The 56,695-nt window shown below is 69.6% G+C and carries 50 protein-coding genes and 3 pseudogenes (1 of these 53 cut by a window edge); 33 read left to right on the forward strand and 20 right to left on the reverse strand.

The window, feature by feature from the left end; genetic code table 11:
• Positions 1 to 173: 173 nt before the first annotated feature.
• On the reverse strand, positions 174 to 641 hold the full coding sequence (locus tag ACFVX6_RS13760; RefSeq protein WP_389691005.1) for a GNAT family N-acetyltransferase: 468 nt from the start codon (positions 639 to 641) through the stop codon (positions 174 to 176).
• 101 nt (positions 642 to 742) lie between these two features.
• Between ACFVX6_RS13760 and ACFVX6_RS13765 the strand changes: the two are divergent.
• The 6 genes and pseudogenes from ACFVX6_RS13765 to ACFVX6_RS13790 all read left to right on the forward strand — a co-directional run.
• Positions 743 to 1,212, forward strand: a pseudogene (locus ACFVX6_RS13765) (transposase); the annotation flags it as partial.
• A gap of 388 nt (positions 1,213 to 1,600) precedes the next feature.
• The gene (locus ACFVX6_RS13770) at positions 1,601 to 2,230 is read left to right on the forward strand and encodes a class I SAM-dependent methyltransferase (protein ID WP_389691007.1); all 630 of its coding nucleotides are present in this window, start codon (positions 1,601 to 1,603) and stop codon (positions 2,228 to 2,230) included.
• 765 nt (positions 2,231 to 2,995) lie between these two features.
• A complete protein-coding gene (locus tag ACFVX6_RS13775) occupies positions 2,996 to 4,369 on the forward strand; it encodes a hypothetical protein (protein WP_389691009.1) in 1,374 nt (457 codons plus the stop codon).
• Between the two features lie 549 nt (positions 4,370 to 4,918).
• The gene (locus ACFVX6_RS13780) at positions 4,919 to 6,445 is read left to right on the forward strand and encodes an FAD-dependent oxidoreductase (protein ID WP_389691011.1); all 1,527 of its coding nucleotides are present in this window, start codon (positions 4,919 to 4,921) and stop codon (positions 6,443 to 6,445) included.
• Positions 6,442 to 7,569: a hypothetical protein gene (locus tag ACFVX6_RS13785; RefSeq protein WP_389691013.1), complete on the forward strand. Its 1,128-nt coding sequence runs from the start codon at positions 6,442 to 6,444 to the stop codon at positions 7,567 to 7,569. The genes ACFVX6_RS13780 and ACFVX6_RS13785 overlap by 4 nt, the downstream gene beginning before the upstream one ends.
• Before the next feature lie 4 nt (positions 7,570 to 7,573).
• Positions 7,574 to 8,197, forward strand: coding sequence for a TetR/AcrR family transcriptional regulator (locus ACFVX6_RS13790; protein ID WP_389691015.1), 624 nt, complete (start codon positions 7,574 to 7,576; stop codon positions 8,195 to 8,197).
• A gap of 164 nt (positions 8,198 to 8,361) precedes the next feature.
• Here the strand turns inward: ACFVX6_RS13790 and ACFVX6_RS13795 are convergent, their stop codons facing one another.
• On the reverse strand, positions 8,362 to 8,775 hold the full coding sequence (locus ACFVX6_RS13795; RefSeq protein WP_389691017.1) for a hypothetical protein: 414 nt from the start codon (positions 8,773 to 8,775) through the stop codon (positions 8,362 to 8,364).
• A 108-nt stretch (positions 8,776 to 8,883) separates the two neighbouring features.
• Here ACFVX6_RS13795 and ACFVX6_RS13800 point away from each other — a divergent pair, with 108 nt between their 5' ends.
• Entirely contained in the window at positions 8,884 to 9,873 is a 990-nt protein-coding gene (locus ACFVX6_RS13800; protein ID WP_389691019.1) for a DUF5937 family protein, read from the forward strand.
• Between the two features lie 87 nt (positions 9,874 to 9,960).
• Here the strand turns inward: ACFVX6_RS13800 and ACFVX6_RS13805 are convergent, their stop codons facing one another.
• Both ACFVX6_RS13805 and ACFVX6_RS13810 read right to left on the reverse strand, forming a co-directional pair.
• Positions 9,961 to 10,293 (reverse strand): DUF6422 family protein, encoded by a 333-nt coding sequence (locus tag ACFVX6_RS13805; RefSeq protein WP_389691021.1) that lies wholly within the window; start codon positions 10,291 to 10,293, stop codon positions 9,961 to 9,963.
• Positions 10,294 to 10,383: 90 nt separating this feature from the next.
• On the reverse strand, positions 10,384 to 10,626 hold the full coding sequence (locus ACFVX6_RS13810) for a hypothetical protein (protein WP_389691023.1): 243 nt from the start codon (positions 10,624 to 10,626) through the stop codon (positions 10,384 to 10,386).
• Between the two features lie 348 nt (positions 10,627 to 10,974).
• Between ACFVX6_RS13810 and ACFVX6_RS13815 the strand changes: the two genes are divergently transcribed.
• Entirely contained in the window at positions 10,975 to 11,352 is a 378-nt protein-coding gene (locus ACFVX6_RS13815; RefSeq protein WP_389691025.1) for a VOC family protein, read from the forward strand.
• 223 nt (positions 11,353 to 11,575) lie between these two features.
• Positions 11,576 to 12,178 carry a hypothetical protein gene (locus ACFVX6_RS13820; protein WP_389691027.1) on the forward strand — a complete coding sequence of 201 codons (603 nt, stop codon included), beginning with the start codon at positions 11,576 to 11,578 and terminating at the stop codon, positions 12,176 to 12,178.
• A gap of 56 nt (positions 12,179 to 12,234) precedes the next feature.
• On the opposite strand, the gene ACFVX6_RS13825 is transcribed toward ACFVX6_RS13820, so the two are convergent.
• The 6 genes and pseudogenes from ACFVX6_RS13825 to ACFVX6_RS13850 all read right to left on the reverse strand — a co-directional run bounded on the left by ACFVX6_RS13825 (position 12,235) and on the right by ACFVX6_RS13850 (position 20,202).
• On the reverse strand, positions 12,235 to 12,897 hold the full coding sequence (locus ACFVX6_RS13825) for a response regulator (RefSeq protein WP_389691029.1): 663 nt from the start codon (positions 12,895 to 12,897) through the stop codon (positions 12,235 to 12,237).
• Positions 12,894 to 14,067 (reverse strand): annotated as a pseudogene (locus ACFVX6_RS13830) (sensor histidine kinase). Before ACFVX6_RS13830 ends, ACFVX6_RS13825 begins: the two are co-directional and overlap by 4 nt.
• Before the next feature lie 120 nt (positions 14,068 to 14,187).
• Entirely contained in the window at positions 14,188 to 16,257 is a 2,070-nt protein-coding gene (locus ACFVX6_RS13835) for an MMPL family transporter (RefSeq protein ID WP_389691031.1), read from the reverse strand.
• 318 nt (positions 16,258 to 16,575) lie between these two features.
• Entirely contained in the window at positions 16,576 to 17,157 is a 582-nt protein-coding gene (locus ACFVX6_RS13840; RefSeq protein WP_389691033.1) for a snapalysin family zinc-dependent metalloprotease, read from the reverse strand.
• 294 nt (positions 17,158 to 17,451) lie between these two features.
• A complete protein-coding gene (locus ACFVX6_RS13845; RefSeq protein ID WP_389691035.1) occupies positions 17,452 to 19,248 on the reverse strand; it encodes an FG-GAP repeat domain-containing protein in 1,797 nt (598 codons plus the stop codon).
• A gap of 495 nt (positions 19,249 to 19,743) precedes the next feature.
• A complete protein-coding gene (locus ACFVX6_RS13850; RefSeq protein WP_389691037.1) occupies positions 19,744 to 20,202 on the reverse strand; it encodes a hypothetical protein in 459 nt (152 codons plus the stop codon).
• 193 nt (positions 20,203 to 20,395) lie between these two features.
• On the opposite strand from ACFVX6_RS13850, the gene ACFVX6_RS13855 reads away from it, so the two are divergent.
• Positions 20,396 to 21,571 (forward strand): hypothetical protein, encoded by a 1,176-nt coding sequence (locus ACFVX6_RS13855; protein ID WP_389691039.1) that lies wholly within the window; start codon positions 20,396 to 20,398, stop codon positions 21,569 to 21,571.
• Positions 21,572 to 22,524: 953 nt separating this feature from the next.
• A complete protein-coding gene (locus ACFVX6_RS13860) occupies positions 22,525 to 23,646 on the forward strand; it encodes a terpene synthase family protein (RefSeq protein WP_389691041.1) in 1,122 nt (373 codons plus the stop codon).
• A 231-nt stretch (positions 23,647 to 23,877) separates the two neighbouring features.
• On the opposite strand, the gene ACFVX6_RS13865 is transcribed toward ACFVX6_RS13860, so the two are convergent.
• Positions 23,878 to 24,069 (reverse strand): DUF4236 domain-containing protein, encoded by a 192-nt coding sequence (locus ACFVX6_RS13865; RefSeq protein WP_052876879.1) that lies wholly within the window; start codon positions 24,067 to 24,069, stop codon positions 23,878 to 23,880.
• Positions 24,070 to 24,428: 359 nt separating this feature from the next.
• Here ACFVX6_RS13865 and ACFVX6_RS13870 point away from each other — a divergent pair, with 359 nt between their 5' ends.
• Positions 24,429 to 24,860 (forward strand): VOC family protein, encoded by a 432-nt coding sequence (locus ACFVX6_RS13870; RefSeq protein ID WP_389691043.1) that lies wholly within the window; start codon positions 24,429 to 24,431, stop codon positions 24,858 to 24,860.
• A gap of 67 nt (positions 24,861 to 24,927) precedes the next feature.
• Here the strand turns inward: ACFVX6_RS13870 and ACFVX6_RS13875 are convergent.
• Positions 24,928 to 25,418 (reverse strand): annotated as a pseudogene (locus ACFVX6_RS13875) (transposase); the annotation flags it as partial.
• Between the two features lie 844 nt (positions 25,419 to 26,262).
• Positions 26,263 to 26,664: a DUF6000 family protein gene (locus tag ACFVX6_RS13880; protein WP_389691168.1), complete on the reverse strand. Its 402-nt coding sequence runs from the start codon at positions 26,662 to 26,664 to the stop codon at positions 26,263 to 26,265.
• A gap of 709 nt (positions 26,665 to 27,373) precedes the next feature.
• Between ACFVX6_RS13880 and ACFVX6_RS13885 the strand changes: the two genes are divergently transcribed.
• Entirely contained in the window at positions 27,374 to 28,711 is a 1,338-nt protein-coding gene (locus tag ACFVX6_RS13885) for a hypothetical protein (protein WP_389691045.1), read from the forward strand.
• Between the two features lie 183 nt (positions 28,712 to 28,894).
• On the opposite strand, the gene ACFVX6_RS13890 is transcribed toward ACFVX6_RS13885, so the two are convergent.
• Positions 28,895 to 29,170, reverse strand: a complete 276-nt coding sequence (locus tag ACFVX6_RS13890; RefSeq protein ID WP_389691047.1) for an alpha/beta fold hydrolase — start codon at positions 29,168 to 29,170, stop codon at positions 28,895 to 28,897.
• A gap of 265 nt (positions 29,171 to 29,435) precedes the next feature.
• Here ACFVX6_RS13890 and ACFVX6_RS13895 point away from each other — a divergent pair, with 265 nt between their 5' ends.
• Positions 29,436 to 31,043: a phospholipase gene (locus ACFVX6_RS13895; protein WP_389691049.1), complete on the forward strand. Its 1,608-nt coding sequence runs from the start codon at positions 29,436 to 29,438 to the stop codon at positions 31,041 to 31,043.
• 62 nt (positions 31,044 to 31,105) lie between these two features.
• Here ACFVX6_RS13895 and ACFVX6_RS13900 read toward each other — a convergent pair whose 3' ends face one another.
• Entirely contained in the window at positions 31,106 to 31,555 is a 450-nt protein-coding gene (locus ACFVX6_RS13900) for a DUF4190 domain-containing protein (protein WP_389691051.1), read from the reverse strand.
• Between the two features lie 284 nt (positions 31,556 to 31,839).
• Between ACFVX6_RS13900 and ACFVX6_RS13905 the strand changes: the two genes are divergently transcribed.
• Genes ACFVX6_RS13905 through ACFVX6_RS13915 form a run of 3 tightly spaced genes read left to right on the forward strand, consistent with a single transcriptional unit; the run spans position 31,840 to position 33,890 of the window.
• Positions 31,840 to 32,973, forward strand: coding sequence for a sensor histidine kinase (locus ACFVX6_RS13905; RefSeq protein WP_389691053.1), 1,134 nt, complete (start codon positions 31,840 to 31,842; stop codon positions 32,971 to 32,973).
• Positions 32,970 to 33,710, forward strand: coding sequence for a response regulator (locus ACFVX6_RS13910; RefSeq protein WP_389691055.1), 741 nt, complete (start codon positions 32,970 to 32,972; stop codon positions 33,708 to 33,710). Before ACFVX6_RS13905 ends, ACFVX6_RS13910 begins: the two co-directional genes overlap by 4 nt.
• A 21-nt stretch (positions 33,711 to 33,731) precedes the next feature.
• On the forward strand, positions 33,732 to 33,890 hold the full coding sequence (locus ACFVX6_RS13915; protein WP_389691057.1) for a hypothetical protein: 159 nt from the start codon (positions 33,732 to 33,734) through the stop codon (positions 33,888 to 33,890).
• 1,091 nt (positions 33,891 to 34,981) lie between these two features.
• On the opposite strand, the gene ACFVX6_RS13920 is transcribed toward ACFVX6_RS13915, so the two are convergent.
• The 4 genes from ACFVX6_RS13920 to ACFVX6_RS13935 all read right to left on the reverse strand — a co-directional run bounded on the left by ACFVX6_RS13920 (position 34,982) and on the right by ACFVX6_RS13935 (position 39,936).
• Entirely contained in the window at positions 34,982 to 36,193 is a 1,212-nt protein-coding gene (locus ACFVX6_RS13920; RefSeq protein ID WP_389691059.1) for a PucR family transcriptional regulator, read from the reverse strand.
• Positions 36,194 to 36,406: 213 nt separating this feature from the next.
• The gene (locus tag ACFVX6_RS13925; protein WP_389691061.1) at positions 36,407 to 37,351 is read right to left on the reverse strand and encodes a hypothetical protein; all 945 of its coding nucleotides are present in this window, start codon (positions 37,349 to 37,351) and stop codon (positions 36,407 to 36,409) included.
• 181 nt (positions 37,352 to 37,532) lie between these two features.
• Complete coding sequence (locus tag ACFVX6_RS13930; RefSeq protein ID WP_389691063.1) at positions 37,533 to 39,149, reverse strand: DUF6801 domain-containing protein; 1,617 nt, start codon at positions 39,147 to 39,149, stop codon at positions 37,533 to 37,535.
• Between the two features lie 151 nt (positions 39,150 to 39,300).
• Positions 39,301 to 39,936 (reverse strand): hypothetical protein, encoded by a 636-nt coding sequence (locus ACFVX6_RS13935; protein WP_389691065.1) that lies wholly within the window; start codon positions 39,934 to 39,936, stop codon positions 39,301 to 39,303.
• 741 nt (positions 39,937 to 40,677) lie between these two features.
• Here ACFVX6_RS13935 and ACFVX6_RS13940 point away from each other — a divergent pair.
• From ACFVX6_RS13940 to ACFVX6_RS14015, 16 genes are all read left to right on the forward strand, one after another.
• Positions 40,678 to 41,688, forward strand: coding sequence for an ABC transporter ATP-binding protein (locus ACFVX6_RS13940; protein ID WP_389691067.1), 1,011 nt, complete (start codon positions 40,678 to 40,680; stop codon positions 41,686 to 41,688).
• Positions 41,685 to 42,449 (forward strand): MlaE family ABC transporter permease, encoded by a 765-nt coding sequence (locus ACFVX6_RS13945; RefSeq protein WP_389691069.1) that lies wholly within the window; start codon positions 41,685 to 41,687, stop codon positions 42,447 to 42,449. Before ACFVX6_RS13940 ends, ACFVX6_RS13945 begins: the two co-directional genes overlap by 4 nt.
• Positions 42,450 to 42,454: 5 nt before the next feature.
• Complete coding sequence (locus ACFVX6_RS13950) at positions 42,455 to 43,261, forward strand: MlaE family ABC transporter permease (protein ID WP_389691071.1); 807 nt, start codon at positions 42,455 to 42,457, stop codon at positions 43,259 to 43,261.
• 1 nt (position 43,262) lies between these two features.
• Complete coding sequence (locus ACFVX6_RS13955) at positions 43,263 to 44,516, forward strand: MCE family protein (RefSeq protein ID WP_389691073.1); 1,254 nt, start codon at positions 43,263 to 43,265, stop codon at positions 44,514 to 44,516.
• The gene (locus ACFVX6_RS13960) at positions 44,513 to 45,568 is read left to right on the forward strand and encodes an MCE family protein (protein ID WP_389691075.1); all 1,056 of its coding nucleotides are present in this window, start codon (positions 44,513 to 44,515) and stop codon (positions 45,566 to 45,568) included. The genes ACFVX6_RS13955 and ACFVX6_RS13960 overlap by 4 nt, the downstream gene beginning before the upstream one ends.
• Positions 45,565 to 46,611 carry an MCE family protein gene (locus tag ACFVX6_RS13965; protein WP_389691077.1) on the forward strand — a complete coding sequence of 349 codons (1,047 nt, stop codon included), beginning with the start codon at positions 45,565 to 45,567 and terminating at the stop codon, positions 46,609 to 46,611. Before ACFVX6_RS13960 ends, ACFVX6_RS13965 begins: the two co-directional genes overlap by 4 nt.
• Complete coding sequence (locus tag ACFVX6_RS13970) at positions 46,608 to 47,636, forward strand: MCE family protein (RefSeq protein ID WP_389691079.1); 1,029 nt, start codon at positions 46,608 to 46,610, stop codon at positions 47,634 to 47,636. Before ACFVX6_RS13965 ends, ACFVX6_RS13970 begins: the two co-directional genes overlap by 4 nt.
• A complete protein-coding gene (locus ACFVX6_RS13975; RefSeq protein WP_389691081.1) occupies positions 47,633 to 48,892 on the forward strand; it encodes an MCE family protein in 1,260 nt (419 codons plus the stop codon). The genes ACFVX6_RS13970 and ACFVX6_RS13975 overlap by 4 nt, the downstream gene beginning before the upstream one ends.
• Positions 48,889 to 50,166 carry an MCE family protein gene (locus ACFVX6_RS13980; RefSeq protein ID WP_389691083.1) on the forward strand — a complete coding sequence of 426 codons (1,278 nt, stop codon included), beginning with the start codon at positions 48,889 to 48,891 and terminating at the stop codon, positions 50,164 to 50,166. The genes ACFVX6_RS13975 and ACFVX6_RS13980 overlap by 4 nt, the downstream gene beginning before the upstream one ends.
• A complete protein-coding gene (locus ACFVX6_RS13985) occupies positions 50,163 to 50,705 on the forward strand; it encodes a hypothetical protein (RefSeq protein WP_389691085.1) in 543 nt (180 codons plus the stop codon). Before ACFVX6_RS13980 ends, ACFVX6_RS13985 begins: the two co-directional genes overlap by 4 nt.
• Before the next feature lie 8 nt (positions 50,706 to 50,713).
• A complete protein-coding gene (locus ACFVX6_RS13990; protein WP_389691087.1) occupies positions 50,714 to 51,568 on the forward strand; it encodes a hypothetical protein in 855 nt (284 codons plus the stop codon).
• A gap of 27 nt (positions 51,569 to 51,595) precedes the next feature.
• Positions 51,596 to 52,138 carry a hypothetical protein gene (locus tag ACFVX6_RS13995; RefSeq protein WP_389691089.1) on the forward strand — a complete coding sequence of 181 codons (543 nt, stop codon included), beginning with the start codon at positions 51,596 to 51,598 and terminating at the stop codon, positions 52,136 to 52,138.
• Positions 52,139 to 52,188: 50 nt separating this feature from the next.
• On the forward strand, positions 52,189 to 53,013 hold the full coding sequence (locus ACFVX6_RS14000) for a hypothetical protein (protein ID WP_389691091.1): 825 nt from the start codon (positions 52,189 to 52,191) through the stop codon (positions 53,011 to 53,013).
• Positions 53,014 to 53,099: 86 nt separating this feature from the next.
• Complete coding sequence (locus ACFVX6_RS14005; RefSeq protein ID WP_389691093.1) at positions 53,100 to 53,723, forward strand: TetR/AcrR family transcriptional regulator; 624 nt, start codon at positions 53,100 to 53,102, stop codon at positions 53,721 to 53,723.
• An 18-nt stretch (positions 53,724 to 53,741) separates the two neighbouring features.
• Positions 53,742 to 55,448, forward strand: coding sequence for a PEP-utilizing enzyme (locus tag ACFVX6_RS14010; protein ID WP_389691095.1), 1,707 nt, complete (start codon positions 53,742 to 53,744; stop codon positions 55,446 to 55,448).
• Positions 55,445 to 56,299, forward strand: a complete 855-nt coding sequence (locus tag ACFVX6_RS14015) for a PEP/pyruvate-binding domain-containing protein (RefSeq protein ID WP_389691097.1) — start codon at positions 55,445 to 55,447, stop codon at positions 56,297 to 56,299. The genes ACFVX6_RS14010 and ACFVX6_RS14015 overlap by 4 nt, the downstream gene beginning before the upstream one ends.
• A 44-nt stretch (positions 56,300 to 56,343) precedes the next feature.
• Here the strand turns inward: ACFVX6_RS14015 and ACFVX6_RS14020 are convergent, their stop codons facing one another.
• Positions 56,344 to 56,695, reverse strand: partial view of an SRPBCC family protein gene (locus ACFVX6_RS14020; protein WP_389691099.1) — the 3' portion only. 149 nt of this gene lie beyond the right edge of the window; the window shows 352 of its 501 coding nt (coding positions 150-501); the start codon falls outside the window, past its right edge — the gene reads right to left on this strand; its stop codon occupies positions 56,344 to 56,346.

Consider the following 56,695-nt stretch of genomic DNA (forward strand, 5'->3'; position numbering starts at 1 on the left):
GTTTCCGTATCCGGGGAGCCCCCGCCGCCCCCGCCCCCGTGGGGTGGGGGGGGGGGCGGCGGGGCCTCGTGGAGAGCCCTCCTCTGACAGACCTGTCGCCTATGGGAGAGGAGGTGATGGAGCCCGGGGTGTCTCCGCGATGCTTCCAGGCTGGGCGTAACGGCCAATGGATCTCAGACGAGAGCGAGGAGCACTTCGTCGATCTCGCCGCCGCGCGCTTGGCCGAAGCCCCTGCCATGGCCCGTGATCACAAAGCCACACTTTTCCAGTACGCGGATCGAGCCTGCGTTGTCGGCTGCTGCGTGGGCGTGCAACGGCCGGGTTCCGACGAGATCGACCAGCACCGTGAGCGCCGCTGTGGCGATGCCGCGGCCCCAGTGATTTCGGCCGATCCAGTAGGTGACCTCGCGTTCGTTCGGCGGCCCGTACACCGCAGCATGGCCGACCACCTCATCGTCGGCGAGCACAGTGCGCATCAGGACATCGGGGTTGGAACGGATCCTGGCCCAGTAGTTGTCGAAGAGCGCCCTGTCGTAGTGGTACTTCCTGGTGACCGCGGCCACGTGCTGCGCCTCGGGATCAGAGAGGTGCTCCCAAAAGGTGGGCAGATCACTATCGAGGACTTCGCGGAGGGAGATCATTTCGGTGGTGGCTCCTGCGGCTGGTCGAGCACGTGACACTTCGTCGAGTGCGGCGTCCGATAGCTGATCAAATTCAGTGAGTGTACTCCTGACCTGGGAGGATGGAACGTGTCGAAGGCTCTGTCCGCAGCAGGAAGTCGGCGCGCTCCAGGCGAAGAAAGAGGTGCGGGTGCTATCCGTCTGGCCGTGTCGAGGGCAACGGCCGCGGGGTGGTCTCGCAGGCCGGGGCGGTGCTGCTGGTCGAGACGGTCCGCAAATCCGGGCTGGACGGTGCGATATCGGCGGCATTGGCGCCGTAGCGCCGTAGCGCCGTAGCGCCGTGGCGCCGTGGCGCCGTGGCGGAAGCGTCGCGCGGTGCACGACCCCGGGCAAGATCCTCCTCGATGTCGCGCTCGCGACGGCGTTGGGCGGAGACTGCCTGGCGGACGCGGCGATGCTGCGTGCCGAGCCCGACGTGTTCGGCCCGGTGGCCTCCGACCCGACCATCTCCCGTCTCATCGGCGTGCTCGCCGCGTCCGGACCGAAGGCCCCGACCGAGATCCGCTCGGCGCGGGCCGTTCGTCGACCACGGCACAGACGGGTCCGGGGAACCGGTGGCCGCCCTGCTGCCACCCCCTGGGGTCGCAGAGATCACCGACGTGCCTGACCGGCGACAGCCGCCGCTGGCAGATCGGAACAGCACAGCCTCTTGAGCGGAGCCGGCCCACGTTGTCGCGCAGCCCCGGCTCCCGGATGGGACACGACTCGCCCATCACCCAGCCCCTGTGCACGACCTGCCAGGCCCCGCGGCAGCCCGCCACCTGCGGCTCGTCTTCACGTCCAATACGGGCTGGCCCGGCGACCAGGTCACCGAGTTCCGGCTTTACAGCGCCTGATCACCGGGCCGTCAACACCGGGAGAGCGGGGGTGCCGGGTCAATGTGGCCGGTAGCGTGGCAACAGCCGACACGAGGAGGGGACATGACCCGACGCAAGAGCGCGGCGGAGGTGTTCGACGCGCTGGGTGAGCGGTACGAGGACCTGTTCGGGTCCGTGCCCGCACAGTTGGAGGCCCTGGACTGGCTCGTGGGGCGGCTGCCCGCCGGAGCTCAGGTGCTGGACGTGGGCAGCGGCACCGGCCGGCCCACGGCCGAGGTGCTCGTCCGTGCAGGGCATGCCGTGACCGGGATCGACGTCTCGGCGGCCATGGTCGAGACGGCCCGTGCCCGGGTTCCCGGGGCGCGTTTCGAGCAGGCCGACGTACGCACGTACGTCCCCCAGGCGGTCGGCTTCGACGCCGTGTGCTCCTTCTTCCCACTCCTGGTCATGGACCAGTCGGACGTCTCGGCCGCGCTCGACCGAATGGCGTCCTGGATCGCGCCGGGTGGGTACCTCGTACTGGCCACAGTTCCGGGAGACATCCGGGAGCTGGACATCGAGTGGATGGGCCATCCGGTGACCGTCAGCAGCCTGTCCGCGGACCAGCACCTGCGGCAGCTGACGGCGGCCGGCCTCGAAGTGCTCCACCACCACACGTCGTCCTTCGTACCCGCAGATCCCCTCGCGGGGCCCGAGGAGCACTTCTTCTGCTACGCGACACGACCCGCCTGACCTTCCGGTGGCCCGGCTCCGCCGGGGACGCGTACGCGCGCCCGCCACACCCGCACCGCCATAACGGACGGAGGGGGCGCGTCAGGTGAGGCAGGTGGCCGACGGCTCCGGCCCTTGTGTGCGGGGTATCCGTTCTCGGTGCGGACGACCAGCTCCGGCACGTCTCAGTGTCGTGAAAGCCCATGGCGTCGTAGTCACCGGGCAGCAGGTCCGCCCAGCCCGTCTCGGTAGCGCGGCGTAGCGGTGACGCCGGCCGAAGAGCCGGTCGTCGACGCGGGGGAACTCCAGCCGGGCGCCATCCAGCGGGGTAACGCAACCGCCAACGGCGCCTGGATGGGCCCCGCGTGACGTGGAGCGTCACCCCGGAACCGGATGCTCCGGAACAACGGCACATATCTCGCGGGGTGTACGTGGTTGACCCACCGATCACTCTTGATTTCCTTCCAAGCGTCCTGAAAGTCTTCGTTCGAGTCAGCTGTCGCAGCAGCAACAACGGAGGCAACACGCATGTCCCCACGCATGTCCCGGCGCACGTCCCCCACCCGAATACGCCGGGCGTGGCTGACGGCCACCACCGCAGTCGCGCTGACCCTGACCGGCCTGTCGACCCCGGCCCACTCAGAGGAAACCCCTCCTCCGCTGCCCGAATCGTGGCACCAGGATCCGCAGACAACGGCTGGCGATGCGGCACTCGTTGGGACCCGGGCATGGACGAGCCCAGGCGGCAAGGCCGACCCCGCGGACTTCACCCTGCAGGCCGGCGCAATGAACGGGACGACCGCCGACCGCGTCGCGCGCCTCGACGGCGTACTGCCCAAGTCGGGTGTCTCGAAGCTCCTCGCCGATGCCAACCGCACCGTCAACACCACGTCGTGCAGCCGCGATCCGTTCGGAACCGCACCCGCTCCGGCACTCAAGTGGTGCCTGGAGAGCGACGATTCGACCTCGCGCGAGTGGATCCCGCAGGCCATGACCGGCGTCTCGGACGCCGCGGACAACGAGCAGTACGGCGCCGGCAACGACACGAACATTCAGCTCTACGCGTCCTACGACAACTGGGACCCGGGCCGAGACAGCAACGGCAACGACGTCGGCGACTGCAACCCCGACGAGTTGGAGGCGAACGACGCCTGCAACCAGAAGGGTGTGCGCGTCTCCTTCGTGCAGCGCCGGGCCGACGGCACGGTGAAGTACCGGCACGTACTGCTGGGTTGGGCGTACGAGAACAACTCCCACCACATCTCCTTCGACGGAGTGCATTCCGCCGAAGGCTCGACGAAGCCGGACCCGAACATCGACATGCAGAACGGCCTGCACGCCGGCGGCATGGTCTGGTACGGCCACTACCTCTACGTCGCCGACACCCGCAACGGCATCCGGATCTTCGACATGGAGAAGATCATGGACCTGGATCCCAACGGGGACGGCAAGGCCGGTGACGAGATGGGCGCGGACACCGACGGGGTGAAGACCACTTCCAACGTCCAGGACAAGACAAAGGTCGGACGCCAGAACAACGTCTGGTACAGCTTCGGCTACCGCTACGTGATGCCGCAGGTGGCGGCCTGGAAGTTCAAGGCCGACCAGTCCAATCCCACGGGGGCGTTCAAGTGCGTCAGCACCGGCGCTCCGAAGGCGTCCTACGTGTCGCTCGACCGCAGCAAGACCCCGGACCGGCTGATCATGGGCGAGTACTGCCGTCCTGAAGGCGGCTACCCGTCGCCCGGCCGGATCGCCTCGTTCCCCGTCAAGGACCTGGAGAAGCGTTCCGGTGAGGTACCGGCCCAGGGCTGGGCCAATTACCTGCCGATGACGAACGGCGGCGCCCAGGGTGCGCTGGCGATCGGCGACAACCTGTACGTCAATCAGAGCGCCGGCCACAACGACCCCGGCAACCTGTGGCGTTACAAGTGGAGCAACGGCGTGCTGGTGTCCAACGGCAGCGCGATCAAGACCGCCACTGGCGCCGAAGACCTCTACTACGAACGCGGTGCGGGACGCCTGTGGTCGGTCTCCGAGCACTACGGTCCCGCGGTGAACGCAGATGCCATCGACGACGGCAAGTCGGCGCCATGCCTGGGCCTCGTGTGCGAGCGCGTTCTCTATGCCCACAGCAAGGCTCAGTTGGACGCTCCGTAGTCCGCCACTGACCGTCACGGGTGGCGGGATACCCACGCATCGGGCTGACACCGCGTACGGGATGCTCATAGTGCCCGTCCGCCGTCGAAGCGAACCACCCGGTCCGCCTGGTGCGAGCCGCTTCCGGGCTCGACCGGGCGCCCCGGTACGGCATCGATGGCGAGCCGCGCATGGGGCTGAACAGTCCGGCGTTGACCACATGCCCGTACAAGTGGATGCCACGGCCGAGCGTCACCCGTCGGCGCCCTCGGCGCTTCGCCTCGCGCAGGGTCCCCGTAGGGGACACGGGTGAGGCTGTCCACGTGCCGGCCCGCGGTGACCGCCGAGAAACGGGCCCTCATCTCTCACAAGGCGAAGGGCCGGTACTCCAGAGGCTGATCGACGACCTCGGGAGCCGTCAGCTCCCGCCCCTTGGGCCTTCGCGCAGGCGCGCAGGGCCGCGCGGTCCCATCGAACGTCCCGGTGAAGGGATGGCTCTTTGGGACCGTGCCTGTTAACTTCCCCCCGCTGGTCATACATTCACGCATTGCATGTATGAATGGAGGAAGTATGCAAGGCAAAACGGCCGTGGTGCTCGGCGGCAGCGTCGCGGGGCTGTGCGCCGCGGGAGTGCTCGCGAGGCATTTCGACGAGGTGATCGTCCTGGAGCGGGACCTGCTCCCGCCCGACGCGCAGCACCGGCGGGGGGTGCCGCAGAGCAAGCACCCGCACTTCCTCCTCAACTCCGGGCGTCGCGCGATCGGCGAGATCTTCCCCGGCTTCGAGGACGCGCTGATCGCCGCGGGCGGGATGCACCTGATGCCGTCGATGGACGCGGCGTACTGCGAGGACGAGGGCTGGGCCCCGCGCAAGTCCGGGTCGATGACGATGGTCTACAGCTCCCGCGTGCTCATCGAGCGGGTCCTGCGCGAGATGGTCCGCGGGTTCCCGACCATCGAGATCCGCGAGGGCGTGACCGTCACCGGTCTTCGTTCCAGCGGGGTCGGCACCGCGCGCGGCCGCGTCGAGGGAGTCGAGTACCGCATGGGCGGCGACTCGGGCCACCTTCCCGCCGACCTGGTCGTCGACGCGCTGGGGCGCGGCTCTTCGGTGGCCGACTGGCTGAGCACGGCCGGATGGCCGACGCCGCCCGAGAAGACCCTCGACGCCAAGGTCACCTACACCTCGAGGTGGTACGACTTGCCGCCCGCCGAGCGGCGTCCGGAGTCGTGGTGGTGGAAACATCTGGTCATCACACCGACCCAGGACACCGGCGCCCATCCCGAGGAGCACGAGTTCCTCAGCAACTTCTTCCCGATCGAGGGTGACCGCGCCATCGTGTGCATGGGGGCGTGGGGCATTCGGATGCCCCACGAGATCGACACCTTCGAGGCTGCGGTGGACCGGGTGCGGGCCACGGCGTTCGGGCAGGCGACGCGTGCCTGCACTCCGACCTCCGAGGTGCACCTCACCCGTTCGACCGGCAACAAGTGGCGTCGCTTCGACCTCCTGGACCAGCCGCCTCTCGGGCTGGTCTGCGTCGGTGACTCGATCTGCGCGTTCAACCCGTTCTACGCCCAGGGGATGAGCTCGGCGGCTCGCTCTGCGCTCATCCTCGCCGAGATGCTGCAAGGCCACGACGTACTCGACCTCGCCTTCTTCCGTACGTTCCTCACCCGGCAGAAGAAGTCACTCGACGTGCCCTGGATGCTCGCCATGGCCCGTGACCAGGCCTACGACTTCGCGACCGGGAGTGAGGTCGTGGCTCCCTGGCGCCGCAAGCTGGCCGCGCGCCTCAGCTGGCCGATCTTCAACGCCATCAACGCGACCAGCCGCGAAGACGCCTACGTCGAGCGGACCTTCGCCCAGGTCTTCAACCTCGACATGTCGCTCAGGGAGATGACCACCGATCCGCGGTTCTGGTTCGGCATCGTGCGCTACAAGGTGCGTCAGCGGCTGGGACGCACGGTCGTGCCCGGCGGGTTCGACGACCGGCAGGACCCGCCCGGCACCGACTACACCGGTCACACCCGCGCCGGCGGATCACCGTTCGCCGAAGCGGCCCTGTCGCCGACTCCCCCGAGGAGCAAGGGATGAGCTATTCATGCGACTCGGCGGCCGAGCGCCTGGCCGAAGGGCTCGGCTTCTCCTGCCATGACGCCGATCCCGTGGTGGAGTTCCGCAACCCGTTCGGCCTCGAGAACGCCTCCATGCCGTTCCTCGAGCTGCTCGTCATCGGCGGCGCGGTGTTCGCCCTCATCCATGCGTGGCGACGGTGGCGACGCGACGGCGACCCGATCAACATCTCGCTGTGGTTCGCCTCGGTCGTCTACCTCGCGGTGATCGAGCCGCCGCTGTACTTCCCGGGCTGGTTCGGCCTGGAGAAGGACGTGGGTCTCATCTTCTCCCACAACGTGTTCACCGTGCAGTTCATGTACGACCGGCTGCCGCTCTACATCGTGGCCTTCTATCCGGCGTTGTCGCAGCTCGCCTACGAACTGGTCCGCGTCCTCGGCGTCTTCGCGCGGCGCGGGCCCCTGGCCGGTTCACTGGTGGTCGCGTTCGTCTGCCAGGCATTCTACGAGATCTTCGATCAGCTCGGACCCCAGCTGAAATGGTGGGCCTGGAACCCGGACAACAAGATGATCAACGAGCCGGCGCTCGCCTCGGTCCCGATGAACAGCATGTTCCTGTTCGCCTCGGTGTCCTTCGGCGCGATGACCTACCTCGTCGTCCGGCTGGTCGGCGCGAAGGACGGCCGGAGCACGCTGACCGGCCGGCAGATCAGCCTGCGCACCGTCGCCGCCGGCGTCCTGACACCGTGGGCGATGACGATCGCCGGTCTGCCGAGCAACGCTTTCCGCGGCGAGGACCAGCGGGGGATCCAGCAGGCCATTCTCGGTACCGAGCTCGCCCTGCTCTGGATAGCCGGCCTCTACCTCCTCGCGGAAGCCTGGCGCGCGGGGCGAACGGATCCGGCCCCGGCGGTGTCACCGGTATTCGCGCGGACCTATCCGGCGCTGTACCTCGGCGTCCACATCGTCCTCTGGACGGTCGCGTTGCCGTCCTACTTCTCGGCGGTCGACGGCGTCACCGAGCAGGGCACGCCGATCGGCAGCCTGTGGTACGCCGCACTGTGCACCGTCGCCGGGACCGGGCTCATCGTGGCCGCAGTCCGCTCGACCTTGCCCCGACGGACCGCAGCGCCTGTGCGATCCTGACGGCATGGGGCACCATGGTTGGGGAGGCAGGCCTCCCGCATCGGACGCCGAGGCACGGCAGCGCATCATCGACGCGACCGACCGTTGCATTGACAGGTACGGCGTCGCGAAGACGACCCTGTCCGACGTCGCCGGCGAACTCGGCGTCACCCGCCAGACCGTCTACCGTCACTTCGGCCGCATCAGCGACATCATCGGTGAGGTGGCGGCCCAGGGCGCCGAGTCGTTCGTCGAGCAGATGATCGCGCACCTGCAGGGGATCACCGACCCGGCGGAAGCCGTGATCGAAGGCATGGTCTTCTGCGTACGGACCATCCCCACGGACCCGCGGTTGAGCCTTCTGCTGCAACTCGGAGACCCCGCCGCGTTCGGCCGCGGGGCCACCACCAGGGACACCATCGACCGCGGCGCCAAGATGCTGCAGCGCTTCCCCGTCGACTGGACCGCCTCCGGCATCGGTGAGGACGACCTCAACGGCCTCGCCGAGATGATCATGCGACTCCTGACCTCGCTGTTGCAGCACCCGAGCGAAGTACCGCAGGACGAAGCCCGGCTCCGCACCTTCCTGAACCGCTGGCTGGCCCCGGCACTGTCCCGGCCCTCGCCATCCGCGCACCCGCGCTCTTGAACGCTCAGCCGGTGGTGGCGGTGGTGTCGGTGGTGAGGGCCGGGCGAGCGCTCGTACTTCACCTTCCACGCGCCTCCCGGACCCGGGTCACGGTCCGCCATGCCTTCGAGCAGGCGAACCAACACCTCCCCCGGGTCCGGTCGCCGCACCCGCTACAGGCTCTCTCAGCAGTCCCACCAGTTGGTCCAGCCACCCGACGCGGTCCAGCTCTTGCACCAGTAGCCGTTGTAGGTGCCCCAGACCTTGAGGTCGATCCTGGACGACGACAGGTAGGTGACGTCCACCCCGCTCTTCGCCACTCCGCCCAAGTCGTGCCAGGGGCCCCAGCTCGAGCTGCCAGGGCTCAACTGGTGGGAGTCGTAAACGTGGTTGTCGGTTCCGACGACGAACCACTGGTAGTGGCCGTCAGGCCACTGGACCAGCGTCGGCTTGTACTCGCAGATGTAGTAGCCCTGGTGGCCCCCCACGTTGATCCCGCAGGTTGACGCGGACGCCGCTCCCGGCGTCGCGACGAGCGTCCCCACCGCCAGGGCGGCGGTCAGCAGTCCTTGCATGACGCGGCTTCGTAACTTCGACATGTTTCCCCCTGGTTGGGACGAGTTGGTGAATACGAGCTTTGCCGGACCCGGCGCCCCGCACCACGATTTCGCCCCTGCTTAATCCAACGCGAAGCTACGCTCGCAGTCGTGATCCAGCTTCTGTTAGGGCCCGACGACCTGACCCGCATACGGTTCGCCCTGTCTCCCCTGGAAGAGCTCGTACACAGCGTTCCCGTACTGGCGGGGAGTGGTCAGCACATGGTGCACCGGCCCTGGCGGACCCGGGCACTGCCCGCGGTCGCCCATGTCGATCTCAGCGTGCTGACAGCGCTCGCCCAGGGGCCCCGCTTCGTAGCGGACTTCCTCGCACCCCCGCCCGAGGCGATGACCGGGCACTTCGCCGACGAACTCGACGCGATGGCAAGCACCCCCGCCGAAGAGGTGGTGCGCTCCCTCGACGAGATGAGAGCCGGCCAGGGCCTGCCGGAGTCGCTGCGCCCCCTCTACGAACATCCGGAACGCGAGCTTTCGCGACTCGCCGCAACCATGGCCGCGTACTGGAGCGCGGCGATCGAACCCATATGGCCACGGCTGCGCTCCTTGAGCGACGCCGATGTCGCACACCGCGCACAGCAGCTCACCACCGGTGGGCTGGACAGGGTCTTCGCGGACCTGCACCCCGAGGTCACCTACGCCTCCGGGAAGCTGAACATCGACAAGCCCCGCCACCACGCGGTGCGCTCCGCCGCCGGCGCCGGACTGCTCCTGGTGCCCTGCGTCTTCGCCTGGCCAAGACTCCTGGTGCTGCACAACGCACCGCACCAACCGACACTCACGTACTCGCCGCGCGGCATCGGCCAATTGTGGTCCGCCCGGGGTGACGAACAGCCGCAGCCGCTGACCGAGCTGATGGGCCGCAGCAGGGCGGCCCTGCTGGTGCACCTCGATCTTCCGGTGTCCACCACACAGCTCGCCGCGTACCTGGGGGTGAGCAGCGCGGCCGTCAGCCAGCACCTTGCCGTCCTGCGCCGCTGCAACCTGGTCACCTCGCACCGCTCGGGCCGGTGGATGCTGCACCGGCGGACCGCCCTCGCGACGGAGCTCCTCCTCCCGGGGCGACGGCCAGAGCCCCGGTGACTCCCCCGGAGCCGCGCCGATCGACTCTGGGGTCGGCAGGGAGCCGTGCATCCCGTTGGCGGGCCGAAGCGCGGTCGTCGCGCTACGTCAGATCGCCTCGTGGTTCACCCGCGGGTGGCCGCAGACGCGGATGATCGCACCTGAGCCGATGTCCTCCCCCGTGAAGTCCCGGTACTGGCTGAAGCAGGCGTCGGGGTCACCACGAAATCCCGGACACCCGCAGACTTGGATCGGCGTGTTTGCGGACACCACCCCGGTGCAGAATTCCAAGGACCCGTGTGACGCGATACCGGGGTCGATTCCGGACCGGGCGAGCAGGTCGGCGGCTGCGCCGCGCGCCTGACTGATCAGTCGTGCTGCCTCTCTGAGGGCTTTCACATGCTCGTCACTGAGACGACCGTCGGGTCGATAGGACATCATGGCTCCTGCCGGTCGATACGGGGATTGGCGGGCCCCATCCGCTCCCGTGGAGATGGTTCGGGCTTCGGGCAGGCCAGGGCGCTGCCCGGGTCACTGTTCGTCGACCCGCTCGCACATGGAGAGTCCGGGCTCGATTTCGGTGCACTCGAATACCGGTTGAGTAATGGCCACCGTCACCGGTTCGCCCGGTTCCTCTCCACGACCCCCGGCGTAGTACCCGAGCGAGAAATGACGGACCGCACCCGGGTACTTCTCGAGCAGGGCGCGAAATTCCGCGATCAGTCCGTCGAACTCCTCCGGGATGGTGTCCCTGCTCTCGCGCTTCTCCGTCATGGCCGCCTCCTTGGTCAGAGGATCGCTGGTGCCACCCCGAGGGAAGTCGTAGCCGTCGACGCCGTACCACCGCGCGAGTACGTCAGCCGTGGCCCACCCATCGTCTTCAGTTTGGCGCGACACGTGCGCACGCGCATGCGGAGCGTCGGCCATGCGGAAGGTGGGCCATGCGGAAGGTGGGCCATGCGGAAGGTCCGGACCGAGCCCTCGGCGGTGTCGGTCGTACTGGCCGGCATCACAGCCCGTGCGGCCCCGCAGCAGACGGGTGCGCCGCCAGGGCCCACCGCTCGACGTCCAGCGGACCCGGGGCGACGATGGGAAGGGGTACCGCACGGCGAAGGGCTGATCATGTTCGAAGGCAGCGGCAAGCCGTTCAGCGGGTTCTCGGTCGATGACATCGACAAGGCCAGGGAGTTCTACGGGCAGACGCTGGGCGTGCGCGTCTCCGAGGACGAAGGCCTGCTCTTCCTGCACCTCGCCGACGACACCGCGGTGCTGGTGTACCCGAAGGACAACCACGAGCCCGCGAGCTTCACCGTCCTCAACTTCCCGGTGCCCGACGTCGAGCGGGCGGTCGACGAGCTCACGGCGGCCGGGGTCCGCATGGAGCGCTACCCGGACTTCACGGCGGACGAGAAGGGCATCGTGCGCGAGGAGGGCGGCCCGGTCATCGCCTGGTTCAAGGACCCGGCCGGCAACGTCCTCTCGGTGCTCGAACCGATGTGACCGGCCCGGCCCTACGAACTGGCCGGACTGACCAGCTCACAGTGTCCGCCGCCAAAACGTCGACCCTCCTGACGTCCTCCAGCCGGAACAAGCCGATCGCCGACGCCGGCTTCACCAAGGACCTCACCCCGCCCTCGCCCTACGTCTCAGGCCCCGATACCACGGGCTCCCGGTGAACGTCTGATGGTAGGTTCGCGGCCGCAGACGCCGACGGGGGACGATCATGACGCCGACCACACTGCCGGAACCGTCCGGCCGGCTCTCGCGCGGACAGCGCAAGGCGCGCCGAATCGTGTTCCGCACGGGTATCGGGATGGTCCTGCTCCTGCTGCTCGGCCCCCTTCTCGCCGGCCGGCCGTGGAACGCGCCCTGGTGGCCCGGCAGGACCGAGGTCGCCGACGTCCCCGACCCGTGTGGGGTCCTCGCCGAACCGGCCCGTCGGCTGCTGCCCGGTGTCACCCCCGTGCGGGATCCGTGGGAGCGGGTGCTGGTGAAGCAGGAGGTGTGCGAGGCCAAGAACGACGCGGTGTCCCTCAGGCTCGGCTATGAGCAGTGGCAGTGGGGACACCTCAAGTCCCCCCAAACCGGCGAGGTGGCAGCCCGCGACCGGCTCCAGAGCCTCATGGACCGCGCCCACGGCCGGAGCTGGGATCCGGTGCCGGGTCTCGGCTCCGAGGCGTACCGGGACAAGTCGACCGTGCTGGTCCGCGAGGCCAATGTCATCGTCCGTGTCTCGTACAGCGATACCCGGACGCAGCCGGCCGGCGCGGTCGCCGAGGCCGAGCACATCGCTCGCGCAGCAGTGGCAGCGATCCGTCACCGGTGAGGTGGGACAACCACCTCACCTGGCCGGCGCCTGCCCAGGGTCACCAACGCACCGATTCACGCCCCCGGGCTTACCAACCCCGACTCGTACGCCACGATGACCAGTTGCGCCCTGTCCCGTGCCCCCAGCTTGCCCATGATGCGGCTGACGTGGGTCTTGGCGGTCAGGGGGCTGAGACCGAGGGACTCGCCGATCTCGGTGTTGTTGAGGCCACACGCGACGAGGGTGAGGACCTCGCGCTCGCGGACGGTGAGGCATTCGGGACCGGCCTCGGGCGGCGCTGCCGTGGGGCTGCGCAGGAAGCGGGCGATGAGCCGGGAGGTCGGGCCGGGCGAGAGGAGGGCCTCCCCGCCGGCCACCGTGCGGATCGCCTCCAGGAGTTCGGCGGGACGCGTGTCCTTGACCAGGAAGCCGGAGGCCCCGGCGCGCAGGGCCTCGACGATGTGCTCGTCCGTGTCATAGGTGGTGAGCACCAGCACCTTCACCCCGGCCAGATCCTCGTCCGCGGCGATCAGCCGGGTGGCTTCGATGCCGTCGAGGTCGGGCATGCGGATGTCCATCACCACCAGGTCGGCGCGTTCCGTGCGGGCCAGTGCGACGGCCTCCCGGCCGGTGCCTGCCTGTCCGACGACCGTCATGTCCGGAGACGACTCGAGGAGCATCGCGAACGCGGCCCGTACGAGCGCCTGGTCGTCGGCGAGCAGAACGCGGATGGTCACGGGTTGCCTCCCAGCGGCAGTACGGCACGGACCTCGAAACCCTTGCCGGGAAGTGGCCCCGCGTCCAGCGTTCCGCCGACACTGCGCGCCCGCTCGCGCATGCCGACGAGCCCGAACCCGGGCGTGCCCCCGCCCGTGCCGGTCCCGTCGTCGGTGACGGTGACCCATAGGGAGCCTTCCCCGGCGCGCACGCCGACCCGGATGCCGAGGTCCTGCCTGCCGCCGTGGCGTACGGCGTTGGTGAGGGCCTCCTGCACGATCCGGTAGGCGGCCGCGCCGACGGCGGCGGGCGGCACCTCTTCGGCGGTGACCGTCAGGTCCACCTCGGCCCCGGAGATCCGGGCGGCCGCCACGAGACCTCCGAGGCCGTGCAGGTCGGGCAGGGGGTCGCGGGCGTCGCCGTTGCCGTGCTCGCGCAGCACCTCCAGGGTGGTGCGCAGTTCGCTGCGGGCGGTGCGGCAGGTCTCGGCTATGTCGTCGAGGGACTTCGCGACGGCCTTGCGGTCCAGGCGCTCGGGGTCTGCGTTCAGGATGTGCGCGGCGACGGAGGTCTGCACGCCGATCAGGGTGATGCTGTGCGCGAGCAGGTCGTGCAGGTCTCGGGCTATGCGCAGTCGTTCCTCGGCGACCCGGCGGCGGACCTCCTGCTCACGTGTGCGTTCGGCGCGTTCGGCGCGCTCGACGACGGCGGCTACGTACTGCCGGTAGAAGCGCAGGGCGATGCCGATGAAGACCACGGCGAGCACCCAGCCGGAGATCCGCAGCGCCTCGGCGGCCTGCTTCCTGTTGACGACCATCATGACGCTCAGCGCCACGGTCAGGGCCGTGCTGGTGGCGAGCACGGTGTACAGGGGCCGGCAGATGACGGCGACGCTGTACAACACGACGACCGAGACCGGGAAGGGGGCGGCGTGGTTGTTGTCGAGGGCGTGGTACGGCAGGAGCAGGGCGGCCTCCGCGGCCAGCACGGGCAGCGGGTGGCGCCGCCGGAACACGATCGGCAGCTGCGCCGCGATCAGCAGGAGCCAGCCCAGCGCGTCCGGTCGCCGGGCCGAGTCGGTGACGAGGGCGAGGACCACGGCTAAGACGGTGACGGCGAGGGCGAGCAGGACGTCCTTGCGGGTGGCGTGCTGGGCGGCGCTCGCTCGGGTCGCGGTTGATCACCGTCATGATCCGGTCGCCTAGATGGGGTTTGCGTTCGGCTTCGGGCACGGGCTCATCCTCCGTCACATGGGCGCCCCTCCCACAAGGGAGGGGCGCCCACGGGGATCACACGGGGTCGGGAAGGTGTCAGACGTGCTCCGGCTCCCGGAGCAGGACTTCGGGCGACGGCGCCTTCGACATGGGACCGGGCCACCACACCTTCCGGCCGAGGGCGACGCTGGCGCTGGTGACGAGGTAGGTCCGGACGAGGAAGGTGTCGAGGAGCACACCGACCGCGATGACGAAGCCGAGCTGGACCAGTGAGACGAGGCCCATGTTCATCAGCACCGCGAAGGTGGCTGCGAGGACGAGGCCCGCGGAGGCGATGACACCGCCGGTGGTGCGCAGGGCGGTGAGCGCGGCCGCGGCGGGTTCGGCGCCGCCCAGGGCTTCCTCCCGCATGCGGTGCATCAGGAAGATTCCGTAGTCGACGCCGAGGGCCACCAGGAACACGAAGGACAGCAGGCCGAGGGCGGGGTCGGTGCCTTGGAAGCCGAACAGCGGCTCGAACACCAGCCCGCCGATGCCGAGGGAGGCGCCCCAGACCGCGACCACGGCGGCGACCAGCATCAGCGGGGCGACCAGGGAGCGCAGCAGGACGATCAGGATGAGCAGGACGGAGAGGAGGACGATCGGTACGACGACCTGCTGGTCTCGGGAGTTGGTCTTCTCCAGGTCGAGCTGCTGGGCGCTGGGTCCGCCTACGAGTGAGCCGTCCAGCTTGTCGCGCAGGCTCTGGATCGTGCGGGTCTCGGCGTCCGTCTGCGGCAGTGCGGAGGCGATCACGGACACCTCGGTCCAGCCCTCTCCCGTCCGGCCGATCCGGGCGGAGGCGACGCCCTCGGTGGAGGTGGCCGCCTCGAGGGTGGCTTCGGCCCGGTCGGCCGGAGTCATGACGGTGATGGGCTGGCTGGAGCTGTCCGGGTAGGCGTCGGCCAGGGTCAGCATGGCGGAGACGGACTCCGGCCGGTCGACGAAGGCGTCCTCCTGCTTGAGGTCGCCGGGCAGGTTCAGGGCGCCGAGGGCGAGCGCCCCCAGAGCGAAGGCGCCGGCGACGAGGACGGCCACCGGGCGGCGTCCGGCGGAGCTGCCCATTGCCGAGAACAGTGAGCGGCGCTCCTTGGGAATGCTGCCGAAGGCCGGGATGAGCGGCCAGAACACGCGGCGGCCGAGCAGGACCAGGAGGGCGGGCAGCAGGCTGAGCATGGCGATCAGCGCGCACAGCACGCCGACGGTGCCGAGGGGGCCCATGGCGCGGTTGGAGTTGAGGTCTGCGGCGAGCAGGCACAGCAGGCCGACGGCGACGGTGCCGGAGGAGGCGATCACGGCGGGCCCGCAACCGCGCAGGGCGGCTGCCATGGCCTCGTACGGACGCTCGATGCGGCGCAGTTCCTCGCGGTAGCGGGCGACGATGAGCAGGGCGTAGTCGGTGCCGGCGCCGAAGGCCAGGATGGTCATGATGCTGGTGCCCGCGCCCGAGATGGAGGTGCCGAAGGCCTGGTTGAGGCCGTAAGCGACGCCCATGGCCAGGTAGTCGGCGATGCCGGCGGTGATCAGCGGGATCAGCCACAGCACGGGGCTGCGGTAGATCAGGATCAGCAGGATGGCGACGACCGCTACCGTGGTGTAGAGCAGGGGGCCGGCGAGGGAGTCGTACACCTTCTTGGAGTCGCGGGTGACCGCGCCGGGGCCGCCGACCTCGACGGTGAGGCCATCGCCGGAGCGGGCGGTCTCCCTGATGTCGTCGACGAACTTGTTTCGCAGTTCGTCGTCGTCACCGGGTTCGTTGGTGCTGACCGGGTACATGAGCGTCGTGCCGTCCTTGGAGGGCACGCCCTGCGGGGTGTCGGTCAGCTCGTGCTCGTCGGCGATCTGCCCGATCTGCCGCTCGGCGGTCGCGCGGTCGGCGGCGGTGAGGGCCCAGTCGCGCTGGTAGACGAGGACGAGCTGGGTGGTCTCGCCACCGGGCAGCCGCTCCTGGAGCTTGGCCACCTGGGTGGAGTCGGCGTTCGCGGGCAGATAGTCGGTGACGCGGTCGCGCGTGACGTCGGCGAGCTTCCCGGCGAACGGCGCGGCGACCGCGAGCACGGCGACCCACAGCGCGAGCACCAGCCAGGGCAATGCTCGTCGCCGACTCTGTGTAAGTCCGGCCCCCATGTTCGGGCCTCCCTCCGGTCCGGATGTCTTGGTGTCCTTCCAAGACTCCCGGCAGGCGAAGGCCGGATCGTCGCGCCTGAGATCGAGTTCGCAGGTACTGCCGGGGGTGGCCCGGCGAGCGGATTACTCCCGCGGGAGTAGAGCCGGCATCGAGACGACGTTCGACGTTCCGTGTCGGCGCCATCTTCAATTGCCGCAAGCTGACCGTGACGTGGTTCGACTTCACCAAGTGTGGGCGCAGCAGTGGACCGGCACGGCTGCCCTCCGGGAGTCCCGTCCCGGCCGGGCCCCCGCGCCGGTCCACCGCCGACCCGCCGGTCAGGGGGCGTCGATGAGTACCCGGCCGTCGGTCGGCACGGTTGCCGCGAGCCCGTTCGCGTACGCGTTCTGCACGCGGGACCGCTCGGTCGCGTTGGGCACGGCGTTGGTACAGGCCGTCCCAGCGCTGGACCCGGACATCAGCTGGGAGCACGGCCCCGGCTTGGTGTCCGGGAGGCCCAGGCTGTGGCCCAGCTCGTGCGCAGCGATGCGCGTCTTGTCGTACCCCTGGCTCACGGCCTGCGCGCCGAGTTCGACTCGCACCTGTCGCCCAGGACGGACCGGACCCAGGGTGGCCTGCGGCCAGCCGGTGGTGGCCACGATGACGATCTCGGCGCGGACCCCGGGCGCGGCCTCCACCAGCCGAACGTTACTGACGTTCGCGTTCCAGGAAGCGACCCCGGCCGCTATGGCCGATTCCCAGCCGCCGGCCCGACTGTCGTCGTAACGGAGCGTCACTACCGCTGCGGTGGCGTCCGGTAGGGGCGCGGGTGCAGCGGGTGCAGCGGTCGCGGCGGTTGCCGCCGCGAGGAGCAGCGCGGCGGCGGAGGTGCCGACTTTCAGCCAGGTGCCCAGAGACATGTCGTCTTCCTTCATGCGTGGGGGGCCCGGCCCCTCGGCGGAACCGGGGCACTGGAGACGCCGCCACCGCCCGCCTGTGGCCCGCACGTTCGGACAGCCGCCCCTCCGGAGCCCTAAGAACGTAGCCCCGCACCGCACCAACCCGTCATGCACCTGCCAGCCAATTCCGGCAGGCACTCCGGCCGATGCCCGGTCAGCGGGCGGCACCGCCCAGGGGCTTCTGCCGATGGGTTGATGACCCTGATCATCTGCACCTCCGTCTCCCACGGCAACAGCGGCCCGGGGCCGCGGGGGTCAGAGCATGTTCTTGTAGATGTTCCACCCGGAGCCGAACTTCACCCGGGGGGCGAAGGTGGCGGTGCCGGTCTTGCCCGTCGAGGTGTACGTGTACACGTCGCCTCCCGGGAGCCGGGCCATCAGGTCGCCCTTGCTGTCGCCGTTGATGTCACCCGGAACGAACAGCCTGTCGTACTGGTTGAAGCCGCTGCCGACCTGCACCCGGGCGGCGAACGGCGCGCCGGCCGTGCCGGTGCCCTTGTAGAGGAAGAGGCCGCCGGCGGTGTCCCGGGCGAGCAGGTCGGGCCGCCCGTCCCCGGAGTAGTCACCCGCGCCGACAAGGGCGTTGTAGCCGTTCCAGCCGGTGCCGACCTTGATGCGCGTGCCGAACTTCGTGTACGGCAGGCCGTCGCCGGGGTGCAGCCACAGGACGCCGGAGGAGTCACGGCTGACCAGGTCGCCCTTCCCGTCGCCGGTGAGGTCGCCGGGGCCGGCCATCATGGTGTAGTTCCACGACGTGCTGACCTTCACGTCGCGGACGTAGAGGTCGGTACCGATGTTCTGCACGTAGCTGGCGTGGTTGTGGCTGTTGAGGCCCGTGGCGTACGTGTTGCGGGAGCCGGGCGTCTCCTTGCCGACCCCGACCGGCGGCGACAGGTAGGTGCCGTTGGCCAGGGCGTAGTACTTGGCCAGGACGTTGTCGGCCTGGGTCATCACGTTCTGGCCCTTGCCGAAGAGCGATGTGGTGCCCGCGCCGACGATGAACTTGTTGCGTTCGTAGCCGCTGCCGAAGTAGGCGGGTGCGGCGAACTTGCCGCCGCCGATCGACTTGAACCAGTACTCCACGCCGTCGTGGTTGCGGGCGAGCAGATCGCTGCGGCCGTCGCCGTCGCCGTCGTCCGAGCCGGTGATCACGTTGTACGCGTTCCAGCCGGTGCCGACCTTGACGCCGGGCTTGAGCGGGGCGGTGGCGCTGCCGGCTCCCTTGTGGAACCACAGCTCGCCGGCCAGGTTACGGGTGAGGACGTCGCCGATGCCGTCGCCGTCGACGTCGTTGGCGCCCACGACCTGGTCGTAGATCCCCCAGCCGGAGCCGACCTTGACCCGGGAGTTGAAGGGCCTGCTGACCGTCCCGGTTCCGGTGTACAGCCACAGGTCACCGGCGGGGTCCCGGGCCAGCAGATCGGGGCGGCGGTCGCCGGTCAGATCGCCGGTGGCGATGAGGCGGTTGTAAATCTGCCAGCCGCGGCCCGACCACAGGGGCGCCGAGGTGCTCTTCACGCCCGCCTCGTAGAGCGTGAGCACGCCGTCGAAGGTGAGCGAGAGGAGTTCGGGCTTGGTGGTGCCGCCGACGTCGCCAACCGGCAGCAGGTCCTTGAACGAGGCCTCGGGATCCGGATCGGTCTTGTTGACCGTGTAGTCGCTCCAGGCCTTGATCGATGACAGGTAGACGGCCGTGTCCTGGTCGTACTCCATGACGATCATGTCGCTGACGCCGTCGCCGTCGACGTCGTGCCGCGGCTTGGCGGCAGCGGCCACCTTGGCCGGGACCCGGGCCGGCATGACGACGGTCGGGAGCCCTTGGCCTCCGGCCGTTCCGGTCACGGTCGACGGTCCCGGCGCCGGCACGGCCGGGCTCGGCACGGCGATGCTCGGCGCGCCCAGGCTCGGCGCGGCGACGCTCGGTGCGGCGACGCTCGGTGCGGCGACGCTCGGTGTGGCGGCCAGAGCGCCGGTGGCCAGGGCGAGAACGCTCCCGGCGGCCAGGGCGCGCAGCCGTCTGCGCTGCGGTGACGTGCGGTGCGATGTAGTCAAGATCCCCCCTGAGGATCGAGCCGTGGGGCTCTGCCCTGGCACGCGTCATGCGCGTGTCCGGGATCACGCGTCCGTGCGTGAACGGCCCCCCGCTTCCGTCCGTACACGCTAAGCCCCGTCGCCGACATTCACGTCGGCACGCTCACGCCGGTTCCCCTTCCCGGCACATCAGTTGGGCTTCTGCACCGGGCATGTGAGGACGACATGCCGGCGCACCCCCTGCTCAGGGACCGGCGGCCAGGTGCACGGGGACGGTCTTGCCGCCCTCGGGGACCGGCCGGACCTCCACCACGTCGGCCGGCCGGCGCGCCGCGGCGGGGCCGGGGGCGGGGCCCGCAGCAGCGCCTCTCGCTCGGCGGTGTCGACGGACAGGCCCCCACCGCCGACGCCGGCTTCACGGAGAGCCTCGCCGCCGCAGGGGCCGCCTACGAGCAGCGGGCCCGCTCGCCGCACCGCGGCATGGCGTCGCCGTCGGAAAGCCGGTCGGGCAGTGGCTCACCGCCAGCGCCGCGACCGGCTCGACCCAGGGCAGCTAGCCGCGCTCGCCGAGCTGGGCGTGGACTGGGCCCGTAAGCGGGTCGGAGCCGTTCCAGAATTCTGGAACGGGCCGGCGTCCGGGTCAGGTGCGCGGATGGCCGTGGCCGGGCGGCGGTACTCCCGGTCCGGGAGTCCGGCCATGTAGAGCACGATCCGCTCCATACCCGCCTTCTCCCCCGCCGAGAACGCCGGCTCCGGTTTGGGGGTGCCCGGCGCCGGCTCGGCGGCCTGCGGAAGGTGCAGGGTGCCCGAGCGCCACGCGCCTTCGCCCCACAGGTCCGGTTTCGCCGCGGGCCACCGCCCCTCTTCCGGGTGCACCAGGACGCCGACCAGCCCGTTGAGCGATGTCACCTTGGGGAGGTCGAGAGCGCGCTGAAGGGCGGGCGTGGACTGCGGAGTCAGGACGCTGGGTTCCACCGCGGAGATCGGCGAGCGGATCAGTTGCTCGCGTACCTCTGGCGGCAGCAGGCCCGAAAAAGGGTGAGAGTGAAAGACAGGCCAAAATACCCCGCAGCATATGCCCGGTGTGTCTTGAAAAGAATGGATATTGAGCTGATGTAAACAATGATCGGATCGCCCCCCGGCGCCTCCCCCAAAAAGGAGTCAGACGATGAGGCCACTGCGCCGCCCCCGCCAGGCCGCCACCTTGCTCGCCGCGCCTACATTCGCACTCACTTTCGCCGGCCTGGTCGCCACCCCCGCTCACGCCGCCGCCATCAACGTCACGTGCTCCCCCGCCGCCCTCATCCAGGCCATCACCACCGCCAACAGCACCCCCACCACCTCCGACACCCTCAATCTCGCCCGCGACTGCACCTACACCTACACCGAGCAGATCGCCGGCCCCGGCCAGGCCGCGCTCCCCCAGATCACCAGCCCCATCACCATCAACGGACGCAACGCCACCATCACCCGCGACGACAAAACCGACAACGAATTCCGCTTCTTCAACCTCCCCCCTGTCACCGGCGCGAACCTGACCCTCCGAGACGTTGCCCTCACCAACGCCAAAGCCGGAGGAAGCGCCCAGGGTGGAGCCATCCAGCTGGGATTCGGCACCGTTGCTTCCCTTGACAACACCCGCCTCACCGGCAACACCTCCAGCAACGGAGGCGGCGCCATCAACAACAACAATGGAACCCTCCGCGTCGAAGGTTCCTACTTCAAAGGCAACAACACCGAAGCCGGCCACGGCGGTGCCATCCTGAGCAGCGGCACCACACGCGTAGATCTCAGTGTCTTCACCAACAACTCCACCGGCCCCGTCAGCGGTGGCAACGGCGGAGCCATCTCGCACAGCAGCATCTCTGCACCCTTCACCCTGACCTCGAGCATCCTCACCGGCAACGAGGCAAGAGGCCTGGGCGGCGCCATCCACAACAACAGTTCCTCCGCGACCATCACCGACAGCCAGATCCGCAGCAACGACGCCAGAACCGGCGGGGGCATCGCCAACTTCGGCACGCTCACCATCAACATGCTCACCACCATCCGTGGCAACACTGCAAGCTTCTCCGGTGGCGGCATCTACAACTTTGGAACGCTCAATACCCGCAACACCGCCATCGACAGGAACGCTGTCACTCAAGGAACCGGCGGTGGCATTCACAACCAGGGTGACGCAACGCTCAACGACTCCCGTATCACCGGCAATACCGCGGCCCACGCCCCCGCCGGCCTCCACAACGAAGGCGGAACCGTCACCCTCAACCACACCACCATCAAAAACAACAACCCCGGCAACTGCGATCCCTCAAACCCCGCTGTCACCGGCTGTACTCAGTAGGTCCCCCCAGGGCGGGTACACCGAGCCGGAAGCAGACCAATTCTCCGGTGAATCCCGCCACCCGGCCGGGTGAGGCGCCGCGCGCGGCCGGAGTGCGGGGCACCGTTGCCGTTGTTCGAGGCGATCGACCGTCGCCGTCGCCGTCGCCGTCGAGCACAGAGAGACCTACAAGCGGGACCTGTACAAGCACTCAAACAAGGGCCTGATCGCCTCCGACGGATGCGACACGCGGCGAGAGCTCATCCCGGCCGAAGCGGTGACGGCACCTCAGGCAAGGTCCGACTGTTCATGAAGGTGGAGTTCGCCGCTTCAAGGAGCTGGTGGACGCGCTCGGCGGCGGGGATGCCGGTAGACGCCGCCACGGTCGACAGGGGTGTCAACACGATCTCCGCGACAAGGTCGGGCCGGACCACGGGGTGGTGGCGACGACGTCGCGGGTGCCCCATGCCGAGGAGAATTTCGCGCCGGTCCACGGCTGGCCCGGGCCAGCCAGGGCGAGGTACTCAGCGAGCCGGGGTGTCGGCGGCGGCCGCGGCCGCACCCAGGTATCCGACGCCGGCGCTGGCGCCCCAGAGCCGGTGCGTGTCCAGGGTGAGCCACGGCGCCGGAGACCGCATGGAAGCGGAAGTCCTGACGTGGCGCGCTGCCGAAGCGGGCGACGCCGACGCTTTGGTCCGCCCAGCGCAGGCCCGGGAAGCACATGGCGACGTGAGGGTGCAGACAGGCTCGTGCGGGAAGCCGTCGACAACGGCAAGCTGAGCGTCCTGCGGCTTGGCTGGCACCGCCACCACGTCCTCGCCTCGACCGCTACAGACGACCCCGTCCGCCTTGAAACGCCGTACTCAGTGCTGTAATCCGTATGGGGCTTTTCCTGGTGTCGCGGGTGTGCCGTGCGTCTCGTAGGGCATTTTCTGATATGCGCCAGCATCCAGAACAGAGCAGGAAAGACCGCTATGGGAACCCAGACGTTCACCATCCCCTCAGTGCGGACCGGCTTTCGCTGGCGCATCAACCCGCACCACTCCACCGAGATGGACGCGGATGCGAACGCGTGGGCGTTCGGCCTGTTCAGCGATGACCCCCGCGTGCCTGCGCCGGTGCATGCCGACAACTACACGACGTGGGCGGCGTTGTGTTTCCCTGACGTGGATGCCGACCTGCTGAGCCGTTGGTGCCGCTTCAATGCGCTGTACACGGTCATTGAGAACAAGCAGGAGGCCCTGTACGAAACGAGCGGCGCCGGCAGCGCTGAACGGCTATGGGAACGCACGGTCACGCTGCTGTTCCGACAGTCGCACGCTGACGACGTGTTCGTGGCATGCGACTGGGGCAAAGGACTGCCCCGGCACAATCTGACTGCAGCCATGGCGATCGCCGAGAAGCTCCCGGAGGCGCTGGCCCGGTACTTCCTGCGGCGCATCGCGTACATGGCGCAAGCGCAGTACCAGGAAGACCTCGCGATCCGATCGCCCCGGATGGGGTGGGGCGAGTACCTGGAGTACCGCCACATCAACTTCGCTGTCCCGCTGTTCACCGCGACCATTCCCGCGCTGTTGGAGCGGAGCCTTTCCGCGGAAGAGTGGGAGTCGACCGAGCGGGCGCAACTCGACCGGCTGACGGCGCATCACTGCTGCCTCGTCAATGATCTGTATTCGTTCCGGAAGGAGTGGAACGATAGGAACGGTAAGAAGCGGCACGTTCAGGCCGTCTCAGTACTACAACACATCTACGGCCTGGGCATTCAGGAAGCCTTGAACAGGCTCGTCGAGAGGATAGAGGAGACGGAACGCCAGTTTGTGGCGCTCCGTTCGCGTTGGGCCCTCACACCAGAAGCTGAAGAGTACTGCGATCGCCTGGAGGACATCAGCGCGGGAAACCTCCGCTACCACCAGACTTCGCCACGATTCCATGGGGGCGGTTTTGAGGGCGTGTTCACTGGTGGGGAACTGCAAGTGATCGGGGCGACCGGAGGCGCGTCCTCAAGGCCCGCGCAGGTACTCCGCCAGGCAGGAGCAGCCGCACCTGAGGCGATCATGCCTGAGCCCACGTCAACTGCGGTCCCGGCCGGGGAATGAGTGGCCCCGGCTGCAGGATGCATGGGAGCCACCAACACCCTGGCCGGCGGACCCGGCACTATCCATCGGCACCACCGCGAAGCGGTACTCGGTAACCTGCCCCTCGCGGTGGGCACTGTCATCGGCGGCGCCGACAGCCGCGCTTTCCTCGCGAACAGGATCGTCCGCCCCCGGCATGTCCGCCCCCCGGCATGTCCGGCCGGGGCGTGGAGTCGATGGGCCGCGCGCGGATCAGCCGCGGCGGGTCTTGCGCCAGCCGAAGGGGCCGGGCAGGTCCACCGAGGTGGTGCGGCGTCCGGTGCTGCTGTGGGTGCGGCGGGGGCCGTGCTTGCCGCCGCCGGTGGTGATCGACCACGACTTGCGGTTGATGTTGAGCCGGACACCGGGCAGGATCCTGAAGCTCTTGCGGAATGTCAGCGGCATGTCGTCTCACTTCCTCGGTGCGCGTACGGACGGGCGGCCCAACTGTGACTGCATTCAGGCCGGTTGAAGTACCGTCCGTCCGTATGTCCGGTGCTCCCCGTTCCATGCGCCCGCTGTCCCCTCAGACCGCAACGGCGGTGCCGAATCCGCGGGGCTAAGGGCTGTCCCGTACCTGATCTTTGGCACGAGAGTGGTCGGCTGAGATCGGATCCTGGGTCCCACTCTTTGAAGGAGGAGCCGACCTCGCTTCACCCCCCTGTGACCGCACGACACAGCGGCGGATGGCAGGGGCCATGCTCCCGGCAACGTGTGGATCCCCCCGCCCGGGGAGATGAGCAAGGCCCTGTTATCGTGCGCCGATGTCAACGATCAAGCAGTTCCAAGTGACCTTCGACTGCGCGGAACCTGCGCGCCTCGCCGCCTTCTGGAGCGAGGTGCTGGGGTACGTCGTACCGACGGTCCCGGAGGGCTTTGCCACGTGGGAGGAGTACCACCGCTCGCTGCCGCCTGAGGACGAGGTCTACTTCGCGTGCGCTGATCCCTCGGGTGTGGGCCCGCGCGTGCTCTTCCAGCGGGTTCCCGAAGGCAAGGTCGTCAAGAACCGGGTGCATCTTGATGTGCGGGTCGGCACAGGGCTCGTGGGTGACGAGCGCCTGGCCACACTCGAGGCCGAATGCGCACGGCTGATGGCGCTCGGCGCGAAACACGTGCTGACGCAGCGCGCCGATGGCGTCAACGAGTCGTGCATCACGATGCAGGACATCGAGGGCAACGAGTTCTGCCTCGCCTGATTCTCCTCCGAGACTGCGAGGTGGAGCCGTCTCCCGGGGACCTCTCAGGTCTCGTATGCGGCAGGGGCTATCCCGTGAGAGCGAGGTAGTGCAGTCGGGCGATGCCGAGCATGGCGTGTCGGACCCCGTCGCCCTTGAGACGGCAGGGTGCGGCGGTGGGGCATGAGGAGGCCGCTGCCCGAATAGCCGCCGTCGGCCATCGTAAGGGTCCTGCCCACGACGGCCTTCGCGCCAGACTCCTCCCATGCCCGGCAGTCGTTGCGATTGCCGGGCAAAGACTCACCGACCACAGCGAGCGACCAGGCGGGTATCCGCGTCAATGGCGACCTGGTGGTTGGTGGAGTACCGGTAAGTCTTTGGCTGTTCAGCGATGCTGTTGTCCTGGGTAGGCACCAGGGTGCCGTCGACTACCAGCACGGCGCCCTTGGCGATCCGGCGCCGAGGCCGGCATGCGATCAGCGGGCCGAGCTGGTCGATGATGCGGTCGGCCGCCGACTGCGAGATGCCAAACAATGGGGCGAGTTGGCGCATCGTCAGGTTCGCGCGCCAGTAGGCGGCGTTTGGCCGGCTGGAAGCGGGTCAGACGCATAGACAGCGGAGCACGCAGCCCGGACTGCAGCGAGGCTTCGCCGGCAGGAGCCGTGCGGGAGAACGATGCTCACGCGGCCCCGGCCACCGGCACCACGACTGCCGCACGGGATCCGCGCGGCACCGGGAACTCCGACGCCTCCGCCCATCTCCCTCGGCAGCGGAGCGGCTTCCCGGCAGCCCCCGACGACGGCGCTCAGACCACCGTCCCCGGGCCTCGGACCCCGGCGGCAGCCGCTCTCCCCGCGACGCGCGCGGAGGCGGCAGTGCCCTTTCCCCCCCGAAGCCGAGAAGGGCCATCCACTGTGGTCACTTGAGGTCGAAGATTGGTGGGACGAGCTCGCCCAGGTCGACGCACCGGCCGAGAGGAGTCGGCTGCGGTCCAACTCGGTATGCCGGGGCTTCAGTCGGTCCGTAGGAAGCGCCGTGACGCCGGGGCAAACTGCGTGATCGAAGTCAGAGGCGAGCGAAAGCGAAGATCAAAACGGAACCGACAGCCCTGCCTCGCGCAGCTTGGACAGCGCTATGGACATGCATTGCTGCACAGTCCTCCCGTCGGCTCGCATGCCGTGCTCCAAGGGACCGCCGCTGGCTGCGAACGTCCACGCCGGTGCGTTGTCGGCCACCCTCTCGGCGTCGACTCTGATCATGGCGTTCACGCCTTGCTCACCCAGTCATTCCAGGATGAGGACCATCACGTCCTCGATGCCGCCGTCCTGGTCGATCTTTGGCCAGCGGCCCTCGTTTCCCGTCATTGCCCAGACTCTACCGAGGGGTCCGAAGCAGTCGGCGTCCAGCGGTCAGGTCGGGACGCTCAGTTCCTGGTTTCCGTTCTGGTGAAGAGCTCAGCGCACTCGCTGGCGAAGGCCACAGAGCCGGTCCACGACCTGCGGTACTCCTGCGGATCCAGCACCATGTTCGTCGTGACATCGGTCCACCGCTGCCACCGGCCACCGGCAGCCGGCAGCCGGCAGCCGGCAGCAAGGTACGGGGATGCTCGCTCGGTCCCCAGGACGGCGTCGAGGTGAAGCAGTGTGCTGAGAACAAAGGTCCGGTCGTAGACGAGGTGGGTTTGAGGCAGGTAGCGATCAAGGTATCTGCAGACCAGATCGGCGTCCGCGCTGGTGCCGAAAGCGGCAAGAGTGATGCAGCAGGACCCGCCATAGGGGCCTGCGCCGGCCGGCAGAAGTTCGCCGATGCGGCAGGTCGCGCTCAGGTCCGCTCAACCGCAGCGAGCTTCCACCCAGCCGCCGGCACCGCCGGGCGTGACGAACCGTCGGACCAGGTACATGTGCTCAGAGTCGGTGTTGGCGTAGCGCATGGCGGCATCTTTGCCCGGCGAGGTCCCAGCTGCCAGCGGCTATTCGGCCCAGGCTTGGCTCTACAGACCGGACGCAGCTTGGACGCTGGAAGGCCTGTGATCACTCGCCCCTCACCGAACTCCCCAAGAGGGTGGAAGGGGCTCACTGGCGCCGTGTAACAAGGTGGAGGGCGAGTTTTTGATGTTGGTCCGCTGAGTGGGGCAACCATCTCCGTGCTTCGTGTGTCGAACCGGTGTTGGCAAGCCACTTCTCTGTTCGCGGAGGCATTTTTTGAAGAGAATCACGGCCAAACGGTCCGTTACGGTGCTCGGCTCCGCCGTCGCCATGGTCGTATCCTCCTTGGTCATCGCACCGTCGGCCCAGGCCGGCAGCAGCCCACCGAGCGGGGAGGTCTTCGGCTCGGTGGATTCCGGTGGGGTGGTCCACGTGGACCTGTTCAGCGGGGAGACCCCGGCACAGGTCGGTAATCTCACGGTCCGGGTGCGGGAGAGGAACGGTGGTCCTGTGGTGGGCCGGGTCGGTGGGTTCACCGGCGGCCGGTGTGAGGACGAGATGTGCTACACGCGTACGTACGAATCGGCGCCCGGTCGGCTCAACGTGCGGATGGGCGTCTACGACATGGAGCTCGTACGGAACGAAGGTAAGACCGATGAGCAGGTCGGCGCTCTGACGGGAATCCTGAACTTCGCCATCAATCCGCGGTTCACGAGCCTCACCTCCTCTGTGTCCACCGTGTCCTACGACCGCCGTTCCGGCGTTGCCTCGGGAACGCTGGTTGCGGAGGATCCGAACACGCACGAGGTCAAGCCGCTCACCGGCGCCGATGTCAACCTGTACCCGACCGCGATCGAGCCGTCGAGGCTGACCACTGATGGGGAGGGACGTTTCACCGGGCCCTTCGGGTTCTACGGCAGTGAGCCGAAGACCGTCCTGACGGCCAGGCTCGGCGGCGACTGGGGGGTTTCCAAGGAGGTCGCGCTCCAGGTCCGCAAGCAGACCGCGAAGCTGACGGTGAAGGCGCCCGGCGCGGTGGCGAACGGACGGTACGAAACCTTCCTCCCCGTGAGGGGCACGCTCACCCGCGTCGCCGAGGACGGAACGGAGCAGCCGGTTTCGGGAACGCAAGTCTCGGTTACGAAGGACGGCTGCGTGGTCGTCACGGATACCAGCGAGTGTGGCAACGGGTACGACAACACCCGCCCCGACGGCTCGTTCGACGTCGACTACCAGGTCCTGGGCGACGCGAAAATGTCGGTTCAGGTTTCCAGCCCTTGGTTTGAGACCGTGGTCCCGTATCGCTTCTCGGTTAACGCCACGCACATGAGCGCTTTCTCTGGACTGAAGGGAAGCGTCGACAAGTTCCAGAAGGTCACCTTCACCGGAAAGCTGGTGGTGACCGAGGGCACCGTGCCGGCCGGTACTTCCGCGAACGTCCAGTTCCAGTACTCGGCGGACAAGGGCAAGACCTGGCAGTACGCCGGGAAGTTCGACACCACGTATGGCGAGACGTTCACCCATGCGACACGGTGGCCGGCCGGGGAGTCCACGCTGTGGCGACTGGTCCACGGGGCTCAGCGAAGCGTGGGCCCGACGGAGAGTCAGCCTGTCAGCCTCGGCCGCCGGCTGACGAGGATCGCGAGTGACGATGTGACGCCCGAGGGCGTGCGCCGTGGCACGTCCATCACCGCGAAGGGTCTGCTGACCCAGAAGATCGGCACCGCCTGGAAGCCGCAGGCCGGACAGACGGTCCGGATCTACTTCAAGCCGGCCACGCCCGGCGGCGCCTGGAAGCAGATGGGCACGGCGACAACCCTGGCCAACGGCACCTTCAGCAGGAAGTTCACCGCACAGCAGGACGGGACCTGGCAGATGCGCTACGTCGACGCTCCCGCGACGCACTACGCGTCCAACGGGCGCGAGGACTACGTAGACGTGCTCTGATCCGTCCCTGTCGTTTCCGGGGGTGCTGAGCGAGGGTGATTCGCTGTCTGCCGATGCTCTGCGGCGACGGCGACGGCGACGAACCGCCGGCCCGCTCCCCCGGAAACGGAGTGAAGCACGGGCGGAACCCCGCAGCCAGCAGATTGTCTGTGGTACTCGGCCACCTGGAGATGAGTGCCCTGGCTAGCGGGTCAGCAGGCTGGCCGCGGCGTCGGTGAATGCTCCGGGAGCCTCCTGCGGAACGTTGTGTCCCACTCCTGGCAGGAGCCGGTACTCATACGGTCCGGTGAAGAAGTCTCGGTCCTCTGCCGGGGCCGGACCGTACACGCCGTCGTCACCGCTTTCGAGTACGACCGTGGGCACGGAGATCGGCGGCTGCACGGCGATGAGGTCCTCGAGATCCTGGTAGCGGGGCTCACCCTCGACCAGGCCGAACCGGTGCCGGTAGGAGTGGATCACCACATCGACGAAGTCGGGATTGTGCAGGCTCGCGGCGCTGGCGGGGAAGGCCTTGCTCGCACCGGCCCTCCGGGTGCCCGGAGGGCCGGTGCCCGGCTCTGAGTGGTCGGCTCCGGGCGCCCGGCTCCGGGTGGCCGGAACTCGCCCGAGGCCGGGGAGTAGTTGCGTACCAACTGGTAACTTGCGCGAGTTGATCATGCTTGCGGTCGTGGCCGGCCACGCTCCCGGCCCGAGCCGCTCCACCCGTCTCGGTCAAGGAACCACATTGGCACGCACCGCCCGGACGACCTCCCTCGTCTCCGCATCCGCCCTCGCCCTCACCCTCGCCCTCATCGGCACGGCCGCCCCCGCGTCTGCCGTGGACGCGCCCACACCGCACTTGGACTCCGTCGAGCAAACCTTGCGACAGGTCTCGCCGGGCCTGGAGGGCTCGGTCTGGGAACGCACTTCCGGCAACCGGCTCGGCTCGTCCGAGCCCGGGGGTTCCGACTGGCTGCTCCAGACGCCCGGCTGCTGGGGCGACGCCACGTGCGCCGACCGGCCCGGATCGCGCCGCCTTCTGGAGAAGATGCGCCAGGACATCGCCGACGCCCGGCAGACGGTCGACATATCGACGCTGGCACCCTTCCCCGACGGGGGCTACCAGGAGGCGATCATCGCCGGCCTCAGGGAATCGGCCCGGAAGGGCAACCGATTGAAGGTGCGCATCCTGGTGGGCGCCGCACCCCTCTACCACTCCACGGTGATCCCGTCGTCCTACCGGGACGAGCTGCTCGCGCGACTGGGCCCGGCCGCCGCGGGCAGCATCACGCTCAACGTGGCCTCGATGACCACCTCGAAGACCGCCTTCTCCTGGAACCACTCCAAGCTCGTGGTGGTGGACGGCAGTTCGGTCATCACGGGCGGCATCAACAGCTGGAAGGACGACTACCTGGACACCACCCACCCGGTGAACGACGTCGACCTCGCGCTCTCCGGACCCGCGGCGGGCTCGGCCGGCCGCTACCTCGACTCCCTGTGGGACTGGACCTGTCGCAACAAGACCAGTTGGAGCGCGGTCTGGTTCGCAGCCTCACCCGGCGCGGACTGCATGCCCTCCCTGCCCCGGCCCACCTCCCCGCAGGGTGGGGGCGACGTGCCCGCGCTCGCCGTCGGCGGACTCGGTGTGGGCATCCGCCAGAACGACCCCGCCTCCTCGTTCCGCCCGGTCCTGCCGACGGCCGGTGACACCAAGTGCGGGATCGGCCTGCACGACTACACCAACGCCGACCGCGACTACGACACGGTCAACCCGGAAGAGAGCGCCCTGCGCGCCCTCGTCTCCAGCGCGAACTCGCACATAGAGATCTCCCAGCAGGACGTGCACGCCACCTGTCCGCCGCTGCCCCGCTACGACGTACGCCTCTACGACGCTCTTGCCGCGAAGCTCGTCTCCGGCGTGAAGGTCCGCATCGTCGTGAGCGATCCGGCGAACCGCGGCACGATCGGCAGCGGCGGCTACTCGCAGATCAAGTCGCTCTCCGAAGTGAGCGACGCCCTGCGCGGCCGGGTAACAGCCTTGACGGGTGACGGCGTTCGGGCGCGGACAGCCCTGTGCGAGAACCTCCAGTTGGCCACGTTCCGGGCCTCCGACCGGCCTACTTGGGCCGACGGCAAGCCGTACGCCCAGCACCACAAGCTCGTCTCGGTCGACGGCGCGGCCTTCTACATCGGCTCCAAGAACCTCTACCCCTCCTGGCTGCAGGACTTCGGGTACGTCATCGAGAGCCCGGCCGCGGCCGCACAGCTGAAGAGCGATCTGCTGGACCCGCAGTGGCGCTACTCCCAGGCCACCGCTACGTACGACCACGCCCGCGGCCTCTGCCAGAGCTGACGTCCCCCGTCGGCCGTCCCCCGTCCCCCGGCGTGGCCGTGCCGCGGGACGGCGCAGCCGGTTCACCGGTGAGGGAACGGGAAGGCCGTTCCGTTTCCCTCGAGGTGCTCTCGGACGCACTGCGTGTACTGGTGGAAGCTCTCGGGCTCGTAGCACGCCTGCGTCTCGTTCGCGTACCAGACCATGAACGCGGCGACCAGCCCGGACACCACGATCGCGAGGGACGACGTCACCACCGCGGTGACGGCCCTGCCCCGGCCCACACCGGTCCGCTTGGCCGCCATCAGCGCGGCGATGCCCAGGATCAGGCCCAATACGGCGAGGGGACCGCCGACGAAGACGACCGAGGTGCACAGGCCGATGATGCCCAGTGTCATGGCGGCTGTGGCCAGGCTGTTCTTCGGTGTTGTCAGGCCCGCCGCCATTCCGCTCGGCGCCGCCTGACTTCGTACGGTCTGGTCCTGAGCGGACGCCGCGTGATTCGGCGGCGTCTCGATCCCCTGAGCATTCATCGGCCCGTCCTTTCGTCCCGTCAACTGGTGAGACCCCGATTCTGGTTTCGGGGATCCACGGACACATCACGGGAAGGCGGGAGAGTTCGCTCCCCCGATCGGGGGAGGCCGCAGGTGGGCCGTCCGGTCATACTTGCCTGGCCATGTTCAGAGGAATCCGGCCGCTGCTGCGCGGCTCCACGTATTCGGGTGCGCTATTCGCCTATTGCGGCGCGTTGGCGAGCCTTCCCTTGCTGCCTTTCGCAGCACTACCGGCGGTGGCGTGGCCGTCCGCTTCGTTGGAGGTGCAGTTCGCTCTGACCGTGCTGGTCTGGTCCGTACTGATCGGCGTGATCGGGCTGGCTCGCACCACGCGGCGGGTGCTGATCGCGTGTGCCCGGCGGATGCTGGCGGTGCCGTTGCCGGACCCCGTGGGCGAGCGCCGGCGTGCGCGGCCGCCTGGTGACGGGGCGGCTCCTTCCACGGCATCGGGCGCCGACCGCCTGCGGACCCCGCTCTGGTTGGTGTCGCATGTGGTGCTGGGGTGGGCGGGGGCGCAGCTGAGCATCCTGCTGTTCGTCGCGGGGCTGCTCCTTCCCGGCGGTTGGGCCGGCGCCGAGGCCGGGGTGAGTGTGAACGGCTGGTCGCTGCGGGCGGATCGCGGCTGGCAGAGCTGGGTAGCGGCGCTTTGCTGCCTGCTGCTGGCGGCGACCCTGTGCCTGGCGGTGACATACGCCCTGCGGTGGCTGGCGCCCAGGCTGCTGGGTCCTTCGTCGGCCGAGCAGCTCGCGCTGGCGGCCGAGCGGGAGCGCCTCATGGCCGAACGCAACCGGTTGGCCCATGAGTTGCACGACTCGATCGGGCACACCCTGACGGCCGCCACGATCCAGGCAGCGGTCGCGGGCGAGGTGCTCACGGCCGACCCGGTGGCGGCGCGTGCCGCCCTGCGCAGCATCGAGGAGTCGACCCGGGCCGCCCTTGAGGACCTGGACTACGTGCTGGGCATGCTGCGGGAGGAGAAGGCGGGGACGGCGCCGGCCCGGACCCTGGCCGACCTGCCCGAGTTGCTCGACCGGCTGCGGCACGCGGGCGCGGTGGTGGAGCCGGAGCTGTCGGGCGACCATGCGCAGGTGCAGGGGACGCTCTCCCGGGCGGCGTACCGGATCCTGCAGGAAGGGCTGACGAACGCGCTGCGGCACGGAGCGGGCGGTCCGATCCGGGTCACGGTGGCGACCGCGCCGGACTCGTTGGAGATCTGCGTGGTCAACCGGACCGGAACCGGGGGCGGAATGAGCCCGGGTGCCTTCCCGACGTCCGGGCACGGCCTGCCCGGCCTCTTGGAGCGCGTGCGGCTCCTGCACGGCGAAATCGAGGCCGGTCCGGACGGTCCGGAGCACTGGCGGCTCGCGGTCCGGCTGCCGGTACGCTTGCCCGCATGATCGGCTCACGAGCGAGCGCAGCGGTCGCGACCGGCCCCGCCGCGAGCGCGGCCGTCACGACCGACACCGTCGGCGCCTCCAGCTGCACCACCCTCCTGATCGCGGACGACGACGAGGTGACCCGCAGCGGTCTGCGCACGCTGCTCGCCATGCAGCCCGGGATTGCCGTCGTCGGGGAGGCCGCCGACGGCATCGAAGCGGTCGAGCGGGCGCGGCAGTTGCGGCCGGACGTGGTCTTGATGGACGTACGGATGCCGCGCTGCAACGGCATAGAGGCCACCCGGCAGCTCCTCGCCGGGTCGGCCGACCCGCCGAAAGTCGTGGTGATCACCACCTTCGAGAACGACGACTACGTCACCGCCGCACTCAGCGCCGGGGCCGGCGGCTTCGTACTCAAGCGGCTCCCCGTCCCCAAGATCGCGGAGGCGGTGCGGGTGGTCGCGGCGGGCGAGGCGATCCTCTTCCCGGCGGCCCTTCGTCAGATGGTCACCGCCCGTCCACTGGGATCCGCTCAGGCGCTGCCGCAGGCGGCGCTGACGGGCCGGGAGGAGGAGGTGCTGCGCTTGATGGCCACGGGCCGGTCCAACCCGGACATCGCGGAGACGTGCAGGGTGAGCCTGGAGACGGTGAAGACGCACGTCGGGAACGTACTGACCAAACTCGGCGCGCAGAACCGGACCCACGCGGTGGTGATCGCGTACGAAACCGGCCTGGTCGTGCCCGGGGTCACGGGCTGACGCACCATCGGCCGACCTCCGGTGCCGCGTCACGTCCACGCCGCGCTGACCGTGGAGGCGGTCCCATGGCTGCGGCCATGTCGGGCCTCGGAAATGGAGTGGGTCTACGGGAGCTTCAGCCACGGGCTGCGGTACGGCATCGTCCACGTTCCGGAAGAGGTCCAGTTGATCTGGGTGTAATTCGCATACGACTCACCAGTCTGGGCCGTGGTGTCGCTGAAGTCGGGAGCCGTGAAGTGCTTGTCGTTGATGGCCCCTGAGGGGCAGGGGTACACCTTGTTCGATACGACTTGCGAATTTCCCGTCCGGACCGTTCGCATAGCGATATTGCAGGCCGGGTGCCCCGCAGCCAAGCTGATGTACGCGTCGGGGCGCCCCACTCCCCACCGGGGCGAGCTGATACAGGCCTTGATCTTGACGTACTGCCCGCCGGTCCCGGCGTAGTAGGTGCCGCAGCCGCCACCGCTGGCCGCCCGGGCGTTGGTCCCCGCCATGACGGACGCCACTACCACTCCGGCGACGCCGGCGGTTCGTGCCGCTGTATGAACGAATCCACGCATGAATTCCCCCGTGCAAATTCCCTGCCGGGTATCGACAGGACGTTGGGCCTCACGATAGGACAAGCCGTGTGCTCTGGAGCATAGGCTTCGAGTGAAGTCGAGGATCTTCAGAGCTTCACGAGGGCCGTCGCCGAAAGCGCGTGAATCGTCTTTTCATAACGCCGGCGCCCACCTTCGCGGACCCGTCAGGGAAATGGCCGACCGTCCGCAACTCCACAAGCACCTCATGCACCAGACCCTCGCCGGGCTGCGCGACGAACTCGGCGCCGCCGGAGCGGGAGGGGCCGGCGGCACCATCGGCGTGACCGTCAGGCGGGCCAAGCCGGGGAAAGCGAGGAGCGCGTCACGGACCATGCCCCCGGGCAGCGACTTGCGGAGGTGGTCGACCCACCGGCCGGAATCCGCGGCGCGTGGATGGACCCCAGGTCCAGTAGGTGTGAGCTGGCCTGGAAGTCGTCGAAGTGATCGCCGGCCAGGCTGGCGGGGACCTGAGTCCGGGACATCATCGACTCCCAGTACTCGTACCGCTCGGTCCCCGATAGCTCATTGGTCGTCAGCGCCGTCCACAGCATCGTTCCACCGCTCCCCCGCATCGTGTCCCACGTCCCTGACCGTGGAGCAGTCGTCATCCAACTAGCCGCGCACTGAGGCTAGTTGACGTGTTCGAGTGGGGCGCATCCGGGTTTTGGGTGCACGGGGCCGGCGTTCGGGCTATTCCGCGTAGTCGTTGCCCTGGAGGTGGAGCGAGCGCAGGGCCGCCTCCAGCGTGAAGCGGTGTTCCGGGTCCGTGATGCGGTCGCCCAGGTGTGCGTCCAGGTTGCGCAGGCGGTAGCGGACCGTCTGCGCGTGGACTCCGAGCACCTCGGCGACCTGGTCGGCGGGGCCCCGGGTGGAGATGTGGACGCGCAGCGTCTCGACCAGGCGCCCGCGCCTGGAGCCGGTGAGGCTGCTGAGCGGGGCCAGCTCGCGGGCCGCGATGCGGGTGACGAGCGCGGGGTCGGACAGGAGCCACAGTGTTGTCAGGTGGTCTTCGCAGTGCACGACCGGTTGGTCGGGCACGATCCCGTCGTCGATGAGCTGCAGCACCCTCCTGGCCCACCGGATGGAGTCGGCGGCCTGTGGCGGTGGCACGGTCAGGCCTATGACGGCCGGGGCGCCCGACAGGGCGGATTCGAGCATCGCCAGTCGCTCGGGGGTGAGCGGTCCGGGGATCAGCAGGTGCGGCTGGGGCATGCCGAGGTCGGCGAGGACGTCCCGGTCGAGACATGTCCGTATGCGGTCGGGCGCCGGGGCCCGCAAGGCCACCAGCGTGCACTGGGCGGGGAGTTCCCAGGACGCCTGCTCGCACAGCTCGGCGATGGTCGCCTGTGGCAGGGGCGACCCGACGAGGATGAGATGGAGCAGTTGCCTGCGTAACGCCGACACCTCGGAGGCCGCACGGGCCTGGACCTCCGCGTACCCCTCGCGCGCGATTGCCTCCAGCTCGTCGACGTACGCGAAGAGCGCGTCCGCGAAGGCGAGGATCACGGAGGGCGACAGCTTGTACCGCCGGCCGAGGGTCTTGGCCCGGCGCAGCGCGATGCGCGCGCCGAGCCGGTAGGCCCCCTGGAGGGTGTCGAGGTCTCGACCCTCGTACGCCTCCACCCGGCCGAACTTGCGCAGCAGCTCGTCGCGCAGGACCGAGCTCGCGCCGGGGTCTGCGACACGGTCCACGAACGTGGCCAGCGCCTGCTCCACGCCCTGGCGGATGGCGTCCGCGTTGGGGCCGTTGAGGAGTCGGGCATACACCGGATAGGCGCGCTCCACCTCGACGCGGATCTCCTTGATGAGGCCCGGAACCTCGGGCCTCATCAAGGCGGCGAACTCCCTGGGGAGCGGATCGAGCGGTTCACCGAGGTCCGGCGATGGTGCGATTGAGGGCATGACGGACCCCTTGCTCTCCTGCGCGCCCGGTGGGGCGTGGCGTGGCAGTGCCCTGTCTTACTGGAGGGCTCGGGCGCGGCCGTAAGGTGCGTACCTTTGTGCGGTGCTGACGCTAAGTCAAATTGCCTGTGCTGTACACCACTTGAGCACGAGCTACGCAGGAGGGAGGGCCGGGGCGGGCGAGATCGGCCGGGAATCGGCGCTTGGTGACTGTTACTTGACGGCGGAGTGCCAGTTCCGGGCGAGCTGCGCGCCCGCGTCGGGGGCCACCGTCCCCGGGGCGAAGAGCCCGCCCAGGTAGGTCTGGGTGTTGTTCAGGGTCAGGCTGTTCTTGCCCGCCGCCGACGGCAGACCGGTCTTGAGGTTGACCGCCGCGTCGATCAGTCCGAACAGGCCCAGGCCGCAGCCGCTGGCGCCGGGGACGGCGAAGGTCTTGTCGTACTGCGTGGAGCCGAGGAGGTTGAGGCGGCTCATGTCGCCCTCCTCGTTCGGGCTGCCGTCACCGTTGAACCGTTCCACACCGAACTCCGGGTAGGTGAGGTTCTTGGGCTGCAGGACGATCGGGTTTTCCTTGGTGCCGATGTAGCAGTGGCTGCCCAGGAACGGGTTCTCCAGGTGGATGCGGACGGGGATGTTCACGATCGTCTGGTCGGTGACGACGCCCGCTATCTGGTCGAAGTTCGAGGGGGTGCCCACCGACTCCAGGGTTGCGGTGATCTTGTTGAGCTTGGCGTCCGAGAGCTGCTTGCAGATGGCGGTGATGCCCGGGATGTTGCTCGGACACATCAGCCCGAGGAGGCCGCCGGGCACGGTCGCGGAGTCGGCAATGATCGCCCCGGAGGCCGGCGCGACGACGGTGCTCGTGCCGTCGGAGTTCTGGACGACGCCCATCTGGAGGTTGCTGTTGGCGGTGACGACCGTCGTGTTGCCGAGCTTGATGGTTCCGCTGGTGGAGTAGGAGACGACGCACTGCGGTGTCTTGTCCAGACCGTCCGCCCCGAGCATCGCCGACGAGTCGACGGGGCAGCGGGTGAAGGGACCCCACGCGCCGTTGAGGGCCGGCGTGGCGGCGGTCGCCGTGCCGAGGGAGGCGAACGCGCCGAAGGCGGTCAGCGCCGAAACGGTGACGAGCCGGGTGCGTGCGGAGACGAGTGGCATGTCGGTGCCTTTCGATGACGGGGAACGCTCAGGTCGGTGGTGCGGGGGTGCCGGTGTGTCTGGGTGTCCGGGTGCCGGCGTGTCTGGGGGCCTCGGTGCCCGGATGCGCAGAGCATCCGAGTACCTGGTGCCTCGGTGCCTGGATGCCTGGGTGTGCAGAGCATCCGGGCGGTGGTGGGGATCAGCGCTCCGGCTTGGGGACCACGTACGGCTGGCGGTCCTCGGTGCACTGGCCCTCGGTCGGTACCTCGACGCCCACCGCACACGTCTGGCCCTGGATCTGCTTGACGTAGTTGCCGGGGCCCGAGATGGACGCCGTGAGCAGCCGGTCCAGGTCCTCGCCGCCCGCGCCGCAGCCCGTGAAGGCGGGAATGGTCACCTCCCCGGTCAGCGGCCCGCCGGAGGTCAGGACGTAACCGGTGGCGTCCGTGCCGTTGATGAGCTGCCCCTTCCCGAGCATCACCAGATGCGGGCCCGGGTACGTGACCGGATCGGGCTCCGGGGAGCTGAGCGGGGTCTGCGTGCGGCACGACGGGCCGACGTCCAGGCGCGTGCCGTTGACCTCGACGTCCAGGACGCGCAGGACCAGCGGGGCCCGTACGTACGTCTCCGCGATGTTGTCCGGGAAGACGAGCAGGACGTCCGAGGCGACGGTCATGGGCCCCGCCTGCTCAAGGATCATGGTCGCCGTCGTCGGGGTGAAACCGAAGGTCAGAAAGGTGGATTTGAACGGCGGGGTCTGTTTGCGGCCCTGGTAGTCGAGATAGGCGTCCGACTTCTGGAGCAGGTGGATGCTCCCGTCCGGCGGGAAGGAGATCTCCGGGTCGCCCTGCTCGATCTGCACGCAGGACACCGGAATCAGGGAGGCGCCACTCAGTTTGCGGACGTTGGCGTAGCCCGTGATGTACGCGTTGAGCGACTTGTCGGTCGGGTTCTTCTTGACGCAGGGCGGCGCCGGCGGCCTGTCGGCCGACGAGCCGGCGCGGGTGTCGCCGACCTTCGGCGCGTTGCCCGTTCGCCCCTTCGCCCCTTCCGTGGGGGTTCCGGGCTTCGTCGGCCCCTTCGGGGCACCGGGGACCGTCGGGGACGCCGGGGCCGTCGTGCGCCCGGGCCTTGGGGCCGCGGAGTCCGACGGGGAGGGCGAACCGCTCGGGGCGGGGGTGGTGGACGGGCCGACCGGCACCGTGGCCAGCAGGCCGCGGCCGTCCGCGTCCTTCGCGAGGGTGCAGGTGAGGGTGAGGGACGCGGGAGTGACGGGCGCGCCGTCGGCCGTACCGAGGGCGAGGTCGACGCCCAGGTCCGTGGCCGTGAGGGTGAGGTCGCCGTTGGCGACCGCCGTCACGGCCGGGGCGTCGCCGGTGGTGGTGAGGGTCAGTGGGCCTGCGGCGGGAACGGCGACGGGCCGGGCGGGGCCGGTGCCGCGCCAGAGGGCCCGGGTCTTCGCCTCGCGCTGAGCGACGTCGAGGGCCAGCCTGGTCTCGGGCACCACCGTGGTGGCCTTGAGAGCCGTCAGGTCGGCGACGGCCTCGGCCGGGAGCTCGACCGTCGTGGTGACCGCCGTGGGACGGATCGCCTCGCCGGCCGCAGCCCGGTCGGGGAAGGTGGCCGCGACCCGCACCGTGACGCGCTGCGGCCCCGAGGGCAAGGCGCAGTCGTAGGGCAGTTGTGCGGTGATCTCCTGCGAGCCCACCGCGGCAGCCGCCGATGGGATCAAGGGGGCGAGCGCCACGAAGGCGGCGATCGCCGCACCGCGCGCACGGACGCGGGGTGTCCGCAGGGCGGGACGGTGGCCTCTCATCGCTTGCTCCGCTCGGGGATCGTCCGGGACACCGACGACCCGCGTGTCGGGTCGTCGGTGTCTGGTCGGCGTAGAGGGTCGGCGAACGCCCGGCCGGTCTCACCGGTCGGGCGCACGGACCCGGGGAGTGTCGGCGACACTCCCGCACGCCTTACGGGTTGGAGCCGACGATGGTCGGGATGACCGTGGTGCCGGTCTTCTTGACCAGGTAGGCGCCGGTGAAGATCGGCTTGGCACCCACCGGTACGGCGCTGCCGCAGTTGGTCGACGAAACGACGTTGAGCTCACCGCTGACGCTGGAGACCGCGAGCTTGCCCGTCGAGTTGGTGTAGGTGCCGGACGCCTTGCCCGTCACTCGGAAGACGCAGGCACCGACGGTGACCTTGGCGTCGACGTTGCCGATGTAGCCCTTGGTGACGCCGGTCGCAGCGGTGTAGTCCTGGGCCACCACGGTCCACGGGGTGGTCGCGACGGTGGTCACGTTGCCCAGGACACTGGTGCAGGGGAAGCCGGTGGCACCGAAGTTGATGGCGCTGATCGAGGCCACGGTGGCCGGGTTGCCGGTGGCGCTGGCCATCGAGCCGGAGGCGCCCGACTTCGTACACGTCATGGCGATGCCGTTGACGCTGAGGACGATGTTCCCGCTGTTGGTCGCCGTGAAGGCCGCGGGGGACGGGTTGACGGTCCACACGGTGGACGGCACGGCCGATGCCGGGCCGGCCGCCAGGAGGAACGCGGCGGTGGCGGTGCCGGTGACGACGGCGACGTTTCTGATGGTCTTCTTCATGACTCTGGGACTCTCCTTGGGGATTGACCGGCAGAGGTGGGCCGCAGCTGTGCAATAGGGGGAGACACAGACGACCCGCGGCTCGGTGTTCCTCGGCCGCGACGCTGACGTTACTTGCGGGAAACTTGGCTGAACAATGGCGTAGTTCAAGATTCTTTGAAGAGCCCGGATTAACTGTTCGCCGGGTGAGCGGTCCTCGGCATCGCATTAGCCCCCGAGTGCGCAATGTCGACATTTCTTGGCCGATCGCGCACCGCGCTGCCACACCTTTCCGCCCGGCAGAGCGTATGCGTCGCCCTATGGAGGGGAAACGCTCTCCCGCGTGACAAATAAGCGCGTGCATATGTAATCCGCGTGACAACCAGTACCGGGACGCGCCCGATCTCGGGAAAAACCCGGAACCTGCGTATTGCCGCCGGATGTTACCCGGCCGTAGCGTTCCGGGTGCGACGCCCGCCCCTGGTTGGCGGCCACCGAAGGCAGGAGTCCTGACGGACGGGTCCGGCCCCGCCCCCCGGCGGGGCCGGCCCCCTCTCGGCGGGGCCCCGCGGATCCGGCTTACGGACCTACGGGGCCCCGTTGTGTCTCTCCGGACACAAAGGGCGCACCCGGCCTTGTCCATCCGGTGACAAATTCCGGGGTGCCGGGCCGAATCGGTGTCACACCTATTGTCCCGGTGATCGTGAACGACTTAACGTGCGGCCCGAGACGCACTCGCGGCACACGCCTGCTGGAGGTGGTATGGGAATCGAAATAGCTGTTGAGGGTCTGACCATGTCCTTCGGCAAGCAGAACATCTGGCAGGACGTGACCTTGACGTTGCCCGCTGGGGAAGTGAGCGTCATGCTCGGTCCTTCCGGCACCGGAAAGACCGTATTCCTCAAGTCGCTCATAGGTCTGCTGAAGCCGGAGCGGGGACGCGTCCTCGTAGCCGGAGTCGACATGGTGAACAGCCCAGAGCGCGACATTTACGAGGCCCGCAAACTCTTCGGTCTCATGTTCCAGGACGGCGCTCTCTTCGGGTCCATGTCCCTCTTCGACAACATCGCCTTCCCGCTGCGCGAGCACACGCGGAAGAAGGAGTCGGAGATCCGCCGGATCGTCATGGAGCGCATCGACGTCGTGGGACTCCTCGGCTCCGAGGGCAAGCTCCCCGGCGAGATCAGCGGCGGCATGCGCAAACGGGCGGGACTGGCCCGCGCGCTCGTGCTCGACCCGCAGATCGTGCTGTGCGACGAGCCGGACTCCGGCCTCGACCCCGTCCGCACCGCCAACCTCTCGCAGTTGCTGATCGACCTGAACGCACAGATCGACGCGACGATGCTCATCGTCACCCACAACCTCGACATCGCCGCGACCGTCCCCGACAACATGGGGATGCTCTTCCGGCGCAAGCTCGTCACCTTCGGCCCGCGCGAAGTGCTGCTCACCAGCGACGAGCCGGTCGTGGCGCAGTTCCTCGCGGGACGGCGCGAAGGCCCCATCGGGATGTCCGAGGAGAAGGACGAGGCCACGCTCGCCGCCGAGGCCGCCGTGCCCGGCTTCGCACCCACCACGCCCCGGGTCATCGTCCCGCAGTTGGAGCCCTCGCCCGGGCTGCCGCGGCGCCAGGCGGTCCTGCGACGCCGCGAGCGCGTGCTCGCCATGCTCGACACGTTGCCGCCCGCCGCCCGCGCCGCCATCGAGGACACGTACGCGCACGGAGCGCAGGCGCCGACCCTGCGTCTTCCGGCCAACGGGAGCGGCTCGTGATCACGGGCGCGCTGCGGCAGACCGGCCGGCTCTTCGCCCTCGCGGCGGAGGTGAGCCGATCCATCTTCCGACGGCCCTTCCAGTTCCGGGAGTTCGTCGAGCAGTTCTGGTTCATCGCCAGCATCACGATCCTGCCCGCCGCGCTCGTGTCCATCCCGTTCGGCGCGGTGATCGCCCTTCAGGTCGGTTCGCTCACCCAGCAGCTGGGCGCGCAGTCGTTCACCGGAGGCGCCAGCGTCCTCGCCGTCATCCAGCAGGCGAGCCCGCTGATCGTCGCCCTGCTCATCGCCGGCGCCGGCGGCTCCGCCATCTGCGCCGACCTCGGCTCCCGCAAGATCCGCGAGGAGCTCGACGCGATGGAGGTCATGGGCGTCTCCCCCGTCCAGCGCCTGGTCGTGCCGCGGGTGCTGGCGACGATGGGCGTGGCCGTGCTCCTGAACGGCCTGGTGTCCGTCGTGGGCACGCTCGGCGGCTACTTCTTCAACGTCATCCTCCAGGGCGGCACCCCGGGCGCCTACCTGTCCAGCTTCTCCGCGCTCGCCCAGCTGCCCGACCTGTACATCAGCGAGTTCAAGGCCCTGATCTTCGGGTTCATCGCGGGCATCGTCGCCGCCTACCGCGGCCTCAATCCGCGCGGCGGCCCCAAGGGGGTCGGCGACGCCGTCAACCAGTCCGTCGTCATCACGTTCATGCTGCTGTTCTTCGTGAACATGGTGCTGACGGCCATCTACCTGCAAATCGTCCCGCCGAAGGGAGGCTGAGGCCGATGGCCTCCCCGTTCGTCTGGCTCGACCGGTCCGGCGACCAGCTCCTGTTCTACGTCAAGGCCCTGGCCTGGATCCCGCGCACGCTGCGCCGCTACCTCAAGGAGGTCCAACGGCTGCTCGCCGAGGTGGCCTTCGGTTCCGGCGGCCTCGGTGTGATCGGCGGCACCATCGGCGTGATGATCGCGATGACCCTGTTCACCGGCACCGTCGTCGGCCTCCAGGGGTACGCGGCCCTCGACCAGATCGGCACCGCAGCGTTCACCGGGTTCATCTCCGCGTACTTCAACACCCGTGAGATCGCGCCCCTGGTCGCCGGGCTGGCCCTCTCCGCGACGGTCGGCGCCGGCTTCACAGCCCAGCTCGGCGCCATGCGGATCAACGAGGAGGTCGACGCCCTCGAAGGCATGGGCATCCGCTCGATCCCGTACCTGGTCACCACCCGCATCATCGCGGGCGTCGTCGCGATCATCCCGCTCTACGCGATCGGCCTCCTCTCTTCCTACGTCGCCTCCCGCTACGTGACCGTCCTGTTCAACGGCCAGTCCCAGGGGACGTACGACCACTACTTCAACCTGTTCCTCTCCCCCACCGACGTCCTGCTGTCGGTCCTCAAGGTGCTGATCTTCAGCGTCATGGTGATCCTCGCCCACTGCTACTACGGCTTCCGTGCCTCGGGCGGCCCGGCCGGGGTCGGCGTCGCGGTGGGCCGGTCCGTGCGCAATGCCATCGTGCTCATCAGCGTCACCGACTTCTTCCTGTCGCTGGCCCTGTGGGGCGCGACCACGACCGTGAAGGTGGCGGGGTGAGATGAGCAGCCCACGTGGTGAGATCCTGCGTCGCCGGCTCGCCGGAGTCGTCTTCCTGCTGGTCCCCGCGCTCCTGGTCTGGCTGGCGATCGCCGTCTACGACAAACAGTTCACCGCCAGCGCCCCGATCACCGTCGAGACGAGCAGTGTCGGCAACGAGATGCACCCGGGCGCCGAGGTCAAACTGCGCGGTGTCGTCATCGGCGAGGTCCGCTCCATCGACGCCACCGACTCGGGAGCCCGGCTCACCCTCGCGATGAATCCGGCCACCCTCGCCGACGTCCCCTCCGACGTGCGAGCCCAGATGCTGCCGACGACCCTGTTCGGCGAACGGTTCGTCGCGCTCGTCCCGCCGCAGACGCCCTCCCCGAAGCCCATCAGCGCCGGGGCCGTCATCCCCGAGGACCGCTCCAGCAACGCCGTGGAACTCCAGCAGGTCCTGGACAACGTCCTGCCGATGCTCACTGCCGTCCAGCCGCAGAAGCTCTCCGCCACCCTGTCCGCCGTCTCCCGAGCCCTCGAAGGACGCGGCGACAAGCTCGGCGCCACGCTCGCCCAACTGGACTCCCACCTCGCAAAGTTCAACCCGGAACTGCCCACGCTCAACCGGGACCTCCAGGAACTCGTGAAGGTCAGCAACCTGTACGCGGACGTGGCCCCGGACATCGTCACGGCGCTCACCGACTTCACCACCACCAGCGGCACGCTCGCCGAGAAGGAGAGCGAGCTGGCCGGCACCTTCGGGGCCACCACCCGCACCGCCCAGGACGTGACCGCCTTCCTGCGCCAGAACAAGGACAACATCATCCGGCTCAGCGCCACCGGCAGGCCGACCCTGGAGCTGCTCGCCGAGTACTCCTCGTCCTTCCCCTGCACCCTGCGCACCCTCGCCGAGTTCGTGCCGGCCATGGACAAGGCGCTCGGCAAGGGCACCGACCAGCCGGGCCTGCACGTCAACGTCGTCACCGTGCCCTCACGCGGCGCGTACGTACCCGGCCGCGACACCCCCTCGTACACCTCGGGCGGCGGTCCGCACTGCTATCCCGTGCCCTACCTCGGTGTCCCGGTGGCACCCGCCGCGCGGGCCGCAGCGGCGGCCGAGCAGAACCTCGGGCCCGCCAACTCCCCGCAGGAGAACGAGTTCCTGAACGAGCTCCTCGCCCCCGCGGCCAAGAAGCAGCCCGGCGACCTGCCCGACTGGAGCAGCCTGCTGGCCGGACCCGCCTACCGCGGCACGGAGGTGATCCTCAAATGACGAACGACCTCGCCCACACCCGACGGCGCCCCCTGACCGGCCCGCTGGTCAAGTCCTTGATCTTCATCCTGGTCACCGCCCTCGCCACGACCGTGCTCGCGCTCAGCATCGCCAACACCGGCGTGGGCTCCGGCACGCGCTCGTACAAGGCACTGTTCACCGACGCCACCGGGCTCATCGACGGGGACAGCGTACGGATCTCGGGCGTGAAGGTCGGGGAGGTGACCGACGTCCGGGTCGTCGACCGGCGCACCGCCCAGGTCAGCTTCAGCATCCGTGACGACCGCACGCTCCCCGGCTCGGTGACCGCCTCGGTGAAGTACCTCAACATGGTCGGGCAGCGCTACGTGGCCCTCGACCGGGGCAGTGGCGACGTGGACGGCATCCTGCAGCCCGGCTCCACCATCCCGTTGGACCGCACGAAACCCGCGCTCGACATGACACTGCTCTTCAACGGGTTCAAGCCGCTCTTCGAGGGACTGTCGCCGAGTGACGTCAACGACCTCGCCGGGTCGCTCGTCCAGGTCCTCCAAGGCGAGGGCAGCACGGTCGACAGCCTGATCCGGCACATCGGTTCGCTCACGCAGACCGTCGCCGCCAAGGACCAGGTGATCGGCCAGGTCGTCACCAACCTGAACATCGTCCTGGACACGCTCAACACCCGAGAGGCCGCTTTCGGCGACCTCGTCGTCACCCTCCAGAAGCTCGTCACGGGCTTCAACGACGACCGCAAACCCCTCGGCCAGGCCGTCCAGGCGATGGGCGACCTGACCACCGCGACCGCGGGACTCCTCCAGGACGGGCGCGCCCCCCTCAAGCAGAGCATCGGCGAACTGGGCCGCCTCTCGAACACCCTCGGCGACCACGCTCCGCAGATCGAGGACTTCCTCAACAGGACACCGGCCAAGATGACCGCCCTGGCCCGCCTGTCCTCGTACGGATCGTGGTTCAACCTCTACCTCTGTGAGGCCCGCGTGAGCGGTGTGAGCACCTCCGACGGCTCCACGCCGCCGACCGGCATCGTCGTCACCGAATCGAGGTGCCGAGGGTGAGCCGCCCGCCCCGGTACACCCCCGTCAAGGCCCGCAACCCCGTCGCCGTAGCCGTCGTCGGACTCGTCGCGCTCGCCCTGATCGCCGTCCTCGCCTACAACGTGGACCGCCTGCCGTTCACCGGCGGGGGCACCGCCTACAGCGCCGACTTCACCGAGGCCGCCGGCCTCGGCACCGGCGACGAGGTGCGCATCGCCGGGGTCAAGGTCGGCTCGGTCACCGGGGTCGCCCTCGACGGGCCCAAGGTGAAGGTGACGTTCGAGGTCGGTGACGCCTGGGTCGGCGACCGTTCCACCGCCGCCATCGCCATCAAGACCCTGCTCGGCGACAAGTACCTGGCTCTCGACCCGCTGGGCTCCGGCCGACAGGACCCCGGCAGCCGCATCCCGCTGGCGCGCACCACGTCTCCGTACGACGTGACACAGGCGTTCCAGGACCTGAGCGGCACGGTCGACGCCATCGACACCAAGAAGCTCGCCGAGAGCTTCCAGACGATCTCCGACACCTTCAAGGACTCGCCGCCGAACGTGCGCAGCGCCGCCACCGGCCTGTCCGAACTGTCCAAGTCCGTCTCCAGCCGTGACGCCCAGCTGTCCCAACTCCTCCAGGGGAGCAGGACGTTCACCAAGACGCTGGAGGGCAAGAAATCCAGCTTCGAGACCCTCCTGGAGGACGGCGGCTCGCTGCTCGGCGAGCTGAAGGCCCGGCGCGACGCCATCCATGCGCTGCTCACGGGCAGCCGGGACCTGGGAACGCAACTCAGCGGCCTCGTCGACGACAACGAACGCCGGCTCGGTCCCACGCTCAAGGCCCTCAGCCGCGTCACCACGGTCCTGGAGAAGAACAGTAGCCAGCTCGACAAGACCCTCGCACTCGTCGGCCCGTACTACCGGCTCGTCGGCAACACCCTCGGCAGCGGTCACTGGTTCGACAGCTACCTGTGCGGAGTCGTACCCCGGAACTACCTGCCGGAGGCGTCGCAGCCCAAGACCGGATGCCGGCCGCCGCAGCAGAAGGCGTCGGCGAAGGGGAGCGGTGAATGATGACCAAACCCAGAAGGCCCCTCGTCATCGGGCTCGCCATCGTGGTGCTCGCTGCCTGCGGCCTCGTCGCCGTGCGCTTCCTCGAGTCCGACGGCACCCGTGTCACCGCCTACTTCGACCGTGCCGTCGGCGTCTACGCCGGATCCGACCTGAGGATCCTCGGGGTGCGCGTCGGTGAGGTCGAGTCCGTGCAGCCCGAGGGCACCCGGGTACGCGTCCGGCTCCGTGTCGACGAGGGCGTACGCGTCGCGGCCGACGCACATGCCGTCATCGTCGCCCCCAGCATCGTCGCGGACCGGTACGTCCAGCTCACCCCGGCGTACAGTTCGGGTCCCGCCCTCACCAACGGCGCCCAACTCGCGGCGTCCCGCAACCGCACCCCTGTCGAGATCGACCAGCTGTACGCCTCGATCACCGAACTCGGCAAGGCCCTCGGCCCCGACGGCGCCAACTCCACCGGCGCCCTGTCCGGCCTGCTCGACACCGGCGCCAAGAACCTCAAGGACAACGGCGACGCGATCGGGACGTCCATCCAGGAGTTCGGCAAGGCGGCCAAGACCCTCGACGGCAGCAGCGACGACCTGTTCGCCACCCTCAGTCAGCTCCAGACGTTCACCACCATGCTCAAGGACAAGGACGGCGACGTCCGCACCGCCCAGGAGCGCCTCGACGACGTGGTGACCTTCTTCGCCGACAACAAGGACGACCTCGCGGGCGCCCTCACCGAACTCGGCAAGGCCCTCGCCCAGGTGAAGACCTTCATCCAGGACAACCGGGGCGAACTGAAGCAGAACGTCGACCGGCTCGTCCCCCTCACCCAGACCCTCGTCGATCAGCGGGCCTCCCTCGCCGAGGCTCTCGACACGGCCCCGCTCGCGGCGGGCAACGTGGTGGGTGCGTACAACGAGAACACCCGCACCCTCGACGGCCGGGCCAACCTCAACGAGATCAGCATGGGCGGACCGCTGCTCCCGCTGCCCGTGGCCGGTGGCTCCTCGGCCCCCAGCGGGAAGGGGGACCGGTGAAACGCCGCGCACCCTTCACCGGCAAGGCCGCCGGAGCCGGGATCGGCGGGGTCGTCGCCCTGGGCGTGGCCGTGGTCCTCACCGTGACCATGCTCCCCAGGGACCTGCCCCAGTTCGACGGTATCGAGGACCTGCCTCTGCCCGGCGGCGCCGACCTCGGCTCCCACCCGTACACGGTCACCGCCGAACTCGCCGACGTCCTCAGCCTCGTCCCGCAGTCCGCGGTCAAGGTCAACGACGTCGCCGTCGGCCGCGTCACCGAGATCCGCCTCGGAACCGGAGACTGGACGGCGCGCGTCACCATGAAGATCAACGGCGACATCCGGCTGCCTTCCGATGCGAGCGCCCGCCTGCAGCAGTCGAGCCTGCTCGGCGAGAAGTTCATCGAGCTCACCGCACCCGCCAAGGACGCGGGCGGTGCGCGCCTCACCGACGGCAGCACGATCCCGCTCGCCCGCACCAGCCGCAACACCGAGGTCGAGGAGGTCTTCGGCGCCCTGTCCCTGCTGCTCAACGGCGGCGGGGTCAACCAGCTGAAGACCATCACCAAGGAGCTGAACTCCGCCCTCGGCGGACGCGAGCCCGAGGTCCGCTCCATGCTGGAGCGGGTCAACACCCTCGTGACCGACCTCGACGCGCACCGGGGCGACATCACGCAAGCACTCGACGGGGTGAACCGACTCTCCGCCACCCTCGCCGAGCGGAAGCAGGACGTGGGAACGGTCCTCACCAACCTCTCGCCGGGCCTCAAGACCCTGGAGAACCAACGGGGTTCGCTCCTGACCATGCTGCGCGCCCTCGACACGCTGTCCGGTGTCGCCGTCTCCACCATCAACGCAAGCAAGGACGACATGGTCGCCGACCTCAAGGCACTCGCGCCGACCCTGAAGGCACTCGCCGACGCCGGCGCCGACCTGCCCGATTCGCTCCAGGCGCTGCTGACGTACCCCTTCACCGACGAGGTGATGCAGGGCATCAAGGGCGACTACCTCAACACCTACCTCTACATCGCCGCCGAACCCGGCACCCAGGTCATCCCACCGCTCGTCCCGCAGACCACGCCCAGCGCGACGCCCACCCCTGCGACCGGTCCGGGCACCACCGCCCATGAGGGCGCGTCCGGCAGCAGGGACACGAAGCCTCCGTCCCCGCTGCCGCTGCCGCCCGTCCAGAGCGTCGGCCCGGCCGGGCCGGCAACCTCCCCGAGCGCGCCGAGCACCGCCACCGGAGCGAAGGACGGAGGGAAGACCCGGTGATCAGCCTCGCCGTACGGCTGAAGAACCTCGCGTTCCTCGTCATCGCCGTCCTCGTCCTCGGCTTCCTCGGCATCCACTACGCCGACCTCGGCCGCTACGTCGGCATCGCCGACTACTACACCGTCAACGTCCACCTCGCCCGCACCGGTGGCCTGTTCCCCCACTCCGACGTCACCTACCGGGGCGTCTCCGTGGGACGCGTCGGCGCCATCGACCTCACCGCCGACGGGGTCGTGGCCCGGCTGCGCATCAAGAAGTCGGCCGCCCGCGTACCCGCCGACGCGAAGGCCGTCGTCGCCGGACTCTCCGCCGTCGGCGAGCAGTACATCGATCTGCGGCCCGACGGCAACCAGGGACCCTACCTCGCGGAGGGGGCCCGCATCGACCAGGCCGACACCGAGGTTCCCGCTCCCGTCACCGACCTGTTGTCCAGCATGAACGACCTCACCCGGTCCGTTCCGCTCGAATCGCTGCGTACGGTCGTCGACGAACTGGGCAAGGCGTTCGAGGGGCACGGCGACGACCTCCAGGCCCTGATCGACGGCGGCAGCGCGTTCGTGCAGGCCGCCGACCGCTCCTTGCCCGCAACCACCCGCCTCATATCCGACGGCGAGGTCGTCCTGCGCACCCAGGCCGAGGAGGGCCGGGCCATCCGCGACTTCGCCACCGGGGCACGCGACCTCGCCATCACCCTCAAGGGATCCGACGGCGACCTACGGCGCCTGCTCGCCGTCACCCCGGGCGCGGCCACCCAGATCAGCGGCCTCCTGCGCGACCTCGACCCCAGTCTCGGAGTGGTACTCGCCAACCTGCTCACCACCTCGGAAATCGCCGTCACCCGGCAGCGCGGCACGGAGGAGCTCCTCGTGAAGTTCCCCGCGGCCGTCTCCGCCGGCGCCACCACCGTCGACGGAGGACGGATGAACCTCGGCATGGCCGTCACCTTCTTCAAGCCCCTGCCCTGCACTTCCGGCTACGGCGGTACGCGCTACCGCAACGGCCTCGACCTCGGCACCGCACCCCCCCTCAACACCGTTGCCTCCTGCACCAGTCCGGCCTCGTCCGGGACGAACGTGCGCGGCTCCGCGAACGCCCCGAAGGGTGGCCCCGTCCCCACCCCGGCCAAACCGGGTTCGCTTCCCTCGGGCAGCGCCGGCTCCGCCACCGCACCCGGCGCTCCGGCCCTGCCCGGCGCGCTCGCACTGCCGGGCCGGGACGGCGGGCCCACCGATATGGCCGGGCTGCTCGGCCTCGGCGCCGGGAGCGACCGGTGAGGCGGGCACGCGTCCTCGCCGGCGCCGGACTGGCTGTGGCGCTCGCCTTCTGCGGGACCGGCGCCTGGACGTACGCGCAGGCCCGTACGGACGACGGTCTCGCCTTCAGCCGGGAGCGGGACACCGTCCTAGCCCAGGGCCGCGATCGCATCGCGGTGCTCAACACCCTGGACGCGTCCACGCGTGAACACGCGGAGGCCGGAATCAAGGCGTGGCGCGACGCTTCCACCGGGCCGCTGCACACCGAACTGGGCTCCACCCTGCCGGCGGTGGGCGCCTCGGCGCGCGCCACCGTCACCGAGGCGGCCGTCACCGCGCTGGACGCCCGGGCGGGTACGGCGAAGCTCATCGCGACCGTGCGCGTCGACGTCACGCCCCAGGGGGGCTCGAAGGCGACGAGTGACCGCAAGCGGCTCGAAGCCGTCCTGGAGCGTACGGGAAGCGCCACGTGGAAGGTCAAGGCGTTGAGTGCCGTTGCGGGGACGAGCGCGGACGTCGCCGGCTCCGGTACCGCTACCGGGGGGAGCGAGGCGAGGTGACACGGCTGTTGCGGAAGACGACGGACAGACGCGCGGAGGCCCGGGCGCCGGAGGTGGCGCAGGAGCCTGTCGCAGAGGACACGGCGGCGGGATCGAACGGCGCGGCGGCCGGCTCCGGCGGGAAGGATCCGGCCGACCGCGACGCATCGGGACCGGCCGACACCGAGGTGGAACCGACCGGACCCACCGCCGCGGGCGGGACGGGCACGACCGCCGAGAGCGGGAACGAGGCCGAGGACCGCGCGGAGGCCGCGGGCGAGGGCGGCGGGGACTCCGACGACCACGACGACGCGGATCTGCGCGAGTCCGGCTCCGGATCCGGCTCCCGATTCGGCCCCCGCTTCGGCTCCGGCTCCCGTTTCGGCGGCCGGTGGCACACGGCGGCCTTCGTGGCAGCCCTCGCCGTCCTGCTCCTGGGCGGAAGTGCCTTCTTTTACGGCGCGCACCACCTGCGCTCCACGCCATCTGCCCAGAACCGCGCCCTCACCGACACCGCGGCAACCGATCGGGTGAGCGGCGAGGTCAGTGACGGCCTGGCCAGGATCTTCTCCTACACCCCCACCGGCGCCGACGCCACCGAGCGATCGGCGCGGTCGGTCCTCGCGGGGCGGGCCTCCAGGCAGTACGGCGAGCTGTTCGCCCAGCTCCGCACGAACCTGGAGACGCAGAAGATCACCCTCAGCACGCAGGCCGTCCGTACCGGGGTGATCGAGCTGGACGGGAACACCGCTCGGCTGCTGGTCCTCCTCGACCAGACCTCACGGCGGGACGAGGGTGCCACCACCTCGGCCGCGGCCCAGCTCACCGTCACCGCGCAGTTCCACGGGGACCGGTGGCAGATCGTCGACATCAAGGCCCGCTGAGAGATGAGCGGGAGAAGGGAGCACCCCATGACACGCACGGTCCGCGCCCGCACGGGCACCCGGCCGATCCTGGCCGCCGCCCTCGGGCTCACCCTCCTCACGGGCGGCTTCGCCGCGTGGGCGGCCCAGGACTGGTACGGGGCAAGCCATGACGAGTCCGCCGCGTACGCCGTCCAGCGCGACCAGGCCCTCACGGCGGCGGAGCAGGCCGTGCAGAACCTCAACACCCTCGACCACGCCAAGGTGGACCAGGGCCTCGACCTGTGGGAGTCGTCCACGACCGGCGACCTGCACGACCAACTCGTGCAAGGACGAGCGGAGTTCACCAATCAGGTCAAGGCGGCGAAGACCGTGACGACGGCCCGGGTGCTGTCCGGCGCCGTCACCGAGCTGGACGACCGCGCAGGGCGGGCCAGGGTGCTGGTCGCCCTGCGCATCACGGTGAAGGCGGCCGACGACAAGAGCAGCGACAAGGACAGCCGCATGCTCGGTGAACTGACCCGTACCGGGGGCCACTGGAAGCTCAGCGCACTGGGTCAGGCCCCCGTGGGCGGCACGGCGTCCGGCTGACCGGCCGCGCCGTACCGCGAATGCCGCCCGCACCCGAGAGGACACGCACGATGTCGACGACCCGCCACCTCATCAACCGCCAGCGCCGCCGTCAGGCCGTCGGCAACCCGACGGTCCCCGCGGCGCGCGCGACCGACGACACCGGCTCGGAGGAGGCCTTCGGCAACGCGTCCCGCACCCCCTTGGGCCTCCTGCCCGTGCCCGGGCCGCCCCGGACACCGACGGGGAAGGCGGCAGGCAAGCGGAAGACCTCCGACGCGAAGCGGCAGGAGCCGCCGGAGTCGGCCGAAAGGGCCGAAGGGGCCGGGGTGGCCGGGGTGGCCGGCACGGACGGGGGCGGAAGGAAATACCTCGCCCCCCTCCTGATCCTCTGTACGCTCACCGTCCTCCTCGGCGCCTTCGCCGGATTCGCCCACAGCCGGGCCTCCGCGCTGCGCAACGATCCCGTGCGCGCGAACACCGCGCTCACCGACCTCGCCCGTACCAGCGAGATCAAGGGGCAGACCGCCAAGGCCGTCGCCTCCCTCTTCTCCTACGACCACGCGAAGCCCGCCGCCTTCGAGAGCGCGTCGAAGACCCTGCTCACGGGCAAGGCCGTCACCCAGCACCGGGCGCTCTTCGGTGACGTCCTCGCCCAGGCCGAGAAGGAGAAGACGGTGATCACCACCGCTGTCACGGACAGCGCGGTCGAGCGGATCGACGGCGACCGGGCACGGGTCCTGGTCTACGCCGACCAGAGCAGCGTGAGTACGGCGGGGACCGAGAAGCAGAGCCCCGAGAACCAAGGCGTGTACGCGGGCGCGATGCTCGCCCTCGACCTGGTGGAGCGCGACGGGCACTGGCTCGTGGAAGGGATCGACACCTTCGGCCGCTGAGCTCCGCACGGGTACCACCATGACGGTGGTGATATTTGTGCCATTTCTTGACGCTTTGGCGTGAATTAGAGTACTGTCGACGTGCCATGAAAGAGAAGCGCGCGTACGAGAGTCCGCTGCGTGCCGGGCAGCTTGAGCAGACCCGGCAGCTGATCCTCGCCGCGCTCACCGAGGCCATCGCCGACGAAAGCGTCCAGGAGCTGACCATCCCGCTCGTGGCAGAGCGCGCAGGCGTCGCCGTACGCACCGTCTACCGGCACTTCCCGACCAGGGAGGCGCTCTTCGCGGCCTGGAGCGGGTGGGCCCAGGAGAATCTGCACGTGCTCACGCAGTCCTACCCGGACACCCTGGACGGGCTGCGCCGCGTGGCGCCGGAGCTCTACCGCTCGTACGACGAGCACGCGCCACTGATCCTCGCCATGCTGAACTCCAAGGCGGCCCGGCCGCTGCGGGAGCAGGGCCGCAGGCACCGGTTCCACTCGGTGGAGGCGGCACTGGCCGAGCTCACGGCGGAGGCCGACCCGGTAGCCCGCCGCCGCGCGGTCGCCGTGCTGTACCTGCTGGTGAGCGCCCCGGCCTGGCAGGCCATGCGGCTACAGGCGGGGCTCGACGGGGCGGAGGCCGGCACGGCCGCCGCCTGGGCGGTGCGGGTGCTCACGGACGAGCTGCGGCGCGACCCTGACGGTCCGCTGCGCGACCCGGGCAGATGACCGGCGAGGAGGAGAGCCATGAGCATCGCCACGGAACGCACTTTCGCTCCACCGGGGCCGGGTACCTGGTTCCTGGACCCGACCCACTTCACCCGCCCGGTGACCAGGTTCCACGCCGAGATCTTCGTCGAGGAGATGCACCGCGGCTTCGGAGAGGGCCTGCGCCGGTACGGGTCACTGCTCGAACGGCTGGACTGGGCCTTCGTCAACGGTTTCTGCTACTACCACCCCCAGCCGCTGGGAGCCCCGCCTGACGCCACGGACCACCCGCCGAGGGAGGTCTGGGAACGCCTTGCCGCCGATCATCCCGAGATCCGCACCAGGCTCGCGACCAGTGCGACCGTCTTCGAGCGCAAGCTGTGGCGCGAAGACCTGCGCCGCTGGGACGAGGAGGTCAAACCCGGGCTACGGAGCGAGCGGCGCGCACTCCAGCAGGTCGAGCCCGGCCTCCTCGATACCGGCAGTCTGCTCGCGTACCTCGACCGATGCCGGGAGCATCAACGCCGAGCCGGCTACCTGCACCACCTGTTCAACATGCCGGCACTGCTGCCGATGGGCGATCTCCTCGCACACTGTCAGGAGTGGACCGGGCGCACCACCGGCGAGATCCTGGCCCCGCTGGCCGGATCGAGCCCCGACCCGCTGGCGGACCGGGAGGAACTGGCCGAGCTGGCCGCCGCCGTAGCCGCGGACCCCCGGGCGGGCGAGCTGCTCGCCTCCCCCATGCAACCCCAGGAGCTGCTGGCGGCGCTGGGGGCCGTCGCGGGACGTACGAGCACCGCCCTCGCCGAATACCTGGCGACGGTGGGCTGGCGCCCCGTCAATGGCGAGGACGTGGGCGATCCCTGCGTGGCGGAGTTGCCCGCCGTCGTGCTCGCGGCCGTTCGCTCGGCGGTCTCCTCCTCGACGAGGCCCCCGGCAAACGCCGCCGCCGACCAACGCGCCGACGCGGCGGCCGACCTTCGCGACGCCGTACCCGCCGCGCACCGCTCCCGCTTCGACGAGCTGCTCGCCGAGGCGCGGTTGGTCTCCCGGCTGCGCGACGAGCGCGGGTCGTGCGCGGACCTGCCTGCCATCGGCCTCACCCGGCGCGCCATCCTGGCGGCCGGCCGGCGGCTCACCGAGCAGGGCCGGATCCACACACCCGCCCATTTGGCCGAAGCGGGCTACCCCGAGCTGCGCGCCCTGGTCCGTACGGGCGCCGGGCCCGACGCCGCAGAACTCGCCGCCCGGGCGCACTACCGCGACCACGCCCGGTACGCGGACGCACCGCCGATGCTGGGTCCACCGCCGGGCGACCCGCTGCCGCCCGATTGGCTGCCGCCCGCCGCGGCACGCCTGGAACGCGCCCTCGGCGCCGTGGTCTTCGCCATGTTCGCCAACCCGGCAGCCCGGACCGAGGGGCGGACCGTGCACGGGCTCGGCGCGAGCCCGGGCGTGTACGAGGGCACGGCACGGGTGATCAGCGGCGTGCCCGAGTTCGACCGCATCCAGCCCGGCGACGTCCTGGTCACCGACGCTACCACCACGGCCTTCAACATCGTCCTGCCGCTGCTCGGCGCGATCGTGACCGATCGCGGCGGGGCGCTCTCCCACGCCGCCATCGTCGCCCGGGAGTTCGCCATCCCCGGCGTCGTCGGATGCACGGATGCCACGGCGGTGATACCCGACGGCGCCCGGGTGCGGGTCGACGGCCGGGCCGGAGAGGCGGCGGTGGTCCGATGACGGGTCCCCTGTCGCCGAGCACGTGGTCCGCCCCCGTACCGCTCCGTCTGGCCACCGACGAGAGCCGGTACGGCGGCAAGACCTCGCAGCTCGCGGCCGCCGCCCGGGCGGGTCTGCCGGTACCGGAAGGAATCGCCCTGGAATGGCTGTTCGTCGACGCCGTCGCAGCAGGCGACGACGAGGCGCTCGCCGCCCTGCACCTGTCGACCGACGACTTGCAGGGCGGTGCCCTGGCCGTGCGTTCGTCCGCGCTGGGCGAGGACTCGGCCGCGGCGAGCTTCGCCGGACAGCACCTCACCTGCCTCAACGTACGGGGTCCGGACGCTCTGACCGAGGCGGTCCGCAAGGTGAGGGATTCGGCGCACTCGGCCGCCGCGTTCGCCTACCGCGAGCGGCTCGGACTGCCCGGCCTGCCCAGAGTGGCAGTGGTGGTCCAGGAGTTGGTGGTACCCGAGTGCGCCGGAGTCCTGTTCTCCCGAGACCCCCTCGACGGCTCCGACGTCCTGGTGATCGAGGCGAGTTGGGGCCTGGGCGAAGCCGTGGTCGGCGGCCTGGTCGTACCGGATCACTACCGGGTCCGCCGCGACGGCCGGGTGATCGAGCGCACGGCGGGCGTGAAGGACCTGGCCGTGGAGCCCGCGCCGGCCGGTGGAACGAGCCAGGTCCCGGTTCCCGCCGACCGAATCCACCGACTCTGCCTCGACGAGACGCGGTTGGAGGGCCTGCGAGAACTCACCGCCCGCTGCGAGCAGGTCTTCGGCGGGACGCAGGACCTGGAGTGGGCCTTCGTCGCCGACCGCCTCCGTCTGCTCCAGCGCCGGCCGATGACCGGGGCCGCGCCCCCGCACTGACCCCTGCGCCGCCGCCCCCCTCCTCGGCTCGGGGCGATGGCGTTTCAGCCGGTTTCCAAAGCCTTCTTGAGGTTGCGCAGGGTCGTACCGATGTTCCTGCGCTGGAAATCGGCGAAGACGCTTCCGCCTGTCGCCACCCGGTCGAAGGCGTTCGCCACGAAGTCCGGCCACGACCGGCGGTCGTCCGTCCACGTCTCGGTCACCCGGGTCCCCTCCGGGACGGGCTCGAAGCGGTACTCCCAAGTGGCGATGGGACCCGGCAGCCGCGGCCGCGTGACACCAATGGCATGCACTCGGAACCGGAACAATCGGTCCGGCTCGAGCGCCGTCACGGTGCACCGGGTGGTCCAGCGGAAGGCGCCACGCTTGTTCCGGCCGTCGAAGACCATCCCGACG

It is taken from the genome of Streptomyces sp. NPDC058289 (assembly GCF_042880975.1).
Taxonomy (GTDB): domain Bacteria; phylum Actinomycetota; class Actinomycetes; order Streptomycetales; family Streptomycetaceae; genus Streptomyces; species Streptomyces stoeckheimensis.

What these genes read in the sequence shown, in the direction of transcription:
- ACFVX6_RS13860 (WP_389691041.1), top strand. Translation starts at nt 22,525, where the DNA reads ATGGGAACCCAGACGTTCACCATCCCCTCAGTGCGGACCGGCTTTCGC.
- ACFVX6_RS13920 (WP_389691059.1), bottom strand. Translation starts at nt 36,193, where the DNA reads ATGCCCTCAATCGCACCATCGCCGGACCTCGGTGAACCGCTCGATCCG.
- ACFVX6_RS13970 (WP_389691079.1), top strand. Translation starts at nt 46,608, where the DNA reads ATGATGACCAAACCCAGAAGGCCCCTCGTCATCGGGCTCGCCATCGTG.
- ACFVX6_RS13810 (WP_389691023.1), bottom strand. Translation starts at nt 10,626, where the DNA reads ATGACGGAGAAGCGCGAGAGCAGGGACACCATCCCGGAGGAGTTCGAC.
- ACFVX6_RS13760 (WP_389691005.1), bottom strand. Translation starts at nt 641, where the DNA reads ATGATCTCCCTCCGCGAAGTCCTCGATAGTGATCTGCCCACCTTTTGG.
- ACFVX6_RS13955 (WP_389691073.1), top strand. Translation starts at nt 43,263, where the DNA reads ATGAGCAGCCCACGTGGTGAGATCCTGCGTCGCCGGCTCGCCGGAGTC.
- ACFVX6_RS13775 (WP_389691009.1), top strand. Translation starts at nt 2,996, where the DNA reads ATGAACGGGACGACCGCCGACCGCGTCGCGCGCCTCGACGGCGTACTG.
- ACFVX6_RS13940 (WP_389691067.1), top strand. Translation starts at nt 40,678, where the DNA reads ATGGGAATCGAAATAGCTGTTGAGGGTCTGACCATGTCCTTCGGCAAG.
- ACFVX6_RS13935 (WP_389691065.1), bottom strand. Translation starts at nt 39,936, where the DNA reads ATGAAGAAGACCATCAGAAACGTCGCCGTCGTCACCGGCACCGCCACC.
- ACFVX6_RS14005 (WP_389691093.1), top strand. Translation starts at nt 53,100, where the DNA reads ATGAAAGAGAAGCGCGCGTACGAGAGTCCGCTGCGTGCCGGGCAGCTT.
- ACFVX6_RS13870 (WP_389691043.1), top strand. Translation starts at nt 24,429, where the DNA reads ATGTCAACGATCAAGCAGTTCCAAGTGACCTTCGACTGCGCGGAACCT.
- ACFVX6_RS13805 (WP_389691021.1), bottom strand. Translation starts at nt 10,293, where the DNA reads ATGATGTCCTATCGACCCGACGGTCGTCTCAGTGACGAGCATGTGAAA.
- ACFVX6_RS13930 (WP_389691063.1), bottom strand. Translation starts at nt 39,149, where the DNA reads ATGAGAGGCCACCGTCCCGCCCTGCGGACACCCCGCGTCCGTGCGCGC.
- ACFVX6_RS13840 (WP_389691033.1), bottom strand. Translation starts at nt 17,157, where the DNA reads ATGTCTCTGGGCACCTGGCTGAAAGTCGGCACCTCCGCCGCCGCGCTG.
- ACFVX6_RS13790 (WP_389691015.1), top strand. Translation starts at nt 7,574, where the DNA reads ATGGGGCACCATGGTTGGGGAGGCAGGCCTCCCGCATCGGACGCCGAG.
- ACFVX6_RS14015 (WP_389691097.1), top strand. Translation starts at nt 55,445, where the DNA reads ATGACGGGTCCCCTGTCGCCGAGCACGTGGTCCGCCCCCGTACCGCTC.
- ACFVX6_RS13770 (WP_389691007.1), top strand. Translation starts at nt 1,601, where the DNA reads ATGACCCGACGCAAGAGCGCGGCGGAGGTGTTCGACGCGCTGGGTGAG.
- ACFVX6_RS13925 (WP_389691061.1), bottom strand. Translation starts at nt 37,351, where the DNA reads ATGCCACTCGTCTCCGCACGCACCCGGCTCGTCACCGTTTCGGCGCTG.
- ACFVX6_RS13865 (WP_052876879.1), bottom strand. Translation starts at nt 24,069, where the DNA reads ATGCCGCTGACATTCCGCAAGAGCTTCAGGATCCTGCCCGGTGTCCGG.
- ACFVX6_RS13835 (WP_389691031.1), bottom strand. Translation starts at nt 16,257, where the DNA reads ATGGGGGCCGGACTTACACAGAGTCGGCGACGAGCATTGCCCTGGCTG.
- ACFVX6_RS14000 (WP_389691091.1), top strand. Translation starts at nt 52,189, where the DNA reads ATGTCGACGACCCGCCACCTCATCAACCGCCAGCGCCGCCGTCAGGCC.
- ACFVX6_RS13820 (WP_389691027.1), top strand. Translation starts at nt 11,576, where the DNA reads ATGACGCCGACCACACTGCCGGAACCGTCCGGCCGGCTCTCGCGCGGA.
- ACFVX6_RS14010 (WP_389691095.1), top strand. Translation starts at nt 53,742, where the DNA reads ATGAGCATCGCCACGGAACGCACTTTCGCTCCACCGGGGCCGGGTACC.
- ACFVX6_RS13960 (WP_389691075.1), top strand. Translation starts at nt 44,513, where the DNA reads ATGACGAACGACCTCGCCCACACCCGACGGCGCCCCCTGACCGGCCCG.
- ACFVX6_RS13795 (WP_389691017.1), bottom strand. Translation starts at nt 8,775, where the DNA reads ATGTCGAAGTTACGAAGCCGCGTCATGCAAGGACTGCTGACCGCCGCC.
- ACFVX6_RS13910 (WP_389691055.1), top strand. Translation starts at nt 32,970, where the DNA reads ATGATCGGCTCACGAGCGAGCGCAGCGGTCGCGACCGGCCCCGCCGCG.
- ACFVX6_RS13780 (WP_389691011.1), top strand. Translation starts at nt 4,919, where the DNA reads ATGCAAGGCAAAACGGCCGTGGTGCTCGGCGGCAGCGTCGCGGGGCTG.
- ACFVX6_RS13950 (WP_389691071.1), top strand. Translation starts at nt 42,455, where the DNA reads ATGGCCTCCCCGTTCGTCTGGCTCGACCGGTCCGGCGACCAGCTCCTG.
- ACFVX6_RS13900 (WP_389691051.1), bottom strand. Translation starts at nt 31,555, where the DNA reads ATGAATGCTCAGGGGATCGAGACGCCGCCGAATCACGCGGCGTCCGCT.
- ACFVX6_RS13855 (WP_389691039.1), top strand. Translation starts at nt 20,396, where the DNA reads ATGAGGCCACTGCGCCGCCCCCGCCAGGCCGCCACCTTGCTCGCCGCG.
- ACFVX6_RS13785 (WP_389691013.1), top strand. Translation starts at nt 6,442, where the DNA reads ATGAGCTATTCATGCGACTCGGCGGCCGAGCGCCTGGCCGAAGGGCTC.
- ACFVX6_RS13885 (WP_389691045.1), top strand. Translation starts at nt 27,374, where the DNA reads ATGGGCGTCTACGACATGGAGCTCGTACGGAACGAAGGTAAGACCGAT.
- ACFVX6_RS13815 (WP_389691025.1), top strand. Translation starts at nt 10,975, where the DNA reads ATGTTCGAAGGCAGCGGCAAGCCGTTCAGCGGGTTCTCGGTCGATGAC.
- ACFVX6_RS13995 (WP_389691089.1), top strand. Translation starts at nt 51,596, where the DNA reads ATGACACGCACGGTCCGCGCCCGCACGGGCACCCGGCCGATCCTGGCC.